Below are 45806 nucleotides of genomic sequence, written 5' to 3'. Positions count from 1 at the left end.
TTGTTCTATATTCACAAAAAAATCCGTAGTTAGTTTCCTAACTACGGATTTTGCATGATCGTTTGGATCGGTCAACCGGTCATTTTCTTAACTGATCGGCATTAAGCAATACGCCTCGTTTTTTTAATGCTATTTGCCTAAAGATGCTGCCGAAAATTCAACCTAAAAAGATAGGTAGGCCTTAGTAATAATGAACTTTTATTGACTTAATTCGCTTATATGAACTACCTGATTACGCCCTCCACTTTTAGCATGATAGAGTGCTTTATCTGCCTCATTTATTGCGCTTTCAATTGCGGTTTTATTACATTTAATATTTATTACGCCAAAACTTGCCGTAACATTAATTACTTTATCATTAAAATGAATCGGATTACTGGCGAGTGCGTTTCTTAGTTTTTCGGGGAATGCTTTAGCTGTAGGCTCGTCGTTACGTGCTATTAATAAGGTAAATTCTTCGCCACCAATTCGGCCAAACAAATCATCTGGATTTATGCAGTCTTGCATTATTTTCGCCGCTTCTACTAACACCACATCACCTCCTGCATGTCCAAACTCATCGTTTATTTTTTTAAATTTATCTATATCCCAATAAATTAAGCTTACGTACTTATAATTATTAAGTTTATCTTTTAGTTGCTCTTGGCTTTTATTATAAAACCCACGCCTATTTAAGCAGCCCGTAAGTACATCAGTCATTGCAAGATGGTTCATTTTTTCGGCTAAATCAGACGCCATTATGAATATTATAAATACGGCCATGCCTACATGAGCAGCAGGGACTGTCATAAAATTAATTAACGTATACAGCGCTATATATTCTTCATTTACTTGGCTACCTTGTAGTAACGCTATGCTTGCTGCAACAAATAAAAGTAATCCACATAGCGTATAAGTAATACTAGCGCCTATTTCAGCAGGGAGTGATTTTTGCTTATGCCTGAAAATAATAACCGCACTTAGTATCAGTAAGATCACATCGTAATACACATACAACGACATAAATAAGCCAACATGCACATTTATGGCTGTAAAATAATAAACAGCAGCAAGAGTTACTATTGCCGAGATGATTAAATAGCGAATTTTTATACTCGAATTTACCCTAATGCAATGCCCCCATGTACCAAGTAGCACAGAGCCTACTGAGAAGCTGCTTCCTAACATCCAATATAGTGTGTGAGAGTCAAATAATGGTTCTGCTAATATTGTTGCCCATTGGCATGCAGAGAGTGCGAATGCGATTGTCCAAAGCATGGCATATTGCTTTTTACCTAACGTAAACCACGACATTAAAAATATGACAGACCAAATAACACTGGTTAAAAATAGGGTAACTAATATATAAAAAACAGGGTTCATGTATTTTTATTCTTGTTTGCGTTAATTTTACTTTAGTAGATGAAAGCAGTTTATTCTAATCAATGCAGGTTATTAGTTGGCAAAAGTATAGATAGATAAGGATGGGAATCATTTCATTAAGCGGTGTATTTGAATAGTGGTATATCCCTTGCTGTAGTGACTGTAGTTTAGAGTTTAAGCTTATATGGCTTTGCTCTATTTGTAATTTTATACCTAACAGGTACTTAAGTTACGAATATTAGTAATTTTTACACGTTTATTTATGTACTTAATTAAAAAGTTTAACTAATTAGAGCCTGTTTATCTTTCGAGGTTAAATGTGCAGCCGTACGTTTGGTTTTTAGGTATGGTTGAGTTTATGTTGTGTGGTTGTTCTTCATAAATAGGCGATAACGCAGCATAAATGCCAAACATACGTTGCCCTACATAGAACAGAGTTTAATCCTTAAAGGTCAATAGGCCCTGGTTTTTAGCAAAGGAAATTACAATGCATTTTTCATCTACAACATTTCACACCAAATATTTTAAAGGTGTAATAGCGCTGATTGTATTGCTTATACTAATGCGAATAGCCGCGCCTTATGTAGTTCAATACTACGTAAATTATCAGTTAAAACATACGCAAGGTGTTACGGGGCATGTTGGTGATGTAGATTTGTTTTTATATCGCGGTGCCTACGCAATTGACGACGTTGAAATTTACGCTGTTGATGCAACTTCAGCTCCGAAGCCTTTACTGAGTATTCAAACTCTTGATTTTTCACTCGCGTGGTCAGCCCTTTTAAAGGGTAATTTAGTAACAAACATGGCCTTTACGCGTCCTGAAATAGTTATTTACGATAAAGACCCCAATGCTTCTGAGCAAAATAAACAAGTAAAAGACGAAACTACCTGGGTAGGGCTCGCCAATAACTTAGTACTGTTTTCTATTGATACCTTAACAATTGAGCAAGGAAAGTTAACCTTAGTTAATTCAACTAACAGCGGTGAAAATCCTACTTTTATATCAAGTATTAACGCCAAAATTGAAAATATAACGAATGCGCAAAACCTATCAAAAACACTTGTGACTACTCTAAACGTAGAGGGAGCATTAATGGGGCAGGCTGCATTAAAGCTTAATGGCAAATTAGACCCTTTTAGCAAACAGGCTAATTTTGATTTAAACGCAGAGGTACAGCGTTTTTCAGTTAAAAATTTAGACACTGTATTTAAAGTGTACACACCGTTTGATATTGAAGCCGGTGGCATTGATGGAGCAATGGAGCTTGTAGCTAAAGATAATAACTTAAATGGTTATGTAAAAGCGGGCGTTCAAAACTTGAGTGTGTTTTCGTGGCGTGAAGATATAGAAAAAGATGACGATGGAATATTTACGGCCATATTTGAAGGTAGTGTTGATTTGCTCAGCTCTATACTTGAAAACGATGAATCTAAGCTTGTAGCTGCACGTATTCCCATAGAGGGGCAATTGGATAATGCAGATGTATCGACTTTCCAAGCAGTTATTTCGGTGCTAAAAAATGCTTTTTTTGATGCCTTTAAAATGAAAGTCGATAACGTTATTTCTTTTGAAGATACAGATAATAAATCTAATACCGAGGGAAATTAAAGCGCTTTGGTAATTTTAGTTTAATTAGAATTTTAAACAGCACCCACTTTTTAAACTTTAAGTGGGTGCTTTAGTACTCTGAACAGATTAGTTTTTGCGGTTACTCAAAAGCTCTTTAAGCTCAGCAATTTGTGATTGCAGCTCGTTTACTTGCCCTTGCGTTGCAGGTAATGAGCTATCATCTGCGAGCTCTTCTCGTGCTTTGCGGTGCTCCTCACTCATAACTTCTAAAATGGCACCTACCATCATGTTTAAAAATACAAATGCGGTTAAAAATATAAACGTAAGGTAATAAATCCAGCTTAGTTCGTACACCGCCATTGTTTCGTACATTATGTCGGTCCAATCTTCAAACGTCGCCACCCTAAATAGGGTGAGCATAGAGATTGATACGTCTTGCCAAAGTACGGGGTTTATTTCCGCAAACATCATGCTGCCCATTGCAGCGTATATATAAAAAATAACAAACATTAATAGGGCTATATAACCCATTTGTGGAATGGCTTTAAGCAATGAGTTAACTAATAAGCGCAGCTCTGGGATCATCGATACCAATCGCAGTACTCTAAATATGCGAAGTAGACGAGCAATTAACATAGTAGAGCCAGCAGCAGGATATAAACTGCCCAATACTATGATGGTGTCGAATATGTTCCACCCCTTCGAAAAGAAGTGTTTTATGCCTTTGCTTGCAACATAGCGGATTATTAGTTCAATTAAAAAGAATGCGGTAATACCAACGTCCATCCAATTTAGAGCAAGCTCTACGGTAGGATGTAGTGAGTAAGTGTGCGCACCTACTGTAAGAGCAGAAACAATAATTACAGCTATAACAAATGATTGAAATATCTTGCTTTTGTCTATACGCTGAAACAACTTTTGTAACTGCGACATCATAGAAATAGATCCTTTGGAGATTAAGATTTTATGGCGCTAATATACAATAATATTGTAATAATTTAACGCTTTTTCGATATAGAAAGTGTAAGGAAATTTAATGTTTATCAATAAACTAAAAAGTAGCGCATTACTTATTGTTGGATTATGTGTTTTAGCTGGTTGTAGCTCTGACGCGCGTTTTCATGAAGTTCAATCGGCGCGCCTTGATGAATGTAACTATAAAGCCGACAAAGAATATTACGAATGCCTAGATAAACAAGACTCTAACTACGAAGAGTTTAAAAAACAGCAACAAGCAGAAACTAAATAGGTAACCTTTATATTTATGACTAAAACTCAAAAGCAGCGCGATAAGCACATTCGACTAGCACTTACTAATGCATGCGAGGCAATAAAAGAAAGCGTAATTGGTTTTGATTATCTAACGCATACCATCGATTTAAATAACGAGGCCAATACGTTAAAAGTACAGTGCTATTTTAACGATGATATAGCCCTTGAAAGTGCAAAACCGCAACTTAACGAATTAACAAATATAATACTCAAAGAGCTTACGAGTATTAAGTTGAACGCAAAACCAGCACATATTTCATTTTCCGCCAATTAACAGAGCTTTTGTTGGTTTGATAGCACATGGACGTTATAATTAGATAAATTATTTTTAGGGTTTAAATTATGGCTGTTCCTACGCGTTCGCAAATTTCACCAGGTACCACAGTAAATATTGTATTAAAAGAAGATCAACGCAGCGGCACATTAACCGAAGGTGTTGTTGAGCGTCTTTTAACAAAATCACCTAATCACCCACACGGCATTAAAGTACGTTTAGAAGATGGTCAAGTTGGCCGAGTAAAAGAGATTTTATAATGGCAGCGTTAACAGAACAGGCTTTTTGGGAATTAGTAACAACGCCTGATTTAGGGCTCGATCCGCAAAGTGTGAGCGATAACCTAAAAACTAAACTTAATGATTTAAGCGATCAACACCTTATTGATTTTGATAAGCATTTTGGCATACATATGCGCAAGTGTTTTACCTGGGATTTATTTGGTGCCGCTTTTGTGATGGCTGGATGTAACGACGATTACGGCTTTAGCGAATTTAGATGTTGGTTAATTTCGCGCGGTAAAACAGTATTCGAAAACGCCTTAGAAAATGCTGATTCGATAGCGCAGTGTACACCCGTTTATTACTTAAACGAGCAGCCTTATCCGTACATTGATGAGTATGACTTAATAGCCGGTTTATTATTTGAAGAACGCAGTGAAGACGAATTGCCGTTTATCCCATCTGGCAGTGATGAACCCAAAGGTAAACGTTTTAAAGACAAACCTAAGTTTTTAAAGCAAAGCTACCCTTTATTATTTGCAAAGTACTGGCAATAAAATAAATACCAATTCGTATAACTAGTTAAACAATCTAATGAGTTCAATTGACCCTTACAATTAAGCGCATTGGTATAAATCGTTTTGTTGTTTAAGTACGTATTAAATAAAGTGCTTAACAACAAAATGGTTTGTAATGAGTATCTAGGGCATGTTTACCTTTGGTGGTTGAATTTGTTCAATCCAAGAAGGATTTAATCGCGGCGCGAAATTTGTAAACTAGTGGGCTCGACAACAGCTCCTGGGTTATTCTAGTAAGAATAAGTAAAAACCGAGCAAAGCTTCCGCGTCCTACTCACGCGCTCGCTCCTGTAATACGACTTCTCTCCTTTTATAGTAAATCTCTGTTATAGTTGTTAAAAGTTATAAAAGCTAAGTGATTAGGCATTTTGCTATTATTTAACACGCTGACTCACGAGGATACACCCACGAAATGAAATATTTAACACTCGCTTTATTAACTGTCGCTTTTACAAGTGCAAATGCTTTTTCTGAGCCGAGTAATAAAACACGATTTATACCGTTTTTAAAGTCAAAACTGGGGGCATACGAAGTTGTGTCGACCAATTCAGGGTTATGCGTTAATAGCGATTTGAGTTTGACAGACGAAAGTGATTTAAGTGCAGGTTTTAAACTTGGAGAACAAATTGTATTTGGATCGCTCCACAATGGTACTCGCACTATTAAAAAACCAAACTTTTGTTTTATAACCAGTACGCTTAAATATAAAAGTGATGGCCTTGAAAACGGTTTAAGAATGAGCCGTTGTGAAAACCCTGCAAACGAAAAAACAATCAGTCAAAGTATCAAATTCTTAGCTGATAACACACTAAAATACACATTAAGCGAACCTAGTGTAGAGTGCACATTTAAAAAAGCAGACGAGAGCAAATAAAGCATCTAGTAAGTAGTAAATCATTCGCAGTATATTTTAGGGATATCGCGCCAACGCGTAGTGTACTGCGGCGATAAAAAATCACGGTTCATGTGCCATCGGTCATTTAATTTACTGCTTGCAAGGCTGAGCATCCCTTTTCCGTATCGATTGTTAATTGTGTCTAGGCATTGCATAAGCTTTGGATTATCAGGGCTCTTATTAAATAAGTCATTTTGCTGAAACTGTTCTGATATTAGCTCTACCGCGCCCACACCACACTTATAAAACCGAACTCCCGGTTGGTAAATATTATTAAATACCTCAGATACAGCATTAGCCATCACGCAGGTGTCGTTAGTGGGTGAGGGGAACTTATATACAAACGACTTTTTATAATATCTGTTTTCGTGCGCGCCACTGGCTGCAAAAATATAAAGCTGGTAGGTGAGCGAACGCTGGGCGCGTAGTTTATTAGCCACTGTAGTTACATGGTTAATAAGCGCTGTTTTAAGCGCGGTTGGCTCACATATCCGCTCACCAAAGCTACGGGTCGAAAATATCTCGCGCTTGTCTTGTCGTACATCGTCCCAATTTAAACACGTTACGCCATTAAGCTCGCTTACCGTGCGCTCAACCACCACACTAAATGCACGGCGCATAGTTTTAGGGTTTTGCTGAGCAAGGTCCCAAGCGGTGTGTATATTCATTATTTTAAGCTTTTTAGCTAATCGACGGCCTATGCCCCAGACATCTTCGCAGCTCATTCTTTGTAAAATAGCTTGGCGCGTTTGCTCGTTGTTTATTACGGCTACACCATTAAAACCACTGAGTTTTTTAGCAGCGTGATTAGCGGCTTTTGCTAAAGTAGGGGTCGGGCCAAAACCAACACCTACAGGAAGCTTTGTTTCGCGCCATACTGTGCGCCTTATTGTATGGCCGTATTCATGCCAGTCTTTAATTAATGATGTGTAGCCATTAAAGTGCAAAAACGATTCATCAATACTGTATATGTGCTGTGTATCGCAAAAGCGGCCAATAATATTCATCATTTTGTCGCTTAAATCAGCGTAAAGCTCGTAATTACTAGAGCGAATAACAACGTTATTTTGCTCAAGTAAATGCTTAACTTTAAAGTACGGGCCAAATTTAGGAATATTTAAGCGCCGAGCAATAGGACAAATAGCGCATACACAGCCATCGTTATTGGTAAGTACAACCACGGGTTTGGAGCGAATAGCAGGGTCGAATACTTTTTCGGCACTGGCATAAAATGACACAGCATCAACTAAGGCATACATTTTAGTAACTCTGGGCTTTGCCTGTGCATTCTTATTGATAGCGTTACTACGCCTTCTAGCTGAAATTCGTCTGAAGAGGTTAGTTGTACAGGTTTATGTAAAGAAGAAGCAGAAAGCAGCCGTGCATTGGTTTTATCAAGTAGTTTGCATACAAAAAGACCATTTAAGTTAGCAACAATAACGTCACCATTTTCTGCAGGCTCTGCACGGTCGATTACTAATAAGTCCCCTTCAAAAATTCCGACTTCTTGCATAGAGTTACCCGATGCAATACCAATAAACGTAGCATCTGGATGCTTTATTAAAAGCTCATCAAGGGTTACACCTAGCTCGGTGTACTGCGCTGCGGGGGATTCAAAACCACACACGCCTGCTTCTATATAAATGGGAATGACAAACATAACACAACCTAAAACGCATATACTGTATAAGTGTACAGTATATGCGTTTTGTGTAAGTTATGCCAAGAAATGTATGGCTGATCAATCCATGTTTTTGATCATTTGTTGTGCGGTATCTAAAAAGTCTTTGATTTGTTGAGGGTTTAAGTTTTTACACATTTGATTATTTATTTTTTTCTCTGATGCTAATAACTTATCAAAAAGAACTTTACCTTGCTCTGTGAGCGACAAAATAAAGCAGCGTTTATCGTGCTCACTCGCCTGTTTATTAATTAAATTTAAGCCAATAAGATCTTTAATTAAACGTGCTATTTGCGCTTTATCGCGCTGCGTTTTAGTAACTATATCGTTAGCCGTACAGTTATTTACGTTCGCGATAATATGTATGCAGCGTACGTGCATAGCATTAATACCCAGTTCGCCTGCGTTAATTGCTTCACGAATTGTGACACGGTAATTTTGCATTAGTTCAAACAGCGTATTTGATAAAGGTGTATTCATAGAACTCTCAATATAGTTGACAAAGTCAATTAATTTGCTATAGTTGATTTTATCAACCAATGGGGCGTTGTGCAATGACTGCTTTTATAGCAGTCAATTATTAATGTAAAACGAGGTAATACATGGGTAAACAAATTCGCAAAGCCAACGTATTAAGTACAGAGCAAATTACACCGCACCTACAACGTATTGTAGTAGGCTCTGATGATTTTAAAGACTTAACCCCAGAGTATATTGGTAACTATGTAAAAGTACTGTTCCCAAAAAATGGTGAAGTAGATTTTAACTTAAAAACAGCGTGTATGCGATCATACACAATAAGGCATGTGGATGCGCAAACCGGCGCACTAACGCTTGATTTTGTTATAAATATGCACCAAGGCCCCGCGACTAACTGGGCTAAAATTGCAAAAGTAGGCGACGCGCTAGGTATAGCTGGACCAGGCCCTAAAAAATTAGATAATTACGCGCACCCTCATTATATATTATTGGGCGATTTAACCTCAGTAAATGCTATAAAAGGCTATGTGCAGCAGTTACCTGAAGCTGCAAAAATTGATGCATTTGTACATGCCCCTACTGAGCAAGACATTATCGATTTAGAAACAAATCGCGATATAAACTGGTTAATTACCAATAATGCCGATACAGCAATGCTAAGTGCACTTAAAAATTTGCACATTACAGAGCAGCCACCTATTGTGTTTATGGCACTGGAGGCAGGCCTTGTACGTACAGTAAAAACACTGCTAACTGAGCAACTTAATATACCGCGCGGTAATATTGTATCCTCTGGTTATTGGAAAAAAGGCGTAGACTCAGAAGGCTATAAAAAGCAGCGCCAACGTGATGCACAGCTTGCCTGAATACCTTAGAGCAAAATAACATATACCTATTTTGCTCTAATACCTCTGCGTAACTTGAATTGACCTAATAGCAGACCCATTTAAGTGTTTTATGCTAATGATGTAATCCATTATTAGTATGCATTTTTAGGAGCTGCTATTTTGTTAACTTCCATTCCTTTTTCGTTACTCGAACTTGCCCCCATGATCAAAGGGGACAGTGTTGCCAACACTCTTCATAAAAGTACTAAATACGCACAGCGAGCAGACGAGCTTGGCTTTAATCGCTTTTGGCTTGCTGAGCATCATAATATGCCAGGTATAATTTGCGCTGCCACTTCTATTTTGGTTGGCCATATTGCAGGTAATACCAAAAAGATACGCGTTGGATCGGGCGGTATTATGCTGCCAAACCACTCCCCATTAGTTGTTGCTGAACAATTTGGTACGTTAGAGAGCTTATATCCTGGGCGAATAGATTTAGGATTAGGGCGTGCCCCCGGCAGCGACCAAGTAACGAGTCGTGCATTAAATAGCGATATGAGCCGTGCTGAAAACTTCCCGGGTGAAGTAACTGAGCTGCAAACGTTATTAGGTCCTTACAATGGGACGCACCCAATACGCGCTATACCGGGTGAGAACACAAACGTTCCTATTTGGTTATTAGGCTCGAGTTTATTTAGCGCGCAACTTGCGGCGCAAAAAGGATTACCCTATGTATTTGCAGGTCATTTTGCACCACGTTTTGTGCACGATGCAATAGCGCTGTATAAACGCGAATTTAAAGCATCAAGCGACCTTGAAAAACCATATGTAATGCTTGCACTGCCTTTAGTTGCCGCCGACACCGACGAAGAAGCGCAATACCTGTCGACTACTTCTAAGCAACGTGTGCTCGAACTTATACGCGGTAACGAGCTGTGGTTAAAACCACCTGTTGAAAGTATGGACGGGTTATGGAGCGAACAAGAACGCGCTCATGTAGAGAACTTTTTAAGTCTAAGCGTAGTAGGCGGACATGTAAGTATTAAACACAAGTTAGAGATGATAGCGAAACAGCTAGAAGTTGATGAGTTTATATTTACCAATGATGTATTCGATAGTGAAAAACGCCACCGTGCACTCGAAATTTTAATGGAAATAAAGCACTAAAATATAGTTAGTTAAGCAAGCGTACACTCTGGGCTTGTTAACATACAGACATCATCAAAAGTTAAACTTTTTTAACTCATTTTATTAACTTTAAGTGATGTCTGTATTTGTTATTTAAATATTCAAAGTAAATTTGATTGCTATTTTTAGTATATATTTTGCTTTACATACCGTTCTGTTTTTTCAATCGAACTGATTTAAATAATCAATTTTAAGATATCACTTTTATTTTTTATAATGTATGTATTAAACCAAACATCATTAAATAAAGGTAGGTTCACCGTGAAGTCTCTAAATTGCGCAACAGCTAATTCAGTTAACAAAACAGCGCAACCAAAAGTTGCACTGATTGCTGAAGGTGGCGGGCAGCGAGGGATCTTCACAGCTGGCGTACTTGATGCGTGGTTAGAGCAAGAATATGACCCATTCGATTTATTCATTGGCACCTCTGCAGGTTCGCAAAACTTAACTAGTTACTTAGCGCGTCAAAAAGGCTATGCCAAACGCCTAATTAGAGGGCTTTCGCGTAACAAACGTTTTTTTCAGCTTGGTCGCGGATTAGTGGGTAAACACATAGTTGATTTAGATTGGTACTTTGACAAAACCACTGAGGTAAAAAGAGCCATAGATTTTAAAACAGCTAAAACGAGTTTGGGCGCGCGTGAGCTACTTATAACAGCCACTAATGCACGAGACAGAAAAGCATATTACTTATCGCCAACAGGTGAGAGTGGCCAATGGCGTGATTTGTTAAAGGCTTCTAGCGCACTCCCGTTTTTATACAAACAAGGTGTAAAGTTAACACCTTGGTTAAACGCAAAAGCAGCTAACGAAATACACCTTGCTGAAGAGCAAGTACAGAGCGATTTTTATCTAGACGGCGGTTTAGCAGCTCCATTACCAGTACGTGAAGCTTACAACCGAGGCGCTCGTAAGATTGTAGTAATAAGAACGGTTGACGCTAATTTTCAGGCGCAATCTGCATGGGTACAAAAGCTAAGAACATTTGCTATTGCATCAGGCTATTGTCCAAAAACATTAGACTACTTAATACAGCACGAGAAAGCGTATTTAGATGAACTTGAATTTATTGCAAACCCACCTGATGATGTAGAAATAATACAAATTTTTGCAGACGAAAAACTGCATAGCAAATTATTAGGTAGTTCAAATAACGATTTACGTTTTGATCATAAATTAGGCTTAGATGCTGGTCGCTCATACTTAGCAATGCAAAATTTACAGATTAACAGCAACAACCATTACAGTGCACCTACACAATACAGCTATAACTAATTAAATATAATTACAAAAAAAGCGCATAACTTTATGCGCTATTTTTTGCCATTTTTAATCCTCATTGCGCCTAAACCTTACTGCATCAAAATAAAAACTATTGCATCCCGCACGCATACGCAAAACAAAATACTGAATCTTAAAAAGATATTATTGATTTTTTAACTAATCAATATAAAGTGTAGGTGTGATTTATTATTCACATTTATAGAAATAAAATTCAATGCTAAATGTGCTTGCTTACAGATTATTAAACATCAATACACACTTCACTTTGGGGTAAAGCCAACATTAAACATTATTATGTTTAATGCATAATGAGCTGCCGGATTTTTTAAGTTAAGTAGCGCTACATGCAGAGTTTAAAGTCGGTGCTAACATAAAGTAAAAGTATAAAATAAAAAGGGATTAGTAATGTTCGATACCGTCGTCAAAAGTGTAAACAACCTTTTGTGGGGAGAGGGTCAGGTACTTATTTATATACTTTTGTTTACAGGTATATGGTTTTCGGTACGACTAAAAGCAATTCAAATACTTAAATTTAAACATATGTTTAGCCTTTTAAAAGGCAGCAGCAAATGTAAAAAAGACGACATTTCATCATTCCAAGCTCTTTGCACAGGGCTTTGCGCACGAGTAGGTACCGGAAATTTAGCCGGAGTAGCGGTTGCAATTTCACTGGGTGGTAGCGGCGCAATATTTTGGATGTGGGTAATAGCCATACTCGGCATGGCAACAGGTTTTGCCGAAAGCGTACTTGGGCAAGTATACAAAGTTCGTGATAGCAGCGGCGACTTTAGAGGCGGCCCCGCGTATTATATTCAGCAAGGTTTGGGTAGCCGGGCGTTTGCCATTGTGTTTTCTGCGTGCTTGTTTTTAGGTTACGGCTTTACGTTTAGCGCAATGCAAACTAACACAATTACCGACGCGCTTAATTACGCGTTTGAAGTTCCAACCTTTTATTCAGGCTTGGTTATTACCGTACTCGCAGGCTCAATTATCTTGGGCGGCTTTAAAGCAATTGCCCGATTTGCAGAGCGTGTTGTGCCCATAATGGGCATTGTGTTTGTACTTGCCGCCGTCATTATTACTCTTATAAATTTCACGCAAGTACCCGCCATGCTTAAAGATATATTTTTATCAGCGTTTGGTTTACAAGAAGCAGGCGCCGGTGCAATGGGTGCAGCTATTAAAAACGGTATTCAACGTGGTTTATATTCTAATGAGGCGGGCGCGGGTAGTGTGCCTCATGCATCAGCAAGTGCCAGCCCTATTCCTAATCACCCTGTAACGCAAGGTTACATACAAATGCTAGGTGTATTTTTCGATACAATAGTACTGTGTAGCTGTACCGCCGTTATTATTTTATTAGCCGATATAGACATTAGCGGCGAAATGGAGGGTATTCGTTTAACACAAAGCGCGATGACCGCTCACTTAGCACAAGGTGGTGTTTACTTTGTAGCAGCTGCCATTACCTTATTTGCATTTACATCGGTGGTTGCAAATTACGCCTATGCAGAGAGTAACTTGCACCTATTTAAGTTCGACAACAAAGTAGGGCGCGGGATTTACACTTTGCTTTATTTATCAATGATGCTGTGGGGCGCATCAGCTACGTTAAAAGAAGTCTGGGATTTAGCTGATATTGCCTTAGGGTTAATGACAGTGGTTAACGTTATCGCTATTATACTGTTAACGCCGACTATTTTGTCTGTTACCAGCGATTACCACGCACAAAGAGACAAAGGTTTAGAGCCCGAATTTAAAGTAAAAGATGTAAAAGTACAGGGCAAATGCGAAGACGGCATTTGGGATTAATTAACGTACTTTAAGCACACTTAACTATAAAAAGCGGTTTTATGGCAACATAAAGCCGCTTTACATTTTGCATAAATATTCACTTTAAGTATTATGAAAATAACTACAGCAACCAAAATAAAAGGCACAATTTTTTAGATGATAGAGATTCACGCAGGGAAAACAGCGGCTAAAATTATTAACGAACAGGGCTTTAAACCTGAACTTTTTACCTCTTTTTTAGGTGCAAGTGGCGGTCCTAAATGGTTTACATTATTTGGGTTAGATAAATATATTTTTGGTGAATTTTTTAAAAACCGAACTCAACCACTTAATTTAATTGGCTCATCAGCTGGCGCTTTTCGCTCTGCGTGTTTTACACAAAACGATCCCGTTGCAGCCATTGAGCGCTTAGCAAAATCGTATTCACAAACCCGATACTCAAGTAACAAACCAACACCAAGTGAAATAACAATAAAAGCGCGCGCATTACTTGAAGATGTTTTTGGCGATAACGGCGTAAACGAAATTATAAATAACCCCGTATTTAAAGCGCATTTTATAGTGGCTAAATCAAATGGATTTATTGCCAGCGAAAATAAATTAATACAGCTTATGGGTTTATCAAAAAGTTATATGTTAAACCGCGTTAACCGAAAGCTATTAGGCGCACAGTATGAGCGTTTTATATTTGGCCCAGCAACAAGTGACTTATCAATTACCGACAACTACAATTTTAAAACACAAAGCATAGCACTCACACAAACAAACTTAAAAGATGCATTACTTGCATCAGGCTCTATACCGCTTGTTATGCAAGGCATAAAAAATATTGCAGGCTCACCTCCTGGAATATATCGCGACGGCGGAATTATTGATTACCACTTTGATTTAAAAATTAATAACCCAGGACTTATTTTATATCCGCACTTTAATAGCGAGCCAAAAGCAGGGTGGTTCGATAAAAATTTAAAACGCAAAGTGTCACCTCTCAATTACGACAACGTGGTGATGATCAGCCCATCAAAAGAGTTTATAGCCGGCTTACCTTACGGAAAAATTCCAGACAGAAACGACTTTACCGATCTAGATGCAGACACACGTATTAAATATTGGAATACAGTTTTTAGTGAAACCGAAAAATTGGCTGAATCTTTAGATGAGAAATTAAACGCTAAAAGTTTCTATATCAAAAGTTATAAATGATAATAAAAGGCAAAGGTTATCTTCTTTTATTAAATTAGTGTGTATAGACTACACTTTTCTCATGTTATTTATTAAAAGTATTTTCATAATAAAATTTTAAATCGAGAATCAAAGAATGGAAATCATAGAAATGTACGTGAAAATTACTAAATGATTTTGATAGTGGTAAGCCTTTAATTAAAGAGTTGTTTATATAAGTTGAGTCTTGAATTAGAAGTAATATTTTAACAAGCTCAGTATCTAAAAAAGGATAAAGTGGGGAGAGAGCAGTAACAAAGCGATCAAATTCTTGAGCGTTTTTCTTTAAAATATCCTCAGCTGTGTCATTGACGCTATCATGTGTTCCAAGATAAATAGTTATGCTATTCATGTTTGAATTACTCTCAATTAATTTTGAAAATAATCTGAAGTCGTTTAAATCAAGTTTATCAAATTCTTTAGATATCTTTACTGCTTGTTTGAAAAGAGTTAATTTATTTGTATAGGATGAAAGAGCTAAACCTATTTTTCTTTTTAAAACAAAATTTATATTTTCTTTATCCTTAATTTCTTTTCTATGAACAAGGGAAATATAAAAAATATAACTACTGAAAAATGACAAGCTAACTGATAGTAAAAGCTGTTCAGCCTCTTTACCCCAAGAAAAAAACATAGGTACTCTATTCGAAAACACTGTTGTTGCTAATATCATCATCATTGAAATTAATACTAATAAAGTGAATGTTTTGCTCTCTAACATGACATATTTTTTTATTTTTTTTGACATTAAATTTAATTCCCTTTATTAAGCAGTAAATAAATTATATAAAATAATCTATCCATAGTGTCTGATTTTTAAAACTATATATTATTTAGAAGGTTCTTAAGATAATTATTCACTGAATTAGCTACAGTGGGCAATCGCATTATATCAAATATAATAAGTAATCACTGTTTAATTAGGATGGTTTATAAACAACCCATAAATTACGGTACGTAATATTAACGAAAAGGGCAAAAAGCCCTTTTTTATTATCAAGTTATCATCACTGTCATTATTGACAGCTTGGCATTGCCAACCATTTAATTTGAAGATATAGGCAATAATTTCTTATTTTTAATCTATTAATTTCTGTTGGATCTTTACGATATTCGTTTAGAAAAAACTTACAAACTTTGTCGTCACATTTAATTATTGCTTAGTCGGCGGTTTGAATGAAGGCTTATAAGTAGAAATCTGAACATTCTTATTCTGTGAAACTTGGCTAAAGGTTTTAGATGTAATATCTGAAACCAGTTTAAGTTGATATATTGTACATGCTTGGTTTACAAGCCAGTTAGTAAGGCCTGATAATGCTAAGAAAACATATAATTTTAAATAGCCTAATCACATAACTAGTCGTAAAAGCTTTATGATATAAGAATGCATTAAAATCAAAAAGAATATATTGAACTTAAAGATATGTTCTAAAAATTAAAAAATCACTAAAAATCAAATAAGGAAGTTTATGCAAAAATATATTTATTACATGGTTAAAATCTTTGATAAAAGTGAATACGCAGAATCATTTCTAGATGGAAATTTACACTGCAAAAAGCTCTCTTTTTTTAGAAATTTTGATGATGAAACAGAAGGAAATAGAGGTGATAAACATGAAGGTATTATCAACTGGCATAAAACTGAAGATGTAATTATTGAAATAAATGGAATGATTATCGAAGATGTTATTGGAAATGTGGGTATAAAACTGAATAGTCACGACAATATAAATATATTTTGTATTTACGCGTCATACAGTAATGAAGAAATTGTTATTACAGAAGAAACTATTCCTAAATTACTGGAAGAGCTAAAAATTTCTAATAGCTGCTTTGGTCTAGGTAATGAAGCTGTCATTATTACTAATGTAGAAGAATTTGTTAATCGAGTCTGCAATGCTTCTAAAGGTCAAAAAATAGACTTGAAAGCTGAGCTAATTGAATACTACGATCCTGATATGTTCTCAGGAAAGTTTGATGAAGATGAAGCGATATTCAAAAAAAGAATAGAATATTCACATCAAAAAGAATATCGCTTCGCTTTTTATCCTAGAGAAATTACAAATGACGCAATGGATTTAAACATTGGCTCTATTAGGGATATAGCACTTAAAATTGCCCCTAATGAAGTAAACAGTACTATGAAAATCGAAATTGAATAAATCATATTGCCCCATTTCCTGACTTAACTGATATATCAGCAATTATGTCTAAAAGTTGGCTTTGTAGGTCAGATAAATATACATCTTGTGTTTTATTTTGCTCCTTAAGTATTTTGTACATATTTTCAGATTTCCTTGCCGACCATTTATATCGGTGAACTAGTTGTACATCGGATGGTTTAACTTTGCCCTATGGTGTAGTCATTGTATGGTCATGATAAGAAATTCTACAATCTGCCCACGGGCCAGTTGGAGGAGATAGGCTGAGTGACTTATTAAAGTTAGCAAATAAACAATAGCTCATAAGTTATGTTATGTTAAATTGGTTGGGTTTTAATAAAGCGAGCGTGATTATACAAACCAGCTCGCTTTTAGGAGAGTAATTTGGTGGTTAATTAAGCTCTGAATCAACCCAAAACTTAGTTCCCTTTAATACAGCTTGTAGTGCAAGGCCATTTTCGGTTACAGAATATACAGTAACTTGATCTGCAATCGCTTCGGCAACTAGTGCACCGCCTTTATCTTCATATTTTGCTGCTGCATCAGCGTTTCCGCCAAATGCCCAACCATGTTCAATAAATCTATTTAGTGCAGCTTGGTTATGAAAAACCATTACAACGTTAAAATCTTTAACGCCTAAACCAAGTCCTAAACCGGCTTCGCCCATATTCATGTAAGTCGATTTACCTGTGAGATTATTTCTAACAACACCGTAACCACCGCCAAAGCTAGCAAGCACTACATTTACATTTGCGTTATCGAATACAGCATAACCAGCAGAGTTAGCAATTTGTTTTTTAACATCAGGTTTTTCAGCGTATAATTTATCTAATGTGTTTGCTTTCATACTTTGTACAAGTGAACGTTTTTCGCTTGGCGATGCACTACCTGTAGTAGCACACCCAGTTAACGCAACAGTTAAAGCAAGTACACTTAGTATAATTAGTTTTTTCATAATGTTTTCCTTAATAAGATATAGCAACCAACAACCATAGAATAATCACGATATTAAAATAATTAGAACTTTACTATGTCCAATACTAGACAGTATCGGACTTTGACGTTATTCTGTAAGTCTATTATTTAATTGAATATTTATACATTATGCTTGTTGCTTTGGTTGATACGTTAAAACAATTAAGATATCAAATTGCCCATCTAGATGACGGTACTCTCAATTCAGAATACCCAGAACTTGCATCCTTTATACAGGAAATTGGCTTGACTGTAACTGAATCAAAAGCCGATCTGACATTCTTGTATCAGTTTTTATATGTTTATGGCCGAAAGTCAGAAGCGACTTATAGTCGTTTTCGAAATGAGCTTGAACGCTTTTATTTATGGTCATGGTTAATAGCAGAAAAATCAGTATTCGATTTAAAACGTGAAGATATTGAAGCTTACGTTGATTTTATGGTCGAACCCGATAAAGCATGGGCTGCAACTTCAGTGCAATGGCGTTATAAAGATGAACAAGGAATTCGTCGATTAAACCAAAACTGGCGCCCTTTTATGCTTAAAGAATCCATTGCTAGTCAGCAAACTTTATCGTCTATGTTTACAGCATTAAATGTGTTTTATAAGTTTGCCTTACTAGAAGAAAAAACATTTGCTAACTTTGTCCCTGTTGTTAAAAAAAATAGTCCGTACTTAGTTGTTCAATCACAAATTCAAATTCCAGACACATTAAGCGATATTCAATGGGAATACGTTTTTGGTGTAACGCGTGATTTATGCGAACATAACCCTGATTTAGAGCGAAACTTATTTACGCTTGCATGTTTAAAAGGTCTTTATCTACGAATCTCAGAATTATCTGAGCGCCCACAATGGTCGCCGGTGATGTCCCATTTTTGGCAAGATAATGATGGTTTTTGGTTTTTACGTATTATGGGCAAAGGTAATAAATTACGAGATGTAACCTTAAGCGATGATTTTGTTGAATATTTAAAACGTTATAGACTATACAGAGGTTTACCTGCCCTTCCCCGTGTTGATGAATCAGATCCCTTGGTTCATAAAATTCGCGGGCAAGGTGGTATGACCGTAAGGCAAATTAGGCGTTTAGTTCAACAAAGTTTTGATTATGCACAGCAATCATTACTTGATGATGGTTTTAAAGATGATGCTGAACAACTTGGCGCTGCAACTGCACATTGGCTTCGTCATACTGGTGCCACACATGATGCGCAAACCAGACCGCTTAAACATTTATCAGAAGATTTAGGTCATTCTAAAATTGCGACTACCGATCAAATTTATATTCAAACAAATATTAAAGAGCGAGCAAAGTCAGGACTTAAAAGGAAAATTTAATGGAGTATTTAGTAATAGCATTTATAGGCGGATTATTTTTAATTTATTCTTTAACACTTCGCCAGTTAGAAAAAACAGAAGTAACAGGCCCAATGTTTTTTGTTGTTGGCGGAATATGTTTAGCTTTAGTGCTACCCAACGAAGGGCATAAAATAAAAGAAGGCGTTGATCTTTTATTACCATTTATAGAGCTTACGCTAAGTATTTTTTTATTTTCTGATGCAGCTAAATCAAAGTTGAGTGTATTAAGGCATAGTTTTCAGTATCCTAGTTTACTGTTGTTTGTTGCCCTACCCTTAACTTTGTTACTTGGTATTGCTGTTGCTTTATTTTTCTTTGCTGAGCTTTCACTTATTCAAGCAGCGTTGCTCGCTATTATTTTAACACCTACCGATGCGGCATTAAGTAAAGGGTTACTAGCAAGTACACAAGTGCCTGAAAAAATACGCGAAGGAATAAATACTGAAAGTGGTTTGAACGATGGATTATGCGTACCCATATTTTTAATATTTATATTACTCGCTAAAAATCCTGATTCAGCTATTACCGCAACACAAACATTAAGTGTGTTTGGACGAGAGCTTGGCTTGGCTTTATTAATAGCTATTACAAGTATTGCTGTTTTTATACCGAGTTTAAACTTTGCAATGAAACGTCATTACTTTGCACAAAATACCAGTCCGTTTTTATTACTCGGTTTTGCTATGGCTGTGTTTTCTGTCACTCAGTATTTTCATGGCAGTGGATTTATTGCGGTGTTTATTGCAGGCTTATTATTTGATAAATTTTCGACCGAAGAAGTTAGAACAGAATTAATTGAAGACTCAGAGCATATCGCAGATTTCACATCGTTAATGATTTGGTGCTTGTTCGGGTTTGTTTGTGCTTACTTAGTTATTCCTAAATTAAATACTGAAATTATAATTTACGCTTTGTTAAGTACAACATTGATTAGAATAATTCCAGTTATGCTGTCTCTGCAGTTTACGGCACTGAGTATCAAAGAGCGTTTTACATTTGCGTGGTTTGGACCAAGAGGGTTAGCATCAATTGTTTTTACATTGATGGTGATAGATACGCAAATAGAAAACAAATATCAAATAGCGACAATAGCAATGACGACTATTTTGTTTAGTGTATTTATACATGGTATTAGCACTAGACCTATTGCCGATAGTTTTGTTAAAAAATAATTATTTAAACTAGATAAATTAAGAATACGTATTAAAAAAGGCGTAACGGTTATTTTCATCACTGATGAAGTTAATCGTTGCGCCTTTTTGTATTTTATAAATAATTTACTAAATAGTTATTTAGATAAAACTATTTAAGTACTCTTATATAAGTGTTCTTATTTAAGCACTCTTATTTTATAAAGTTATTTAAGAACCTGTGCTAGTAATTCAATTGGGTGTTTTGGTTTAAATTGTTCAAAACGTTTAACTTGGCTACGACAAGAAAATCCCGTAGATAAAAGTTGCTCAGGTTTATTTTTATCTACAATTGGTTTCCAGCTCATTTCGTAAAGCGCACGTGAGTTATCTTGATTTTGTGCTTCGTGGCCATAAGTTCCCGCCATTCCACAACAACCTGTATTTGTTGTTTTTAATGTTAAACCAATATCATTGAAAATTGTTTGCCATACATTTGCTGCTTTTGGCAGCGCAGTTGTTTCAGTACAATGACTCAGTAGTGTAAATTCGGTATCTGTATTTTGTTTTGCGCTTAGTGATTTAAACGATTGTGTTTCGAGCCATTCATGGGCAAGTTGCACATTAAATTCACCACGGTTATTTTCTAAAATTGTATTATATTCATCGCGGTAACACATAACGAGTGACGCGTCTAAACCGACTAACGGTGCATTAATATCATTTAATTTATTTAAAAACTCGGCTGCATTTTTAGCTGTAACTTTAAATTCATGTAAAAAACCTTTTACGTGTTGCGGTTTACCATTTGGTTTAAAAGGTAATAGCATTGGTTTTTTGCCAAGTTGGGTTATTAAAGTAATAAAACTTTCTACTAATTCCGCTTCGTAAAAGCTCGTAAATGGGTCTTGTACTATTAATACATATTCACTTTGTTGCTCTGCATTTAATTTATTTAGTAAATCAAAATCGAATTTTTGTGTTTTAGTAACACGCTTTGAAAGTGCAGGAATACTTAACTGTGGTGTATCAACATAGCCAACCGTTTTTTTAATAACATTACTAACTAATGATGTTTTAACAATTGGATTTATGACTTTAGCGAACTTTGCCATTAATGGCGCGCTGTTTTCTATGTTACCAACAAGGTAATCTTTTAGCGGGCGTGCATAATAACTATGATAATAATTTAAAAAGCGCGAACGAAAAGTGGGTACATCTACTTTAATTGGACATGCTGTTGTACATGCCTTACATGCTAAACATTCATCCATTGACGCTTTTACTTCGTGAGAAAAGTCGTAAATACCTTTTCGTTTTTCGCGGCTATGAACAAAACGTTCCCACCAGGTAATGACTTCACCTTTGTTAAGTTGCTTTTCTACTTCGAGTAAATCTACATTTTTTGACTCTTGTAGACGAAGCCATTCGCGCATTAAACTTGCGCGTCCTTTTGGTGAATTACGGCGATCGCCAGTTACTTTATACGATGGACACATAGGTGAATTTTCATCGTAATTAAAGCATATGCCATTACCATTACAGGTCATTGCATTGTTAAAACTGGTTTTAACTTCTATTGATATTTGCTTATCGAAGTGCGATCTCTTTTGTCCATCTACACTAACTAGTGAGTCTTCACTATCGATAGGAGTACATATTTTACCGGGGTTAATGCGATTGTTAGGATCGAAAGCTGTTTTTATTTTTCGAAGTTGCGTATATAAATGCTCACCAAAAAACTCAGGGCTATATTCACTACGGTAACCTTTACCGTGCTCGCCCCACATTAAACCGCCGTACTTAGCGGTTAGTTTTACGACCTGATCTGAAATAGTTCTAAGTAGTTTTTCTTGTTCTGGGTCACACATATCAAGTGCTGGGCGTACGTGTAAAACGCCCGCATCAACATGGCCAAACATACCATACTGTAAATTATGACTGTCGAGTAATGCTCTAAATTCGACAATATAATCTGCTAAATTTTCAGGCGGTACAGCGGTGTCTTCTGCAAAGGCGAGAGGTTTTTGGCTGCCTTTTACATTACCTAATAAACCCACTGACTTTTTACGCATTGCGTAAATTTTTAGTATATCGCTTTTATCACTGGTTAACTGATAACCAATAACGCCATTAGTTTGATTTTTTACGCATTCATCTAGAAGCTTACAAAGCGTGTCTACTTTGTCTTTTATATCATCGTTTGATACTGCATTAAACTCGACCATGTTAAGGCCTTGCATATCTTTATTTGGTACGTCGGTTATTAAGTCCGATACTAAATTCCAAATGATATCTTCACGCGCTAAGTTTAAAACTTTGCTATCAACGGTTTCTACCGATGTTGCACGTGCATCGACTAAAAATGGTGAATGACGAAGTGCTGAGTCAAAACTATCATACTTAATATTAATAAGCGTTTTGAATTCGGCAATAGGCGTTAGGTTTAATTTTGCTTCAGTTACTATACCTAATGAGCCTTCTGAACCCGTTATTAGTCGGCTCATGTCAAAGGTAAGTAAGTCATCACTTAGTACATGCTCTAGGTCGTAGCCGGTTAAAAAACGATTTAACCGTGGAAACTTAGCTAAAATAGCAGCGCGTTCATTAACTGATATATCTAAAACTGTTTTATATAAACTACCAATTAGTGAGTCTTGATTCGCTATAATTTGTGCTTTGTCGATGTCTATTGGGGAGGTGCACATAGGTGTGCCATCAACTAAATAAGTTGTTAGCCCTAAAACATGATCGCTCGTTTTACCGTAAACTAACGAGCCTTGCCCCGATGCGTCAGTACTTATCATGCCACCAATAGTTGCCCTGTTACTGGTAGATAAATCGGGTGAGAAGAAAAAGCCATAAGGTTTTAAAAAGTCATTAAGTTGATCTTTTATTACGCCGGTTTGAACGCGTACCCAGCCTTCTTCTACATTTATTTCGAGGATTTCGCGCATATAGCGAGACAAATCTACAACAATACCAGGTGTTAACGATTGTCCGTTAGTGCCTGTTCCACCGCCACGAGGACCAAAAGTTAATGATAAAAACGGGTCGCGAGATGCTGTTTGCAATGCGAGCTGAATATCTTTTTCACTTTTTGGAAAAATAACACCTTGCGGTATTTGCTGATACACACTGTTATCGGTTGAAGCGGTAATACGCGTTGCATAACTTGCGTCGGTATCTCCACTAAAACCTTGGTTTGCAATGGTATCTAGGTAGTTTGCGACAAGTTCTGTCGCGGCATCTTGCTGTGTAATTGTTGCTATCATGACGGCGATATTTTAGGGCATTTGACTAATTATATCATGGTGATGGCGAATAGAAATTGAAGATTTTACAGTTTGTAACACTCTTTTAGTCGATTTTAATGCAGCTTAAATTATACTCATACTAACAAGTAATGAGGTGTGTTATATGAAAAAATTACTATTACAGATCAGTGGCGTGTTATTTATTTTGCTAGGATTATTTTTTGCGATTGTAGCTAGGGCGTGTTGACCTTTGGTTGTTGAATTTGCAGCAGTATGTTTGGTTTTTAGGCAAGGCAGAGCCTATGTAGTGTGGTTGCTCCCCATAAATAGGCGATAACGCAGCATAAATACCAAACATGCGCTGCCCAATGGGTTCTTTCTAGGGACGATTAACTCTTTGTTGCTCGGTTTTTACTTAGCCCACTAGGTTACAAACCTCGCGCCGCGATTAAATCGCCCCTAGATTGAACAAATTTCAATCCACAAAGATCAACACGCCCTTAGCCTTCACTTATATTTTTTATGGCGGGTTTATTGTGTTTTTCGTTTTACTATCCTAAAGTCCGACATTACTTATCATTTTGTCAAAAGGCGTTAACTAAATCATGTGCTTATTTAGATAAAAAATTAGCCCGTTAATTCACTTTTAATTGAGCATAAAAAATGCCAGCAATACATGGCTGGCATTTTTATAGCTTACATATTTATAGCTTACCTATTTATTACTTTGCTAATTTTTTAGCTAGGTATAACCATGTTTCTATTACTGTATCTGGATTTAGTGAAACAGAGTCAATACCCTGCTCTACTAACCATGCTGCAAAGTCTTCATGATCTGAAGGACCTTGGCCACAAATACCTACGTACTTTCCTTTTGCTTTAGCTGTTCTAATTGCCATAGAAAGTAGCTTTTTAATTGCAGGGTCACGCTCATCAAATAAATGTGCGATTAAACCAGAATCACGGTCAAGACCAAGCGTTAACTGTGTTAAATCGTTAGAGCCGATAGAAAAACCATCAAACATTTCTAAGAATTCATCTGCAAGTAATGCATTTGAAGGTAGCTCACACATCATGATTACTTTAAGACCATTATCGCCGCGTTTAAGGCCATGTTCTTCTAGTAATTCAATTACGCGTTTGCCTTCTTCAAGGGTACGTACGAATGGGATCATGATTTCTATGTTAGCCATATCCATGTCATTTCTTACGCGTTTTATAGCTTCACATTCTAGTGCAAAACAATCGCGGAAGTCTTCAGAGATATAACGTGCGGCACCACGAAAACCAATCATTGGGTTTTCTTCTTCTGGCTCGTATTGCTGGCCACCAACTAGGTTTGCGTATTCGTTTGATTTAAAATCAGACATACGAACAATTACACGCTCTGGTGCAAATGCACACCCTAGAGTAGAAATACCTTCAACCAGTTTTGTTATGTAAAACTCTACTGGTGATTCGTAACCGGCAATCATGTCAGTAATTTCTGCTTTTAATGCATCTGTTTGAGCATCAAAATTTAATAACGCTTTAGGATGAACGCCAATCATACGGTTGATAATAAATTCAACTCGCGCAAGGCCAACACCTGCATGCGGTAAGCGTGCAAAGTCAAATGCACGATCGGGGTTACCTACGTTCATCATAACTTTCATTGGAAGTTCTGGCATTTTATCAACGCGTGACGTTAGTATTTCAAAATCTAAAATACCTTCGTAAATAAAGCCGGTATCGCCTTCGGCGCACGATACAGTGACTTCTTGTCCCGCTTTAATTAAATCAGTTGCGTTACCACACCCTACAACTGCCGGAATACCAAGTTCGCGTGCAATGATTGCCGCGTGACACGTACGTCCACCACGATTTGTAACAATCGCTGCAGCACGTTTCATGATTGGTTCCCAATCAGGGTCGGTCATATCGGTTACTAAAATGTCGCCTACTTGTACCTGATCCATTTCTTTGATTGAATCAAGAACACGAACAACACCGCTACCAATTTTATGACCAATTGCACGGCCTTCAACAACAACGTTGCTTGTACCATTTAATTGAAAGCGTTCCATTACGTTAGAGTCTTCGTTTGAGCGTACAGTTTCTGGACGTGCTTGAACTATATATAGTTTGCCGTCGTTACCGTCTTTTGCCCATTCGATGTCCATAGGACGACCGTAATGTTTTTCGATGATTACAGCTTGCTTGGCAAGTTCTTGCACTTCTTCATCTGTAATCGAAAATTTATTTGAAAGCTCAGGGGCAACATCAACGATGTCTACTTGCTTACCGTGTGCTTTATCTTCTGAGTAAATCATTTGAATGGCTTTAGAACCAATGTTACGACGTACTACTGAAGGTTTATTTTTAAGGAGTGTTGGTTTATGAACATAAAACTCATCAGGGTTAACTGCGCCCTGTACAACCATTTCACCTAAGCCGTAGCTTGATGTAATAAATACAACGTCTTCAAAACCTGACTCTGTATCAATGCTAAACATTACGCCAGATGCTGATTTATCTGAACGTACCATGCGCTGAATACCCGCTGATAGGGCCACACCACGGTGATCGTAACCTTGGTGAACTCGATATGAGATTGCACGGTCGTTAAATAATGAAGCAAATACGTGTTTAATAGCGACCATGACTGAATCGATACCAACAACGTTAAGGAAAGTTTCTTGCTGGCCTGCGAATGATGCATCTGGCATATCTTCAGCGGTAGCTGATGAACGTACTGCGAATGATACATCTGCTGCAGTATCGCCATGAAGTTGGCTATATGCGTCGCGAATGGCTTGATCTAGGTTTGGTTGGAATGGTGTGTCGATTATCCATTGGCGGATGTCGGCACCGACTTTAGCGAGTGTATTTACATCATCAACATCGAGTGTATCTAGAATGTTGTGAATTTTTGCTGTGAGTCCTGATTGATCTAAAAACTCATTAAAAGCATCTGCGGTAGTTGCGAAACCACCCGGTACTTGTACACCAGCGTTTGCTAGGTTTGAAATCATTTCGCCAAGTGAAGCGTTTTTACCGCCAACTCGAGGAACATCTTGCATACCAAGCTCTTGATACCAGAGAACGTATTCTTGCACGGATCTTTCTCCAAAAAAAACAAATTGTAGGTCTAACTGTGAGAGTTAAGAAAGAAAACCTTTTATAAAGGTCATCATCATTCTACACTGGCAATAGTCCTCACGTAAACCGTGAGAAACCCATTTTAGGGATTTAAACGCAATAAAAAGGTTAATTATGAGAACTGCTTTTTATATATCAGATGGAACCGCTATTACTTCAGAGGTATTTGGGCATGCGACTTTGTCGTTGTTTCCTATCGATTTTAATCATAAAACAATTCCATTTGTAGAAACTGAAGAGAAAGCGCACGAAATTAAAGCATTAATTAATGCAACCGCTGCAAAAACAGGCGAAAAGCCATTTGTTTTTTTTACTTTTGTTAACCACAATTTAAGTGAAATTATAAAATCGGCTGATGCAGTCACGTATGACTTTTTAACTACATATAGCGAAAAAATAGAAAAAGAACTCAATGTAGCCCCAGTTCCTAAAATGCATCGTACGCATTCTATCCACGAAAAAAGTTATGATTTTAGAATTGATGCGGTTAACTATGCACTTATGAATGATGATGGCGGAAATATTAAAAACTTTTCTGAAGCAGACATCATTTTAATTGGTGTTAGCAGAAGTGGTAAAACACCCACAAGCTTATACTTAGCACTGCAGTACGGCATCAAAGCGGCTAACTACCCTATTACAGAAGAAGATTTAGATAATGAAGGTTTGCCTAAATGTTTAGTCCCTTACAAACATAAGTTATTTGGACTGACGATTGACCCTGAGAGACTTGCGGCTATTAGGCATCGACGTATGGCGAACTCTAAGTATGCTTCAATTAAACAGTGTCGCATTGAGGTCCGCGAAGTGGAAATGTTGTATAAGCGTCATAAAATTGCTTACTTTAATTCTACGCATCATTCTGTTGAAGAAATATCTGCAAAAATATTGATAGAAACAGACTTGGAGCGACGTAAGTACTAACTTACTCATCAAAGAAATAAAAAAACCGCAACTAAGCGGTTTTTTTTTGTATCAATAAATATTATTTACGTGCGTCTTTTAGTAAATCAGCTACTAAAAAGCCTAACTCTAATACTTGGTCGGCGTTAAGGCGTGGATCACACTGAGTTTTGTAACGCTGTGCTAGGTCATCGTCAGATAAACCGTAAGCACCGCCAGTACACTCTGTAACGTGCTGGCCTGTCATCTCTAGGTGAACACCACCTGCGTATGAACCTTCAGCTTTGTGTACAGCGAAGAACTGACTGATCTCGCGCATAATATTGTCGAAGTTACGTGTTTTGTAACCTGATGTCGCTTTTTCAGTGTTACCGTGCATTGGATCTGAGCTCCAAATTACTTTACGGCCTTCTTGTTGAACTCTTCTTACTAGTGCTGGAAGTTTTTCAGGAAGTATATCTGCACCCATACGCGTAATTAGCGTTAAACGACCAGGAATGTTATCTGGGTTTAATGCATCAATTAAACGAATTAGGTCATCTGGGTCCATACCTGGGCCAACTTTAACACCAATTGGGTTTTTAATGCCTTTGAAAAACTCAATATGCGCATGGTCTAGTTGACGAGTACGTTCACCAATCCAAACAAAGTGAGCAGAACAATCGTACCAATCACCAGATAAGTGGTCGCGACGAGTAAGCGCCTCTTCGTAACCAAGTAATAACGCTTCGTGAGAAGTGTATAAATCGGTTTCTTTTAAGCTTGGCGCAATTGTAGAGTTAATTCCGCACACTTCCATAAACTCTAGTGCGTCTTGAATTTTATCAGCAAGTTGTTGGTATTTTTCTTTAAGTGGATTTGCAGCAACAAAGCCCATGTTCCAACGATTTACCTGGTGAAGATCGGCAAGGCCACCTTGTGCAAAAGCACGTAATAAGTTTAACGTAGCGGCACTATGATGGTATGCAGTCATTAAGCGTTGTGGATCGGGTATACGTGCTTCTTCTGTAAACTCGATATTATTAATAATGTCGCCACGGTAAGATGGTAAAGACACGCCATTAATTGTTTCTAAGTCTGCTGAACGAGGTTTAGCGTATTGACCAGCCATGCGCGCTATTTTAACTACAGGGCATTTACCGCCGTAAGTTAATACAACAGCCATCTGTAAGATTGTTTTGAATGTATCGCGAATGTTAGCAGCATTAAAGTCACTAAATGATTCTGCACAGTCACCACCTTGAAGTAAAAATGCACGACCTTCGCACACGTCTTCAAGTTGTTTAAATAAGCTTCTTGTTTCTTCAGCAAAAACCAAAGGCGGAGCCGTCTTTAATTGGCCTTCAACTGATTTAAGTATTTCTTGATCCGGGTACTGTGGCTGCTGCAGTATTGGCAGCTCTCTCCAGCTATTTGGGTTCCACGATTGCATAATTTTTCCTCATTCCTACATTACCTGATAAGAAGAAATTAACGTATGCAGGCCCCTATGTTCAAGGACTAAATTCACTATTTTCCAATTATTTAGTTATGAGTTAAGTATAAAAGTAATCTTACTTAACCTAGGTGGTTATATAACATACACTTTAGTTTTATTTCGAAGAAACTAAAGTGTTTAAATACATGCGTTTAGAGCTAACTATTTACAATTTTAACGCATTGAGAATAAATAGTACATAAGGGTATGTTATACGTAATTTTACTGGGAACACATCATACTTAAATAGCGGCTTCTGTAATCTTAACTTTACGCGGATAATTAATTAATAGCTATCAAGTGCTATGTGCAGACCTTAATGTATGATAAGAGCGTTTGTGGTAATCATTTATCTGCGCTTTAAATCCTAGACGCATAGTCTTGTATAGCACTCGTATGCAGGACTATATTCATAAGTGCCACAACTTAAAGGTGTGGTAGGCCATTAAGTTTTCTCTTCAAAGTGATAGTGCTAATTTACAATTCATCATGATTAAAGCCCCTACTGCTTGAAGTATCCTTAAAGAGGAACTGATATCAAAAAGCATTTGTAGTCATTGCAACCTTTAGGCTGATCACCGTACTGCCAACACGGTGTAATATGAGTCAGTAATTATAAATACTAAGACTGTTAGATAAATATATGAAAATTATATAACTCCGCTTAACTCATTTTTCTAAACTTAGTTTTATCACCAACTACGTAGATAATCTAGTACTTGGCGTATTAGCCTTTTTAATACTCCAATGTCATATAAATTAGTAAGGAGTTTCAATCTTTCTTAGTATATATATTCTCACTATAAAGAACACATCATACTTATTTTAGTTATAATGTAAGTATAATCACCGAGTGCTGTTAATTATTAATTTAGACAAAGCAAAGTGCATGTTATAACATAAGGCTAGTAAGATGTGTTCTTTGAGGTGTGTAATGGTAACTAAGGTACAAATTAGAAGTCAGTTTGATTTAATGAACGAATTAACTTTAAGGTTGATTGAAGAACTAAAAGAGTGTGAATTCACCAAAGCGGAATATTATCAATTACCAGATGTAAGTAGTTTCGATGAGAGTAAAGTTCCAGAATCTATACTTGTTTCTAAAATCACTGGAGTACCTGCTCAAAAATCAATCCTAAACTCTTTTTCAGACATGTATAAAAAATCAGGATTAAGCAGTCGTGTTTTAAAAAGGCACCCTGGTTTGCTCGTTATTAAAAATGCAGATAAACAAGCTTTAAATAATCGTATAGCTCAAGTAAATAAAGCTAAAGCTACGTTTAAAGAATGTATTTTAGCTATTGATAGCAACGATGCTCGATTTGAAGCAGTTCACAATGCTATACCAAATTTAATAACGCTAGCTGCGTATCGTAAAATTCATAGTGAAAGCGAATCGCCATTTTCGGTTAGGTTTACTTGGATGCACAAACACGCAACTAAAACGCTGACTAAAAAAATGGCTCTCGAAATGCTCGACAAATCGGCCAGTTATCGAAATCCAAGAATGATAGATCAACAAAAATGGCAATCACTTGTAGCTCAAGAACAATTACGGGTTGCTAGTTTAGGCGAAAAGGAAAAACTTAGAATTCGCCGCCCTACTAGAGTGAGTCCACAGGTTAATGTGAGATACACAGCGCAAAATCGCTATCATGTGAGTGCTGCATTACCCTTTATTCTGATTAATCCAGAACCAGACGTAAAATTAGGTATATTACCTGATTATCAAAAACCCGATACTCACCCTCGTAAGCGCGAGTATGATTTTTTGGTTGATAGGTTATATTTAGAACAGGTTGAGCGGTAGTCATTATGTTAAAAAGGCCACATAGTGTGGCCTTTTTAGTTATGCGTACAGTATTTAAAATGACGGTTATTATTTTTCTACTATTTCTTCAATTTTATCTTCATCAATCAGCACGGCATTTTCAACAATGCGTTTACCGCCTTGGATTTCAATGCGTTTATTGTGTTTGTTCAATGTAAGTATTTCATCGCAAAACTGATCAGACGGGTGCATTTCGTATGTGTAATCGATAATGTTACCGGTTTTGTCATCTTTAACGTTTGTAATGCTGTATTCTGATATTGCACCTTTTTCAATCAAATCTTTCATTGTGGTGGTCATATCACGACGAAGTGCTTTTAATTTATTTTCGGTAATATCATCAGTTGAATAAATAGATCCGTATTTTTCCATAATAGAAAGTAATCTAAAATGGTACGTTTTACCTGGTGCTGCATAACGCCAAAGGTGATACAAACGAAGCATCATCCAACGCGATAATCCACGTTTTAATTCTTGTGCGCTATTAAAGTAATACCCTTTGTATTCAAGGTTATCAATCATGTTATGAACAAATGCATTTAAACAGGCGACGCATTTTACATTGCCACCCTGACCTTTTTTGCCACTAAAATGCAGTGACGATAAAAAGTTCATGTTTGACTCGTAAAACGAATCATCTATATCAGAATTTTTAGTATCTGTTGCCGAATATTTAAATGAAAGTTTAGAACCTTGCAATGCTTCAAGTGACTCTTTTATTGCAGGATATGGCATTGACTGCCCTACCGCTTTGAGCTCTTGTGCTAATTCGTTCATAGAAAAAACAACCGCGTATTGAATACCGGATTTAAAATTAATTTTAACTATTTTGCCTTTAGAAGCTAAACGAATAAGTGCTCGCTCTACTTTTTCTTCTCTATCTGATGGCCAAACAAGGTATTCAACATCTTCGCCATCTTTGCGTGTACTTACAACAGCTGGCGTTATTTTTATTTCGCCATCGTACAAAATACCATCTACTTTTTCAGATATTTTACGCGTAATAATTGTTTTTTTAGGCGCTTCTTCAAGTGGCAATTTTTTATAGCCCGAGCGAACAAAGCGTCCCCACAAATCATAGTGATTAAACGTGTTTGAATATGCACGTAATCCATGTGCTGCATTTTCAATAGAAATTCGCACGTCTTTGTTGTCTGTAAATAGTGCTAAACTTTCGTTATCTATTGCACTTTCCACCCCGTGGATTTGGCCCCTAAGTGTATCGGGCAAGTTATCTACCGAGATGTTGACCTTTCGGCTCATTGTTCTTATTTCCATTTTTATTGCGACAGCTAATAACAACACATTAAGCAACAAAAGTTAAATGTTTAAGTTAGTATAAAAGTGATCTGACTTTAAATAAAACGTTTGGATCACTATTATACTAAGTGATGTACATTACTTACGATTTCAGATCATATTTATACTAACTGGACTATCACAAATCTAATTTTTACTAACTCAGCTGTTATTTTGTCCATTACAATGGCTTAATTTTAAAATTAAGCACGACAAATACACCAAAAAATATATTCCCCTGTGGATAAAGCCTTATCGAGTTAGAATAGATCTGATCTGTACCAAGTACAGATCAGATCTATACTAATTAAAAGCGTATTTTTATGTTGCGACTAGTGTATAACTTTATAATTTACTTAGTAAAAAACTGATCTGCAGGGCTCTTTTTGTTCATAACTTCATGCGTAACCTGTGTATAACTCTATATTTAAAATAGACCTTAGTAAAAAGCTGATCCGCAGGTAGATAAAGATCTGATCTTAACCAAGTATAAACCTGATCTGCTTTTTTAAACATTATTCATATAAATCATAATGTTATGTGCTAATTTTACACCCTTAACCTTTATTACCTTATATATTTAACCACCTTTAAACTTCTTTATTTATACTAAGCAATATTAAAGGTGTAAAAATATTTTTAGATGTCTTGTTTTTAAAATGCATGTCGTCTTAAATAGTTGTTTACAGCTATTTGAATGGACATTATACTAACTGCCTAACTTTGAGGAAGAAAGTATGTCTATCAACAATAACGCATTAAGTACCTATCGGCTTTTGAAAGCCACAGCTGAAGTTGCTGAAAAATCATTAGAAGGACGTATTCAGCACTACCGTGCCCATCTTAAATCAGAAGAAAAAGAATTAAGAACGTATACACAAAAAGCAGCTGCTGATTTATTAGGTTGTAATAATCGTACTTTAAAAAGACGTCATGATAATGGCGACTTCGATGATTTAAACATAAAACGCGGTGCTAACGGTCACTATGCTTACACATTAGTAAATATTTTTGCTATGGCCGATATAATGGACATTAAACCAGATCATCGTACTGGTGATGACAAACTGCAAGTTATTGTAATTAATTCTCTCAAAGGCGGCTGCGGTAAAACTACCAGTATGGTTAATATAGCGGCAGCGCTTGCAACTACAAATATTAAACGCTATCGCATTGGTATTATAGATTTAGACCCACAAGGCTCTTCTTCAAGCTTTTTTCCTTCAAGTGAGCACGACCCGATTACTGTTGGTGATTTAATGCGTGATTGCATAGATTTAGACGAGGGTGAAACATGGCCTGAATTTGTGTCTAACTCATTTTTACCAACGCATATCCCAAATATTCGTGTATTACCATCGGGTATGGATGACTTTTACTTTGAGCACGAAACGGCAACATTGCTCAAAGATACCTCAAATTATGAGCAAACTCGCCATTACCACAAGTTACTTGAGAAAGTAATTGATCCTGTTAAAGACGAGTTTGATATTATCTTAATTGACACAGCACCTACCCTTAACTTTATGTTTTATAATGCATTAATGGCCTCTACTGCGATGCTTATTCCTGTTCATCCGGAAGCTGTAGATTTTGATGCTAATAACAAATATTTAAAACGACTAGGTGAGATTTACCATACAGTTGCAGCACTTGGCCATGAGGGCTGGGACTTTATGCAATTTTTAGTGACCAACTATGTGAAAGGTAATCACTCACAGCGCGATATCGTCAAAGATGTTCGTAGTGCATTTGGTCGCCAAGTAATGAGCTACCCAATCAATCACAGCTCCGCGATTACCGCTAGTTCATCGTCTTTCAACACTATTTTTGATCAAAAAGCATCAGACAGCTTAGCAAGTCGTGAGTCATTAATGCGCGCTCAAGAAAATATTAAAGATGTGGTCGATGAGCTAGAAATGCTTATTCGTTCAAATTGGCAGTCAACTCAATCAACACTCAATACCCCTAAGTAAGGATGTTAAATAAAAATGGCTAAAAAACGTAAAAATGACACCCGCTTAGATCCATTTGCAACTGCTGTAGGCAGCAGTAGTCTTGATGCATTACTAGAACAAGCCAATGCTGGCGATGTAATTAGAATGCCTGCACCGAGTGACCCTGCTCGTCAAATTACGCTTGTTTGTAAAGTGATCGCACATGCTGATATTGAATCTACCACTGGTGTATATGGCAAAAATCGTCGTGTACAGGCACTTCTAAACGAAAAGTCAGTATCAGACATTCTTCCTGCAATTCGTGAGGATGGTCGAAATCAACATCCTGCCCTACTTTGGGATCAAGGTGACAAAAGTTTAGTTCTGGCAGGTTCACGTCGTCGTATGGCCTGTATTTTAGGTAACGCAGATTATTTAGTACTTAGTTCAAGCGATTTTACTGATCAAGATGCAAAAATTTTAGCGGTATCTTCAGATCAATACATTGCTCCTAGTTTATGGGAGCTTGGCCAAGCATACCAACAAACTAAAAATGAGCTTATTGAGCAAGGTAAAAAAGGATCTTACAGAGAGATTGCCGCGGTAGAAGGTGTATCGCATACTGCAATTGCAGATGCAATTAAAGCTTATGAGCAAATTCCTGCTGATGTCATTGCGCTTTACCCTACTGCTAATCACGTAGGTCGCGAAGTCGCTAAAAAGCTTGTTAGCGCAAAGGAGCGAGACGAAGAGGCGTTTAATCAACTTGTTAGTGCCCTTGCTAGTGATGAAGAGTTAAATGCGATTACAAGCGACGACAAGCGTGCAATGGCGATCACTAGATGCCTAACTTCAGAGCCACAAGTAGCTGTTAAGCGCGAAGCTGTACTAGAAAATAACTTCATATCGGTACAACGCAATTTAAAAAGCGGTGATGTCTCTATCAAAATTGATAATAAAGTAATGACAGACAAGCGCTTAGAGCAATTAACTAAGTTATTAAGTGCCTTTAATTAGTTAGTTAAATAATGATCTGTCAGGCATATTTACTTAGTTAAATAGTGATCTGGCAGATTGTTTTGTTAGTAAAAATCTGATCTTTACTAGCCTATTTCCTCTTTAAATAATCATATTCCTTCTTCAAGATCACTTTTTTACTAACTAATCTCCTCTTTTTAGCTACATTCCTTCATTTATTATTATTGTTAGTAAAATCGTGATCTGTAATGCCTACTTTTATGTTTCTAACTATATGTAACTTCTACCATTGCAGTTGTTTTAAATATTATTTTGTAAAATTGGATGCTTATTTTTACTTACAAACCGATTTTTTACTAAGTTATCAGCTCCAACCAGTTTATATCTTGTTAATAGTGCTTTAGCTCAGAGCATATAAGGCATATACTGGCAGGATTATTTTTAAAATTTAATGCTTAGAGTGACATGTCTGCTAACTTATCAAAAAATGATTTAATGGCTATTTTTGAAGAAATTAAAAATGAGCAGGCTACCCAGTTTCCTCTGTCTGAACGCTTTATCAAAAAACTTTTCCGTGAAAATGTTTTAGATAAAGGCAAAGAATATTACAAGAAAGGTCAAATCACTTGGCTAGAACACACCCCTAATTTTTCTGTAGTCGACTCTACTGTACAAGTGGATAATGGATCATCGTTTAACCAACGTATTGAGATCAGTAAAGTACCAACTGGCTATTCTGTTGATACGCATTGTACGTGTAATGCAAAAACTAAATGCCGACACTTAGCTGCTATTTTATTTAAGCTCAAAATAGAGCACTCTGGTGAATATGGCGAAGATTATTTTATTAATGACTGGTTTAGCGAATTAAGCGCACTTAAAAGTGGTGATCAAAACACGCCATCGCAAGTATTATTATTTGTATTAGATATTGAAAATAACAAAGTATTCTTAACACCTAAAATAGCGAATGTTGAGACTAAAAAGAATTACACGCTAGGTCGAAACCTGACTGAGCAGCAGTTAAATAGTTTTGTAACGCCGAGTGACTTACTCGAAAGTGATTTTAGATTATTTAGTTGGATACGCTCACAAAATGCAGTGGGAAGTATTGAGCTAAAAGGCCAGTGGGGTTTTAGTGCCTTACAACAGTTGATAGCTACAGAACGCCTGTTTTTCCAGCGTTCTCGAGTACCAATTAAAGCGCAATCTGGCCAAGCATTAAGTTTTAGTTGGGAGCAAGATAAAGATCTCTCACAATTAGTTATTAAGCTTGAGCAAACACAAAACTGGGCTTTATTAAAAACAACACCACCTACTTACCTCGATTTAGATCATTTAAAAGCGGGCCGTCTTCGCACCCCATTGAGTGCAGACGAAATAGCACATTTACAAACTATGCCTGCTTTGCATGACGCTAATTTTGATAGAATATACAAGCAGCTTGCCGATAACTTTGGTGCAGGTGTAATACCCCACCCTACTAATTTACAGCCAACATTGCCTAAAATCTCTAGTAATGCTGTTTTAAAAGTAACTATGGGCGATCAAGGTTTATCTCTTTCGTTGTTATTTAAGTATAAAAATAAAAACTATTTAGCAGGTGCAGCACCTGCAAGTACGATTAATAGTGCATTTGAAAATACTGTAACTAACGAACTAATTAACTTAGGATTTGAATTTTGTAAAGGGGGTTTACAAAGTGAACTGGTATTTACAAAGCAGTCTTCAATCCATTTGCATTGGCTAATATACGAAGTATTCCCTGGCTTTAAGCAACGTGGTTGGCAAGTAAGTGTAAGTAAAGTAACGAGTCCTAATCCGCAGTGTGAAGTTAGTTTACATGTACACCGCGCAGCAGGGCATCAAATGCACTGCAAAGTATTGCTATGTGATGCTAAAGCATCGCTGTTGTTTACTAATACTGACCCGCTATATCAGTCATTAAATCGCCAAAGTGAACTATTTTACTACTATCCGCTTGGTCGTGAATTTGGGGTTATCAATAAGTCAGCAATTAACTTATTAAATGAATTTAAAGAGCGTTTTGAATTTGTAAAAACACGAGACGAATTTAATATTCCGCTTTCGTATTTACCTGAATTAGTAAAGCACACTGCTATAAACGTAGAGCTTCACGACGACTCATTAGAGCTATACTTACAAGAGCTAAATAGTCCCGATAAAGCAATTACTAAGGTTTCATTACATGGCTTAAATGACTCAGTAACACTTCGTGAGTACCAACAGCAAGGTGTTGACTGGCTTAGCTTTTTAAAACGTCACCAATTAGGTGGTATTTTAGCTGATGACATGGGCCTGGGTAAAACCTTGCAAGTTATTGCATTTTTAGCCAGTACATTTAACCGCCCGCAAGCAGGCCCTACACTTATAGTGTGTCCAACTAGTTTGGTGAGTAACTGGGAAAACGAAATTATTAAGTTTGCTAAAAGCTTAAAAGTCACCACTATTTTTGGTTCAAATCGTAACGATCCTTTACAGCACTTAGCGCAAGCGCAGTGTATACTTACTACATATCCACTTTTAAAGCGTGATATTGCATATTATTCGCCATTATATTTTGAAAATATAATCCTCGACGAAGCACAATACATTAAAAACGATACCGCACAGGTTTCGCGATTAGTTAAACGCTTAAATGCCGACTTTAAACTTTGTTTAAGTGGTACTCCAATCGAGAATAATTTACTTGAGCTTAAATCGTTACTCGATTTTGCTATGCCATCGTTACTTGGGTCTCAAGCCCACTTTAAGCAGCACTTTCAAACGCCTATTGAGCGTGAAGCTGATATGGAGAGAGCTGAGCAGTTAAAAGCGTTAATTATGCCTTTTATAATGCGCCGCACTAAAGCACAAGTAGCGCAAGAGCTGCCTGAAAAAACAGAGCTAACTAAAGAGTTTGAGTTTGAGCCTAAGCAAAAAGAAATGTATCAAGGTATTACACGTTCATTAGAAGAGAAGCTAATAGACTTATTTGCCGAACAAGGCGCACAAAAAAGTAAACTTGCATTTTTAGAGGCACTTTTAAAGTTAAGGCAAATTTGTTGCCACCCTAAATTAATAGATCCAGACACTCAAGCAGGCTCTGCTAAGCTTGAATGGTTAACAACACACTTACCGCTTATGTTAAGTCTCGGTCGTAAAATTATTATATTTAGTCAGTTCACATCGGCACTTGATTTAATAGCCCAACGCCTCGAAGAAATAAACATTAACTTTAGTATGCTTACAGGCCAAACGCGCCACCGCGATAAAGTAATCGACGAGTTTACCAGTGGTAAAACATCAGTGTTTTTAATTAGCTTAAAAGCTGGCGGTACAGGCCTTAACCTTACACAAGCCGATACAGTTATTCACTTTGATCCATGGTGGAACCCTGCTGTAGAAAAACAAGCGACTGATAGAGCTTACCGTATTGGCCAAACTAACCCTGTATTTGTGTATAAGCTCATAATGAGTAATTCAATAGAGCAAAAAGTATTTAAAATGCAACAAGACAAACAGGCCCTTGTAGATGCGTTATTTACTGATAAATCAATGAGCTTTACAAAGTTTGATGAACAACAAATGTTATCGCTAATTAAAAACTAAATTGATTTAAAAAGTTTTGATCTTTTTATGAACTTAATTAAAAAGCGGACGTCTACTATTATGCTTGTTGGTTAATTGCAGTTAGCACAAGCATCATGTTGATTCCCCATTTAGTTACTAATTTTAGTAATGATTAAGCCAGCCCATTTTGAGTTGGCTTTTTTTATGCCTAAAATTTAGCGTTCGGCACTTATTTTAAAAGTTTTTACTTTTTTATGAACTTAATTAAAAAACGGACGTCTACTATTATGCTTGTTGATTAATTGCAGTTAATACAAGTTTTCATGTTGATTCCCCCCATTTAGTTACTAATTTTAGTAATGATTGAGCCAGCCCATTTTGAGTTGGCTTTTTTTATGCCTAAATTTAGCATTCAATTTTATTTTAAAAGTTTTGATCTTTTTATGAACTTAATTCAAAGAGCGGCGTCTACTATTATGCTTGTTGATTAATTGCAGTTAATACAGGTTTTATGTTGATTTCCCCCTATTTGATTACTAATTTTAGTAATGATTAAGCCAGTTCATTTTGAACTGGCTTTTTTTATGCGCATAATTTGATTTGTTTAAATCAACCCGAATAAAAATAAATGATCTTTCGTAAATTAATTTGAATTAATTATTTTGTTTTCCGGTCTACTCTAATGCCTGTTGTTATATAGCCTCACCCAGTAATATTAGTTATTTTGGTGATTATGTATTTAAGTTGCAGCTTACTCGGGCACATGTTGATTTTCCCTTTGATTACTTAATTTAGTAATATTTGACCAGCTTATTTTGAGCTGGTTTTTTTATGTCTGTAATTTCTTTGCTCCCCTACTTCTATTGCGTGTTATTGGTTATGATGGCATGTCTCTAAATTTTATAAGTTTATTTTATGCTCACTCAAGTACTCACTAATATTGATTGGCTAAGCGCCGGTGCTGGTGTTGCGTTAGGCGTTGTATTTTACGGCGTTGTATCAACACAGCTTCGCAAAAAGCTACATCTACAAATAAGCGAACAGCAGCAACAGCTTTCCCTATTACAAAATCAATTTGATAATAAAGAGCTGCAATATAGTGCCTTGCAAGAAGATCACGAACTGCTAGAACATACTCACCAAGAACAGCGCGATGAAGCCCAGCATTTTAAAACGCGTTTTAGCGAACAAGAAAAACAAAGCATTCAATACAATCACTTTTGGCGTAAAGCCGAAGGCGAGCTTGCAGCGCTTCGTGAGCAATATAATCAACGCGATGTTGAATATAATAATATGCGCACTACCCTCGAGCAAAAACAACAAAGCTTTACCGAGCAACTCGCGCAAATTGAGCAAAGTAAAAATATGCTCAAAAAAGAATTTGAAAACCTAGCCAATAAGATTCTAGAAGAAAAATCACAAAGCTTTAAAACCTTAAATCAAGAAAGCATTGAACAATTATTAAAACCGGTTCAAGGCGAGTTAAAAGGCTTTAGAGAAAAAATGGAATCAATACATGTTGAAGACATAAAACAACGAACCGCGCTTAAAACCGAGCTATTGCATTTGCAAGCTAAAAGCCAAGCTATAACAGATCAAGCCGACAAGCTCAGCAACGCGTTACAAGGGCAAAAGAAAACCCAAGGCAATTGGGGCGAACTCATGCTCGAAAACGTCTTAGATAGCGCTGGCTTACGTGCTGGCGTTGATTATAAGCGCGAAGTGTCGTTTAACACTGAAGATGGCCGCTTACGCCCTGATGTAGTTGTTTACTTACCACAAGGCCGCCACTTAGTCATTGATGCTAAAACATCATTAAATGCTTATACACGCTATGTGAACGCTGAAAATGAGCTAGATGCTAATCAAGCAATTAAAGAGCATGTAAACGCCGTTACAGCACGTATTAATGAGCTTGCGAGTAAATCGTACGACCGTTTACCAGGGCTTAATTCGCCTGAAGTTGTGGTTATGTTTGTACCAATAGAATCAGCTTTTGTAGAAGCACTTAAATATCAAAGTGATATTTACCAACAAGCAATCGAAAAAAATATACTGGTAGCTACACCTACTACCCTGCTTACTAGTTTAAATATTGTTAAACAGCTTTGGCGTTTTGAAGAGCAAACCAAATACTCAAAAGAGCTGGCAAATCGGGCTGAGCGTTTTTATAACAAGCTCAATGGTTTTTTATTAAGTATGGAAGGCGTTGGTAAGCAGCTTGATAAAGCGAAAGAAAGTTACGACAAAGCGTTCTCGCAATTATACCGCGGTAAAGGTAATTTAATTAAACAAGCATCAGAGTTTAAAGAGCTTGGTGTATCGGTACAAAAAGAGTTACCTAGTGAGAGCGTTGAACGTGCGCAGCTAGAGCTTGATTAGATTTATTAAGTGTTTTCAATTAAGTATGTTAAATAATGTACGTTAGAAACCAGAGGTGTTTATGAATAATAAGATTATAGGTATTGTTTTAATAGTTATAGGTATCGCTTTAATTATGTGGGGATATGACGTTTATGATGCGGCGGCTTCGCAGTTAAGCCGCGCATTTAGTGGTGATACACCAATAGAAGCATGGGCGGGTATTATTGGCGGTGCCATCTGTGTGTTAATTGGCATTAAAAAGCTTAAGTAACATAAATAAAATACAGCTTACTGGGGCTTGTTGACCTTTCAGGATAAAATGTGTTCAATCTAGGGGCTATTTAATCGCGGCGCGAGGTTTGTAATTTAGTGGGCTCGATAACTGCTCCTGCGTTATTCTAATGGCTTACATCCATGTAATAATAAGTAAAAACCGAGCTACAAAGAGTAAATTGCCCCTAGGCAGAACCCTTAGGGCAGCGCATGTTTGGCATTTATACTACGTTATCGTCTGTTTATGGGGAATAACCACACTACATAGACTCTGCCTTGCCTAAATACCAAACAGTCTGCTGCAAATTTAACCTCAAAAGATAAACAGGCCCTGAATAAGCTGTATTAGTTTATTTGTAATCCATCACTTCTAGTAATTCATTTAATTTACTTTCTGGCAGGCATTCGCCTTTATCCCAATAAGAGTTTAGTAACGCAGTTAAACTGCCAATACGCTGTGACTTTTTCTGCATTTTCTCAATCAAAATGTCAGCTTCTTTTTGTTTTTTTTCTAAACGTTCGATTATTACTGTGTGGTTTAGCTCGCCGTTTTCGTTACGTAATAAAGGTATTTCGTTGAGTGAAAAACCCAAGCTTTGTGAAAATTTAATTAATTGCAGTTTTTCTAAGTTTTGTTGGGTGTACAGCCTATAACCATTAGCACTGCGAGTGGTTGGTGTTAATAACCCTTTGCTTTCGTAAAAACGAATAGTGCTGGCAGGTATGTTGGTAAGTTTTGCAAGTTCGCCTATTTTCATAACTAATAATAACTCCACTTTACATAAACTTAGTAGGTTGACCTTCAAGCTAACTTTAAGGTTATAGTTGTTTTAATGTCAATTTAATTAGCCAATAATTATGCGCAACCCTGTGTTTACCTCCTTTACCTTGCCAAGTGGTTTAGTATTAAAAAATCGTATTGCCAAAGCCGCTATGGAAGAAAACCTAGCACAAGAGGACCAAACACCCTCCCAAGCACTTAAAAACGTTTATAGCGCATGGGCTAAAGGCGGTACAGGGCTAATTATTACTGGCAATGTAATGGTTGATCATTTAGCGATGACAGGCCCTGGTGGCCTTGTGCTTGAGCAAAGTACCGATATTACTGCCTTTGCCGAGCTTGCTCGTTTATCAAAGCAAAATAATTGCAAAGTGGTGATGCAAATTAATCACCCTGGTAGGCAAGTATTTAAAAAAATGGGTGGAAAGGCTCTATCAGCGTCAAGTATTGCACTTAATATGGGTAAGCACTCGCACTTATTTGGCGTACCAAAGGCAATGACGCAAACCGACATTGACGATGTTATTACCCGCTTTACACAAACTGCACTACAAGCCGAAAAAGCCGGTTTTAATGGCGTACAAATACATGCAGCGCATGGCTATTTACTTGCCCAGTTTTTATCGCCACTTACCAATAAGCGCGACGATAAATGGGGGGGAAGTTTACAAAATAGAGCCCGTTTACTTCTCGAAATAACCCGCAGTATTAAAGCGGTTTGTTCCCCGACCTTTTCGGTTTCAGTAAAGTTAAACTCTGCAGATTTTCAACGTGGTGGGTTCGAATCCAGTGACGCGCAAGTTGTAGTGGATTTATTGAATGAACTCAATGTTGATTTTGTAGAGCTTTCGGGTGGTAGCTACGAAGCCCCTGCCATGCAAGGTAAAACAGGTGACGAACGCACACTTGCCCGCGAAGCATACTTTTTAGAGTTTGCAAAAGCGATTAGCCACCGCTCATCAATCCCAATAATGACCACCGGCGGCATTAGTCGCTTATCTATTGCCAACAACGTGATTGAAAGTGGAGTGGCCCTCGTGGGTATTGCCACTGCGCTTGCATACCAACCAAATTTACCAAACAAATGGCAAAATGAGCCACTGCAACTAGCCGTATTACCCAGTGTTACTTGGCAAGATAAAACCCTCGCAGGGCTTGCCACTATGGCACTGGTAAAAAGGCAAATACGACGTATAGGCCAAGGCAAATCTGTAAAAACAAACGCTTCACCAATATTTACTTTAATTAGCGACCAGCTACGCTCGGTTAAATTAACTAAGCGTTACCGCAATCGCTTTGCTAGTGAGATTAACTAAGCTTTGGTATTCACTCTTTTTATGTATTCCGGTTTTGTTTACTAATTTTTACACTTGAATAAATGTAACCATTTTTATGTTGTGTAAATGAGTATTAAGGCGTGCACCAATTTGGAAGTTTGCTTTTTTATCAAGCTATTAAAGTGCACTATTTTGTGCATATTAAAGTACTGTACGAGTAAAGAAAATAATCATTCTAAAATGTTAATTAAAGTGCGCATTCAGCGTTTGTTGATTTAACTATCTTATTGAAAGTATTGACATTTATTACTTTCCTCTCGCTTGGGTTTGGTTGGTATTTATACTAGTTTATAGCGTAGATATTTAACCTTACTCAAGGAGAATAGTTACATGGTATCTCGCAGAAATTTTATTAAAGCAGGCGCTGCTTTAAGTTTAGGCTCTATTTTTAGTGCTTCAGCTTTGGCTGAACAATTAAAAGTAAAAATGTCTAACGGCAGTGTTATGCAAACTAAAGGATCAATAGATAAAAGCGCTGCTCTGCCCACAAACGATGTTACTAACGCTAAGCATTACCGGCCTGAATCCAGAATGGGCTTAGGCGGTCTTGCCGCTGGGAATGGCTTTAATACTATATCAAGCGATGCAGAAATTTTAACAATGCTAAATGCAGCATGGGATTCTGGTATTCGTCATTTTGATACGTCACCTTTTTACGGCTTGAGTTTAAGTGAAAGGCGCTTCGGTGATTTACTTCGAAACAAAAAGCATGAAGATTATGTTTTATCCTCAAAAGTAGGTCGCCTTCTTACCCCTTCAGCAGAGCCTCTAGAAAATAGTTGGCATTGGGCTGATCACTCACCTTTTCATTATAAATATGATTACTCTGCATCAGGTACGCGTCGTTCAATAGAAGACACGTTACATCGTATTGGTGTCGCCTCACTTGATATTGTTTATATTCACGATTTATCACCGCAAAATAGTGATATGGGAGATGATTGGCTTAAGTATTTTGATCAGGCTGCAAAAGGGGCTATTCCTGAGTTAACTAAAATGCGTGATGAAGGAATAATTAAAGGCTGGGGTTTTGGAGTAAATACACCTCATGCTATTTATAAAGCGCTTGATATGTCAGACCCTGATATTTGCTTACTAGCGCTGCAATATTCAATTTTAGATCATAAGCAGGCACTTGATAAAACCTTTCCTATGCTTGATAAACGAGGTGTTTCAGCAGTCATTGGTGCTCCGCTTAATGGTGGTTTTTTAGCCGGTCGTAACCGCTTTAATTATTCACCTAAAATTCCTGGGCCTATGCAGCAAAAGTTTAATGCAATAAGCGACATTGCATCTAAACATGGGATTGATATTAAAACAGCTGCACTGCAATTCGCAGAGGCACCTTCAACGGTATCCTCAATTATTCCTGGCGCACGCACGGCAGAGCAAATTAAAGCTAATGTAGCCTCAATGAAAGTTACCATACCAAGCGAATTTTGGAGTGAATTGAAATCTAAACAGCTTATTGCAGAAAACGCCCCCATACCCACATAACAAAATAGGTGTGCCATTTGCTTGGCACACCTAGTTATAGTCAGTGTGGTTTATTTTTAAGCAACGCTTAGTAGTAAGTACATTGATTGTTGGGCATTTGTATAAGCGCAGCTTGCTGGCGTTTAAAAACGAAGTTTTTAAACTTAGTTATTAGGTAGTCAAAAGCATTATTACGTGCCTATTACATATTACGCGTATCGGTATCATGCTGCGCTTCATCCTAGTGGTGAGAGCGTGTGGAACATATTGAAAGGGCTAAATATATAAAGCAAAAAGTTACTGTAAACCCCCATTACAGTTAGCCGGTAAATAGTACAAATAGTAAATTAGCACTACTTAGTCAATTGAGCAGTGCTAATTGGTTTAATTAAAAGCCACATTTACCGTTATTTATTGCCATTGCGCTTTTGCCAAAACGATCTCAATACTCCACAGCGTTGCTTTTATAAACTTAAAAATATCAAGCACATTGCGATTTATTAACCCATCTTTTGTAAGGTTGGTACTTATCGTACAACACATTAAAAATATACGTGTATATGAGTATAAAAACTAAAAAGCCAGCTTCTAATGCTGTAGCGGCTAGCCATGTAATATTTAAATACCAAGCAAGTATTGGCAGCGTTATTACTAACATACCCAGCTCAAAGCCACATGCATGCGTAATGCGGGTTACTAAACCTCGCTCGATTCGGTTATGCCCAACTATTTTATCAAACACTATGTTGTAAATGTAGTTCCACAACATGGCAAAAATTGATAAACCAATACCTACAATTGCCATTTTTCCTGTTGCAAACCCACCAAAATAAACAGATGCAGGAACAATAATAAATAATGCAATCATCTCAAATATTAGGGCCTGAAAAATACGTT

The 45806-nt window shown here is 36.9% G+C and carries 36 protein-coding genes (1 of these 36 cut by a window edge); 23 read left to right on the top strand and 13 right to left on the bottom strand.

Annotated features, from left to right (window positions below; genetic code table 11):
• Positions 1-198: 198 nt before the first annotated feature.
• Positions 199-1362 carry a GGDEF domain-containing protein gene (locus I6F66_RS05675; protein ID WP_165727962.1) on the bottom strand — a complete coding sequence of 388 codons (1164 nt, stop codon included), beginning with the start codon at positions 1360-1362 and terminating at the stop codon, positions 199-201.
• Between the two features lie 487 nt (positions 1363-1849).
• On the opposite strand from I6F66_RS05675, the gene I6F66_RS05670 reads away from it, so the two are divergent.
• Entirely contained in the window at positions 1850-2974 is a 1125-nt protein-coding gene (locus tag I6F66_RS05670; RefSeq protein WP_165727961.1) for a DUF748 domain-containing protein, read from the top strand.
• 87 nt (positions 2975-3061) lie between these two features.
• Here the strand turns inward: I6F66_RS05670 and I6F66_RS05665 are convergent, their stop codons facing one another.
• Entirely contained in the window at positions 3062-3871 is an 810-nt protein-coding gene (locus I6F66_RS05665) for an ion transporter (protein ID WP_165727960.1), read from the bottom strand.
• A gap of 100 nt (positions 3872-3971) precedes the next feature.
• Between I6F66_RS05665 and I6F66_RS05660 the strand changes: the two genes are divergently transcribed.
• From I6F66_RS05660 to I6F66_RS05640, 5 genes are all read left to right on the top strand, one after another.
• Positions 3972-4184 (top strand): hypothetical protein, encoded by a 213-nt coding sequence (locus I6F66_RS05660; RefSeq protein WP_007583226.1) that lies wholly within the window; start codon positions 3972-3974, stop codon positions 4182-4184.
• Positions 4185-4199: 15 nt separating this feature from the next.
• Entirely contained in the window at positions 4200-4481 is a 282-nt protein-coding gene (locus I6F66_RS05655) for a hypothetical protein (RefSeq protein ID WP_007583225.1), read from the top strand.
• 68 nt (positions 4482-4549) lie between these two features.
• A complete protein-coding gene (locus tag I6F66_RS05650; protein ID WP_007583223.1) occupies positions 4550-4741 on the top strand; it encodes a YwbE family protein in 192 nt (63 codons plus the stop codon).
• The gene (locus I6F66_RS05645) at positions 4741-5259 is read left to right on the top strand and encodes a DUF4240 domain-containing protein (protein ID WP_007377587.1); all 519 of its coding nucleotides are present in this window, start codon (positions 4741-4743) and stop codon (positions 5257-5259) included. Before I6F66_RS05650 ends, I6F66_RS05645 begins: the two co-directional genes overlap by 1 nt.
• A 433-nt stretch (positions 5260-5692) precedes the next feature.
• On the top strand, positions 5693-6154 hold the full coding sequence (locus I6F66_RS05640; protein ID WP_010552920.1) for a hypothetical protein: 462 nt from the start codon (positions 5693-5695) through the stop codon (positions 6152-6154).
• 20 nt (positions 6155-6174) lie between these two features.
• On the opposite strand, the gene I6F66_RS05635 is transcribed toward I6F66_RS05640, so the two are convergent.
• From I6F66_RS05635 to I6F66_RS05625, 3 genes are all read right to left on the bottom strand, one after another.
• Positions 6175-7434 (bottom strand): Y-family DNA polymerase, encoded by a 1260-nt coding sequence (locus I6F66_RS05635; protein ID WP_197208887.1) that lies wholly within the window; start codon positions 7432-7434, stop codon positions 6175-6177.
• The gene (locus I6F66_RS05630) at positions 7422-7835 is read right to left on the bottom strand and encodes a S24 family peptidase (RefSeq protein WP_165727957.1); all 414 of its coding nucleotides are present in this window, start codon (positions 7833-7835) and stop codon (positions 7422-7424) included. Before I6F66_RS05630 ends, I6F66_RS05635 begins: the two co-directional genes overlap by 13 nt.
• 81 nt (positions 7836-7916) lie before the next feature.
• Positions 7917-8336 carry a MarR family winged helix-turn-helix transcriptional regulator gene (locus I6F66_RS05625; RefSeq protein WP_010552917.1) on the bottom strand — a complete coding sequence of 140 codons (420 nt, stop codon included), beginning with the start codon at positions 8334-8336 and terminating at the stop codon, positions 7917-7919.
• Positions 8337-8458: 122 nt separating this feature from the next.
• On the opposite strand from I6F66_RS05625, the gene I6F66_RS05620 reads away from it, so the two are divergent.
• The 5 genes from I6F66_RS05620 to I6F66_RS05600 all read left to right on the top strand — a co-directional run bounded on the left by I6F66_RS05620 (position 8459) and on the right by I6F66_RS05600 (position 14635).
• Positions 8459-9202: a siderophore-interacting protein gene (locus I6F66_RS05620; RefSeq protein WP_197208886.1), complete on the top strand. Its 744-nt coding sequence runs from the start codon at positions 8459-8461 to the stop codon at positions 9200-9202.
• Positions 9203-9343: 141 nt separating this feature from the next.
• On the top strand, positions 9344-10333 hold the full coding sequence (locus I6F66_RS05615) for an LLM class flavin-dependent oxidoreductase (RefSeq protein ID WP_197208885.1): 990 nt from the start codon (positions 9344-9346) through the stop codon (positions 10331-10333).
• A gap of 282 nt (positions 10334-10615) precedes the next feature.
• A complete protein-coding gene (locus I6F66_RS05610) occupies positions 10616-11629 on the top strand; it encodes a patatin family protein (RefSeq protein WP_197208884.1) in 1014 nt (337 codons plus the stop codon).
• Between the two features lie 414 nt (positions 11630-12043).
• Positions 12044-13450, top strand: coding sequence for a sodium:alanine symporter family protein (locus I6F66_RS05605; protein ID WP_197208883.1), 1407 nt, complete (start codon positions 12044-12046; stop codon positions 13448-13450).
• Positions 13451-13588: 138 nt separating this feature from the next.
• Complete coding sequence (locus I6F66_RS05600) at positions 13589-14635, top strand: patatin-like phospholipase family protein (protein WP_197208882.1); 1047 nt, start codon at positions 13589-13591, stop codon at positions 14633-14635.
• A 64-nt stretch (positions 14636-14699) separates the two neighbouring features.
• Here the strand turns inward: I6F66_RS05600 and I6F66_RS05595 are convergent, their stop codons facing one another.
• The gene (locus I6F66_RS05595) at positions 14700-15401 is read right to left on the bottom strand and encodes a hypothetical protein (RefSeq protein WP_197208881.1); all 702 of its coding nucleotides are present in this window, start codon (positions 15399-15401) and stop codon (positions 14700-14702) included.
• Between the two features lie 721 nt (positions 15402-16122).
• Between I6F66_RS05595 and I6F66_RS05590 the strand changes: the two genes are divergently transcribed.
• Positions 16123-16815, top strand: a complete 693-nt coding sequence (locus tag I6F66_RS05590; RefSeq protein WP_197208880.1) for a hypothetical protein — start codon at positions 16123-16125, stop codon at positions 16813-16815.
• 391 nt (positions 16816-17206) lie between these two features.
• Here the strand turns inward: I6F66_RS05590 and I6F66_RS05585 are convergent, their stop codons facing one another.
• Positions 17207-17770 (bottom strand): YSC84-related protein, encoded by a 564-nt coding sequence (locus I6F66_RS05585; protein WP_007583197.1) that lies wholly within the window; start codon positions 17768-17770, stop codon positions 17207-17209.
• Between the two features lie 149 nt (positions 17771-17919).
• Here I6F66_RS05585 and I6F66_RS05580 point away from each other — a divergent pair, with 149 nt between their 5' ends.
• Both I6F66_RS05580 and I6F66_RS05575 read left to right on the top strand, forming a co-directional pair.
• Positions 17920-19131: a tyrosine-type recombinase/integrase gene (locus tag I6F66_RS05580; protein ID WP_007583195.1), complete on the top strand. Its 1212-nt coding sequence runs from the start codon at positions 17920-17922 to the stop codon at positions 19129-19131.
• The gene (locus I6F66_RS05575) at positions 19131-20324 is read left to right on the top strand and encodes a sodium:proton antiporter (RefSeq protein WP_197159918.1); all 1194 of its coding nucleotides are present in this window, start codon (positions 19131-19133) and stop codon (positions 20322-20324) included. Before I6F66_RS05580 ends, I6F66_RS05575 begins: the two co-directional genes overlap by 1 nt.
• Positions 20325-20509: 185 nt before the next feature.
• Here the strand turns inward: I6F66_RS05575 and I6F66_RS05570 are convergent, their stop codons facing one another.
• Together I6F66_RS05570 and ppsA are read right to left on the bottom strand one after the other, a co-directional pair.
• On the bottom strand, positions 20510-23557 hold the full coding sequence (locus I6F66_RS05570) for an FAD-binding and (Fe-S)-binding domain-containing protein (protein WP_197208879.1): 3048 nt from the start codon (positions 23555-23557) through the stop codon (positions 20510-20512).
• Positions 23558-24261: 704 nt separating this feature from the next.
• Positions 24262-26637, bottom strand: coding sequence for a phosphoenolpyruvate synthase (gene ppsA / locus I6F66_RS05565; protein WP_165741102.1), 2376 nt, complete (start codon positions 26635-26637; stop codon positions 24262-24264).
• 157 nt (positions 26638-26794) lie between these two features.
• Between ppsA and I6F66_RS05560 the strand changes: the two genes are divergently transcribed.
• Complete coding sequence (locus I6F66_RS05560) at positions 26795-27604, top strand: pyruvate, water dikinase regulatory protein (RefSeq protein ID WP_007583184.1); 810 nt, start codon at positions 26795-26797, stop codon at positions 27602-27604.
• 61 nt (positions 27605-27665) lie between these two features.
• Here I6F66_RS05560 and I6F66_RS05555 read toward each other — a convergent pair whose 3' ends face one another.
• Positions 27666-29015: a class II 3-deoxy-7-phosphoheptulonate synthase gene (locus I6F66_RS05555; protein ID WP_165727946.1), complete on the bottom strand. Its 1350-nt coding sequence runs from the start codon at positions 29013-29015 to the stop codon at positions 27666-27668.
• A gap of 979 nt (positions 29016-29994) precedes the next feature.
• On the opposite strand from I6F66_RS05555, the gene I6F66_RS05550 reads away from it, so the two are divergent.
• Positions 29995-30870: a DNA replication terminus site-binding protein gene (locus tag I6F66_RS05550; RefSeq protein WP_197208878.1), complete on the top strand. Its 876-nt coding sequence runs from the start codon at positions 29995-29997 to the stop codon at positions 30868-30870.
• A 69-nt stretch (positions 30871-30939) separates the two neighbouring features.
• Here the strand turns inward: I6F66_RS05550 and I6F66_RS05545 are convergent, their stop codons facing one another.
• A complete protein-coding gene (locus tag I6F66_RS05545) occupies positions 30940-32154 on the bottom strand; it encodes a hypothetical protein (protein WP_024591590.1) in 1215 nt (404 codons plus the stop codon).
• 773 nt (positions 32155-32927) lie between these two features.
• Between I6F66_RS05545 and I6F66_RS05540 the strand changes: the two genes are divergently transcribed.
• The 5 genes from I6F66_RS05540 (at position 32928) to I6F66_RS05520 (ending at position 41313) form a co-directional block, all read left to right on the top strand.
• On the top strand, positions 32928-34166 hold the full coding sequence (locus tag I6F66_RS05540; RefSeq protein ID WP_007583176.1) for an AAA family ATPase: 1239 nt from the start codon (positions 32928-32930) through the stop codon (positions 34164-34166).
• A gap of 15 nt (positions 34167-34181) precedes the next feature.
• Positions 34182-35144 carry a transcriptional regulator gene (locus I6F66_RS05535; RefSeq protein WP_165727943.1) on the top strand — a complete coding sequence of 321 codons (963 nt, stop codon included), beginning with the start codon at positions 34182-34184 and terminating at the stop codon, positions 35142-35144.
• Positions 35145-35570: 426 nt separating this feature from the next.
• The gene (locus I6F66_RS05530) at positions 35571-38717 is read left to right on the top strand and encodes a DEAD/DEAH box helicase (RefSeq protein WP_197139433.1); all 3147 of its coding nucleotides are present in this window, start codon (positions 35571-35573) and stop codon (positions 38715-38717) included.
• 876 nt (positions 38718-39593) lie between these two features.
• Entirely contained in the window at positions 39594-41060 is a 1467-nt protein-coding gene (rmuC, locus tag I6F66_RS05525) for a DNA recombination protein RmuC (protein ID WP_007583680.1), read from the top strand.
• Positions 41061-41121: 61 nt separating this feature from the next.
• Positions 41122-41313, top strand: coding sequence for a DUF3185 family protein (locus tag I6F66_RS05520; RefSeq protein ID WP_007583678.1), 192 nt, complete (start codon positions 41122-41124; stop codon positions 41311-41313).
• Between the two features lie 352 nt (positions 41314-41665).
• On the opposite strand, the gene I6F66_RS05515 is transcribed toward I6F66_RS05520, so the two are convergent.
• On the bottom strand, positions 41666-42073 hold the full coding sequence (locus tag I6F66_RS05515) for a MerR family transcriptional regulator (RefSeq protein ID WP_165739552.1): 408 nt from the start codon (positions 42071-42073) through the stop codon (positions 41666-41668).
• A gap of 100 nt (positions 42074-42173) precedes the next feature.
• On the opposite strand from I6F66_RS05515, the gene I6F66_RS05510 reads away from it, so the two are divergent.
• Complete coding sequence (locus I6F66_RS05510) at positions 42174-43412, top strand: NADH:flavin oxidoreductase/NADH oxidase family protein (protein WP_165727939.1); 1239 nt, start codon at positions 42174-42176, stop codon at positions 43410-43412.
• A 351-nt stretch (positions 43413-43763) separates the two neighbouring features.
• Positions 43764-44930: an aldo/keto reductase gene (locus I6F66_RS05505; RefSeq protein WP_165727938.1), complete on the top strand. Its 1167-nt coding sequence runs from the start codon at positions 43764-43766 to the stop codon at positions 44928-44930.
• A 460-nt stretch (positions 44931-45390) separates the two neighbouring features.
• Here I6F66_RS05505 and I6F66_RS05500 read toward each other — a convergent pair whose 3' ends face one another.
• Positions 45391-45806, bottom strand: the 3' portion of a protein-coding gene (locus I6F66_RS05500) for a PACE efflux transporter (protein WP_165727937.1). The gene runs 13 nt beyond the window's last position; the window shows 416 of its 429 coding nt (coding positions 14-429); its start codon lies beyond the right edge, outside the window; it ends in the stop codon at positions 45391-45393.

This window comes from Pseudoalteromonas sp. NZS100_1 (assembly GCF_015864285.1).
In the GTDB taxonomy this organism is placed as follows: domain Bacteria; phylum Pseudomonadota; class Gammaproteobacteria; order Enterobacterales; family Alteromonadaceae; genus Pseudoalteromonas; species Pseudoalteromonas arctica.
This window is presented reverse-complemented; position numbering and strand designations above follow the sequence as displayed.

What these genes read in the sequence shown, in the direction of transcription:
- I6F66_RS05535 (WP_165727943.1), top strand. Translation starts at nt 34,182, where the DNA reads ATGGCTAAAAAACGTAAAAATGACACCCGCTTAGATCCATTTGCAACT.
- I6F66_RS05590 (WP_197208880.1), top strand. Translation starts at nt 16,123, where the DNA reads ATGCAAAAATATATTTATTACATGGTTAAAATCTTTGATAAAAGTGAA.
- I6F66_RS05660 (WP_007583226.1), top strand. Translation starts at nt 3,972, where the DNA reads ATGTTTATCAATAAACTAAAAAGTAGCGCATTACTTATTGTTGGATTA.
- I6F66_RS05580 (WP_007583195.1), top strand. Translation starts at nt 17,920, where the DNA reads ATGCTTGTTGCTTTGGTTGATACGTTAAAACAATTAAGATATCAAATT.
- I6F66_RS05600 (WP_197208882.1), top strand. Translation starts at nt 13,589, where the DNA reads ATGATAGAGATTCACGCAGGGAAAACAGCGGCTAAAATTATTAACGAA.
- I6F66_RS05545 (WP_024591590.1), bottom strand. Translation starts at nt 32,154, where the DNA reads ATGAGCCGAAAGGTCAACATCTCGGTAGATAACTTGCCCGATACACTT.
- I6F66_RS05655 (WP_007583225.1), top strand. Translation starts at nt 4,200, where the DNA reads ATGACTAAAACTCAAAAGCAGCGCGATAAGCACATTCGACTAGCACTT.
- I6F66_RS05520 (WP_007583678.1), top strand. Translation starts at nt 41,122, where the DNA reads ATGAATAATAAGATTATAGGTATTGTTTTAATAGTTATAGGTATCGCT.
- I6F66_RS05665 (WP_165727960.1), bottom strand. Translation starts at nt 3,871, where the DNA reads ATGATGTCGCAGTTACAAAAGTTGTTTCAGCGTATAGACAAAAGCAAG.
- I6F66_RS05575 (WP_197159918.1), top strand. Translation starts at nt 19,131, where the DNA reads ATGGAGTATTTAGTAATAGCATTTATAGGCGGATTATTTTTAATTTAT.
- I6F66_RS05635 (WP_197208887.1), bottom strand. Translation starts at nt 7,434, where the DNA reads ATGTATGCCTTAGTTGATGCTGTGTCATTTTATGCCAGTGCCGAAAAA.
- I6F66_RS05560 (WP_007583184.1), top strand. Translation starts at nt 26,795, where the DNA reads ATGAGAACTGCTTTTTATATATCAGATGGAACCGCTATTACTTCAGAG.
- I6F66_RS05675 (WP_165727962.1), bottom strand. Translation starts at nt 1,362, where the DNA reads ATGAACCCTGTTTTTTATATATTAGTTACCCTATTTTTAACCAGTGTT.
- I6F66_RS05595 (WP_197208881.1), bottom strand. Translation starts at nt 15,401, where the DNA reads ATGTCAAAAAAAATAAAAAAATATGTCATGTTAGAGAGCAAAACATTC.
- I6F66_RS05605 (WP_197208883.1), top strand. Translation starts at nt 12,044, where the DNA reads ATGTTCGATACCGTCGTCAAAAGTGTAAACAACCTTTTGTGGGGAGAG.
- I6F66_RS05585 (WP_007583197.1), bottom strand. Translation starts at nt 17,770, where the DNA reads ATGAAAAAACTAATTATACTAAGTGTACTTGCTTTAACTGTTGCGTTA.
- I6F66_RS05540 (WP_007583176.1), top strand. Translation starts at nt 32,928, where the DNA reads ATGTCTATCAACAATAACGCATTAAGTACCTATCGGCTTTTGAAAGCC.
- I6F66_RS05530 (WP_197139433.1), top strand. Translation starts at nt 35,571, where the DNA reads ATGTCTGCTAACTTATCAAAAAATGATTTAATGGCTATTTTTGAAGAA.
- I6F66_RS05570 (WP_197208879.1), bottom strand. Translation starts at nt 23,557, where the DNA reads ATGATAGCAACAATTACACAGCAAGATGCCGCGACAGAACTTGTCGCA.
- I6F66_RS05640 (WP_010552920.1), top strand. Translation starts at nt 5,693, where the DNA reads ATGAAATATTTAACACTCGCTTTATTAACTGTCGCTTTTACAAGTGCA.
- I6F66_RS05645 (WP_007377587.1), top strand. Translation starts at nt 4,741, where the DNA reads ATGGCAGCGTTAACAGAACAGGCTTTTTGGGAATTAGTAACAACGCCT.
- rmuC (WP_007583680.1), top strand. Translation starts at nt 39,594, where the DNA reads ATGCTCACTCAAGTACTCACTAATATTGATTGGCTAAGCGCCGGTGCT.
- I6F66_RS05670 (WP_165727961.1), top strand. Translation starts at nt 1,850, where the DNA reads ATGCATTTTTCATCTACAACATTTCACACCAAATATTTTAAAGGTGTA.
- I6F66_RS05505 (WP_165727938.1), top strand. Translation starts at nt 43,764, where the DNA reads ATGGTATCTCGCAGAAATTTTATTAAAGCAGGCGCTGCTTTAAGTTTA.
- I6F66_RS05555 (WP_165727946.1), bottom strand. Translation starts at nt 29,015, where the DNA reads ATGCAATCGTGGAACCCAAATAGCTGGAGAGAGCTGCCAATACTGCAG.
- I6F66_RS05620 (WP_197208886.1), top strand. Translation starts at nt 8,459, where the DNA reads ATGGGTAAACAAATTCGCAAAGCCAACGTATTAAGTACAGAGCAAATT.
- I6F66_RS05510 (WP_165727939.1), top strand. Translation starts at nt 42,174, where the DNA reads ATGCGCAACCCTGTGTTTACCTCCTTTACCTTGCCAAGTGGTTTAGTA.
- I6F66_RS05550 (WP_197208878.1), top strand. Translation starts at nt 29,995, where the DNA reads ATGGTAACTAAGGTACAAATTAGAAGTCAGTTTGATTTAATGAACGAA.
- I6F66_RS05650 (WP_007583223.1), top strand. Translation starts at nt 4,550, where the DNA reads ATGGCTGTTCCTACGCGTTCGCAAATTTCACCAGGTACCACAGTAAAT.
- I6F66_RS05630 (WP_165727957.1), bottom strand. Translation starts at nt 7,835, where the DNA reads ATGTTTGTCATTCCCATTTATATAGAAGCAGGCGTGTGTGGTTTTGAA.
- I6F66_RS05515 (WP_165739552.1), bottom strand. Translation starts at nt 42,073, where the DNA reads ATGAAAATAGGCGAACTTGCAAAACTTACCAACATACCTGCCAGCACT.
- I6F66_RS05625 (WP_010552917.1), bottom strand. Translation starts at nt 8,336, where the DNA reads ATGAATACACCTTTATCAAATACGCTGTTTGAACTAATGCAAAATTAC.